The sequence below is a fragment of the Tepidibacter sp. genome, assembly GCF_025210165.1.
Lineage (GTDB): Bacteria > Bacillota > Clostridia > Peptostreptococcales > Peptostreptococcaceae > Tepidibacter_A.
This window is the reverse complement of record NZ_JAOASI010000021.1, coordinates 1-47,441: the sequence shown is the minus strand read 5'-3', so window position 1 is coordinate 47,441 and position 47,441 is coordinate 1. Positions and strand designations below refer to the sequence as shown.

38 protein-coding genes and 1 pseudogene are annotated in these 47,441 nt (G+C 28.8%); 11 read left to right on the top strand and 28 right to left on the bottom strand.

The window, feature by feature from the left end; all coding sequences use genetic code 11:
* Positions 1–2: 2 nt before the first annotated feature.
* The 4 genes from N4A48_RS03350 to N4A48_RS03335 form a co-directional block, all read right to left on the bottom strand.
* Positions 3–1,721 carry a leucine-rich repeat domain-containing protein gene (locus N4A48_RS03350; protein WP_293664293.1) on the bottom strand — a complete coding sequence of 573 codons (1,719 nt, stop codon included), beginning with the start codon at positions 1,719–1,721 and terminating at the stop codon, positions 3–5.
* Positions 1,722–1,853: 132 nt separating this feature from the next.
* Complete coding sequence (locus tag N4A48_RS03345; protein WP_293664291.1) at positions 1,854–4,361, bottom strand: leucine-rich repeat protein; 2,508 nt, start codon at positions 4,359–4,361, stop codon at positions 1,854–1,856.
* 259 nt (positions 4,362–4,620) lie between these two features.
* Positions 4,621–5,499, bottom strand: a complete 879-nt coding sequence (locus N4A48_RS03340) for an S-layer homology domain-containing protein (protein ID WP_293664289.1) — start codon at positions 5,497–5,499, stop codon at positions 4,621–4,623.
* 195 nt (positions 5,500–5,694) lie between these two features.
* A complete protein-coding gene (locus tag N4A48_RS03335; protein WP_293664287.1) occupies positions 5,695–6,849 on the bottom strand; it encodes an aminotransferase class V-fold PLP-dependent enzyme in 1,155 nt (384 codons plus the stop codon).
* A 172-nt stretch (positions 6,850–7,021) separates the two neighbouring features.
* Here N4A48_RS03335 and yedE point away from each other — a divergent pair, with 172 nt between their 5' ends.
* The 3 genes from yedE to N4A48_RS03320 are packed head-to-tail and all read left to right on the top strand — an operon-like array spanning position 7,022 to position 8,558.
* Positions 7,022–8,098: a YedE family putative selenium transporter gene (gene yedE / locus N4A48_RS03330; RefSeq protein WP_293664286.1), complete on the top strand. Its 1,077-nt coding sequence runs from the start codon at positions 7,022–7,024 to the stop codon at positions 8,096–8,098.
* A 2-nt stretch (positions 8,099–8,100) separates the two neighbouring features.
* Positions 8,101–8,307: a sulfurtransferase TusA family protein gene (locus N4A48_RS03325; protein WP_293664284.1), complete on the top strand. Its 207-nt coding sequence runs from the start codon at positions 8,101–8,103 to the stop codon at positions 8,305–8,307.
* A gap of 14 nt (positions 8,308–8,321) precedes the next feature.
* Positions 8,322–8,558 (top strand): DUF3343 domain-containing protein, encoded by a 237-nt coding sequence (locus N4A48_RS03320; protein ID WP_293664282.1) that lies wholly within the window; start codon positions 8,322–8,324, stop codon positions 8,556–8,558.
* A 57-nt stretch (positions 8,559–8,615) separates the two neighbouring features.
* Here the strand turns inward: N4A48_RS03320 and N4A48_RS03315 are convergent, their stop codons facing one another.
* The 3 genes from N4A48_RS03315 to N4A48_RS03305 all read right to left on the bottom strand — a co-directional run bounded on the left by N4A48_RS03315 (position 8,616) and on the right by N4A48_RS03305 (position 11,413).
* Positions 8,616–10,283, bottom strand: coding sequence for a methyl-accepting chemotaxis protein (locus tag N4A48_RS03315; RefSeq protein ID WP_293664280.1), 1,668 nt, complete (start codon positions 10,281–10,283; stop codon positions 8,616–8,618).
* A gap of 163 nt (positions 10,284–10,446) precedes the next feature.
* Positions 10,447–11,088, bottom strand: a complete 642-nt coding sequence (locus N4A48_RS03310) for an alpha/beta fold hydrolase (protein ID WP_293664278.1) — start codon at positions 11,086–11,088, stop codon at positions 10,447–10,449.
* Between the two features lie 130 nt (positions 11,089–11,218).
* Positions 11,219–11,413 carry a YwbE family protein gene (locus N4A48_RS03305; RefSeq protein WP_293664276.1) on the bottom strand — a complete coding sequence of 65 codons (195 nt, stop codon included), beginning with the start codon at positions 11,411–11,413 and terminating at the stop codon, positions 11,219–11,221.
* 371 nt (positions 11,414–11,784) lie between these two features.
* Between N4A48_RS03305 and N4A48_RS03300 the strand changes: the two genes are divergently transcribed.
* The gene (locus tag N4A48_RS03300) at positions 11,785–12,243 is read left to right on the top strand and encodes a hypothetical protein (protein ID WP_293664274.1); all 459 of its coding nucleotides are present in this window, start codon (positions 11,785–11,787) and stop codon (positions 12,241–12,243) included.
* Positions 12,244–12,316: 73 nt separating this feature from the next.
* Here the strand turns inward: N4A48_RS03300 and sstT are convergent, their stop codons facing one another.
* The 6 genes from sstT to N4A48_RS03270 form a co-directional block, all read right to left on the bottom strand.
* Positions 12,317–13,552, bottom strand: a complete 1,236-nt coding sequence (gene sstT / locus N4A48_RS03295; RefSeq protein WP_293664272.1) for a serine/threonine transporter SstT — start codon at positions 13,550–13,552, stop codon at positions 12,317–12,319.
* Positions 13,553–14,027: 475 nt separating this feature from the next.
* Positions 14,028–15,638: an LptM family lipoprotein gene (locus tag N4A48_RS03290; protein ID WP_293664270.1), complete on the bottom strand. Its 1,611-nt coding sequence runs from the start codon at positions 15,636–15,638 to the stop codon at positions 14,028–14,030.
* Between the two features lie 28 nt (positions 15,639–15,666).
* Complete coding sequence (locus tag N4A48_RS03285) at positions 15,667–16,764, bottom strand: hypothetical protein (protein ID WP_293664268.1); 1,098 nt, start codon at positions 16,762–16,764, stop codon at positions 15,667–15,669.
* Between the two features lie 162 nt (positions 16,765–16,926).
* The gene (locus N4A48_RS03280; RefSeq protein ID WP_293664266.1) at positions 16,927–18,918 is read right to left on the bottom strand and encodes a methyl-accepting chemotaxis protein; all 1,992 of its coding nucleotides are present in this window, start codon (positions 18,916–18,918) and stop codon (positions 16,927–16,929) included.
* Between the two features lie 224 nt (positions 18,919–19,142).
* Positions 19,143–20,324 (bottom strand): RNA-guided endonuclease InsQ/TnpB family protein, encoded by a 1,182-nt coding sequence (locus tag N4A48_RS03275; RefSeq protein WP_293664264.1) that lies wholly within the window; start codon positions 20,322–20,324, stop codon positions 19,143–19,145.
* Positions 20,266–20,916 (bottom strand): IS607 family transposase, encoded by a 651-nt coding sequence (locus tag N4A48_RS03270; RefSeq protein WP_293664301.1) that lies wholly within the window; start codon positions 20,914–20,916, stop codon positions 20,266–20,268. The genes N4A48_RS03275 and N4A48_RS03270 overlap by 59 nt, the downstream gene beginning before the upstream one ends.
* 631 nt (positions 20,917–21,547) lie before the next feature.
* Between N4A48_RS03270 and N4A48_RS03265 the strand changes: the two genes are divergently transcribed.
* Together N4A48_RS03265 and N4A48_RS03260 are read left to right on the top strand one after the other, a co-directional pair.
* Positions 21,548–22,771: a PocR ligand-binding domain-containing protein gene (locus tag N4A48_RS03265; RefSeq protein WP_293664263.1), complete on the top strand. Its 1,224-nt coding sequence runs from the start codon at positions 21,548–21,550 to the stop codon at positions 22,769–22,771.
* A gap of 81 nt (positions 22,772–22,852) precedes the next feature.
* A complete protein-coding gene (locus N4A48_RS03260) occupies positions 22,853–23,938 on the top strand; it encodes a glycerol dehydrogenase (protein WP_293664262.1) in 1,086 nt (361 codons plus the stop codon).
* Positions 23,939–24,014: 76 nt separating this feature from the next.
* Here the strand turns inward: N4A48_RS03260 and N4A48_RS03255 are convergent, their stop codons facing one another.
* The gene (locus N4A48_RS03255) at positions 24,015–26,093 is read right to left on the bottom strand and encodes a methyl-accepting chemotaxis protein (RefSeq protein WP_293664261.1); all 2,079 of its coding nucleotides are present in this window, start codon (positions 26,091–26,093) and stop codon (positions 24,015–24,017) included.
* A gap of 263 nt (positions 26,094–26,356) precedes the next feature.
* Here N4A48_RS03255 and N4A48_RS03250 point away from each other — a divergent pair, with 263 nt between their 5' ends.
* Positions 26,357–27,775: a rhodanese-like domain-containing protein gene (locus N4A48_RS03250; RefSeq protein ID WP_293664260.1), complete on the top strand. Its 1,419-nt coding sequence runs from the start codon at positions 26,357–26,359 to the stop codon at positions 27,773–27,775.
* A 232-nt stretch (positions 27,776–28,007) separates the two neighbouring features.
* Here N4A48_RS03250 and N4A48_RS03245 read toward each other — a convergent pair.
* From N4A48_RS03245 to N4A48_RS03230, 4 genes and pseudogenes are all read right to left on the bottom strand, one after another.
* A pseudogene (locus tag N4A48_RS03245) lies at positions 28,008–28,838 on the bottom strand (reverse transcriptase domain-containing protein); the annotation flags it as partial.
* On the bottom strand, positions 28,805–29,119 hold the full coding sequence (locus tag N4A48_RS03240) for a hypothetical protein (RefSeq protein WP_293664258.1): 315 nt from the start codon (positions 29,117–29,119) through the stop codon (positions 28,805–28,807). The gene N4A48_RS03240 and the pseudogene N4A48_RS03245, both read right to left, overlap by 34 nt.
* Before the next feature lie 426 nt (positions 29,120–29,545).
* Positions 29,546–30,187 carry a transposase gene (locus tag N4A48_RS03235; RefSeq protein ID WP_293664297.1) on the bottom strand — a complete coding sequence of 214 codons (642 nt, stop codon included), beginning with the start codon at positions 30,185–30,187 and terminating at the stop codon, positions 29,546–29,548.
* 46 nt (positions 30,188–30,233) lie between these two features.
* Positions 30,234–30,554: a hypothetical protein gene (locus N4A48_RS03230; protein ID WP_293664256.1), complete on the bottom strand. Its 321-nt coding sequence runs from the start codon at positions 30,552–30,554 to the stop codon at positions 30,234–30,236.
* Between the two features lie 298 nt (positions 30,555–30,852).
* On the opposite strand from N4A48_RS03230, the gene N4A48_RS03225 reads away from it, so the two are divergent.
* Together N4A48_RS03225 and N4A48_RS03220 are read left to right on the top strand one after the other, a co-directional pair.
* Positions 30,853–31,506, top strand: coding sequence for a hypothetical protein (locus N4A48_RS03225; protein WP_293664254.1), 654 nt, complete (start codon positions 30,853–30,855; stop codon positions 31,504–31,506).
* A 15-nt stretch (positions 31,507–31,521) separates the two neighbouring features.
* The gene (locus N4A48_RS03220; protein WP_293664253.1) at positions 31,522–31,932 is read left to right on the top strand and encodes a hypothetical protein; all 411 of its coding nucleotides are present in this window, start codon (positions 31,522–31,524) and stop codon (positions 31,930–31,932) included.
* Positions 31,933–32,143: 211 nt separating this feature from the next.
* On the opposite strand, the gene N4A48_RS03215 is transcribed toward N4A48_RS03220, so the two are convergent.
* From N4A48_RS03215 to N4A48_RS03205, 3 genes are all read right to left on the bottom strand, one after another.
* The gene (locus N4A48_RS03215; protein WP_293664252.1) at positions 32,144–33,007 is read right to left on the bottom strand and encodes a hypothetical protein; all 864 of its coding nucleotides are present in this window, start codon (positions 33,005–33,007) and stop codon (positions 32,144–32,146) included.
* A 36-nt stretch (positions 33,008–33,043) separates the two neighbouring features.
* Complete coding sequence (locus N4A48_RS03210; protein WP_293664295.1) at positions 33,044–33,565, bottom strand: RNA polymerase sigma factor; 522 nt, start codon at positions 33,563–33,565, stop codon at positions 33,044–33,046.
* 145 nt (positions 33,566–33,710) lie between these two features.
* On the bottom strand, positions 33,711–34,535 hold the full coding sequence (locus tag N4A48_RS03205) for a hypothetical protein (RefSeq protein WP_293664251.1): 825 nt from the start codon (positions 34,533–34,535) through the stop codon (positions 33,711–33,713).
* Between the two features lie 315 nt (positions 34,536–34,850).
* Here N4A48_RS03205 and N4A48_RS14950 point away from each other — a divergent pair, with 315 nt between their 5' ends.
* The gene (locus tag N4A48_RS14950) at positions 34,851–35,321 is read left to right on the top strand and encodes an N-terminal phage integrase SAM-like domain-containing protein (RefSeq protein WP_330665040.1); all 471 of its coding nucleotides are present in this window, start codon (positions 34,851–34,853) and stop codon (positions 35,319–35,321) included.
* A gap of 9 nt (positions 35,322–35,330) precedes the next feature.
* Positions 35,331–36,032, top strand: a complete 702-nt coding sequence (locus N4A48_RS14945) for a site-specific integrase (RefSeq protein WP_330665039.1) — start codon at positions 35,331–35,333, stop codon at positions 36,030–36,032.
* Positions 36,033–36,225: 193 nt separating this feature from the next.
* Here the strand turns inward: N4A48_RS14945 and N4A48_RS03195 are convergent, their stop codons facing one another.
* From N4A48_RS03195 to N4A48_RS03165, 7 genes are all read right to left on the bottom strand, one after another.
* Positions 36,226–40,632: a hypothetical protein gene (locus N4A48_RS03195; RefSeq protein ID WP_293664249.1), complete on the bottom strand. Its 4,407-nt coding sequence runs from the start codon at positions 40,630–40,632 to the stop codon at positions 36,226–36,228.
* Positions 40,633–41,325 carry a DUF6063 family protein gene (locus N4A48_RS03190; RefSeq protein ID WP_293664247.1) on the bottom strand — a complete coding sequence of 231 codons (693 nt, stop codon included), beginning with the start codon at positions 41,323–41,325 and terminating at the stop codon, positions 40,633–40,635.
* A complete protein-coding gene (locus N4A48_RS03185) occupies positions 41,322–42,923 on the bottom strand; it encodes a hypothetical protein (protein ID WP_293664245.1) in 1,602 nt (533 codons plus the stop codon). The genes N4A48_RS03190 and N4A48_RS03185 overlap by 4 nt, the downstream gene beginning before the upstream one ends.
* Entirely contained in the window at positions 42,924–43,976 is a 1,053-nt protein-coding gene (locus N4A48_RS03180; RefSeq protein ID WP_293664243.1) for a Wadjet anti-phage system protein JetD domain-containing protein, read from the bottom strand.
* A gap of 71 nt (positions 43,977–44,047) precedes the next feature.
* Positions 44,048–44,650 (bottom strand): type IV toxin-antitoxin system AbiEi family antitoxin domain-containing protein, encoded by a 603-nt coding sequence (locus N4A48_RS03175; protein ID WP_293664241.1) that lies wholly within the window; start codon positions 44,648–44,650, stop codon positions 44,048–44,050.
* Between the two features lie 225 nt (positions 44,651–44,875).
* Positions 44,876–46,474 (bottom strand): recombinase family protein, encoded by a 1,599-nt coding sequence (locus N4A48_RS03170; RefSeq protein ID WP_293664239.1) that lies wholly within the window; start codon positions 46,472–46,474, stop codon positions 44,876–44,878.
* Positions 46,467–47,441 (bottom strand): recombinase family protein (locus N4A48_RS03165; RefSeq protein WP_293664237.1); only part of this gene is annotated, 975 nt, incomplete at its 5' end. The genes N4A48_RS03170 and N4A48_RS03165, both read right to left, overlap by 8 nt.

Sequence of the window (47,441 nt, the reverse complement as noted above, 5' to 3'; positions counted from 1 at the left end):
TATTAGCTTGCTTCTTTAGGTTGTACTATTTCTTTTGAATCAACTTCACTAGTCTTAGATTCTTCTTCTTTATTTCCAGCTTCTTTATTTTCGTCTTTTACTTCTTCAGGTTGTACTGTTTCTTTTAAATCAACTTCACTATTCTTAGACTCTTCTTTTAAACCTTCTATAGCATTGTTAATATCGTCAACCACTTTATTAACTTCAGCCAAAGTGGCATTCGCTTTATTATTTAGCGTTTTTGCCGCTTCAATAGAATCTCTTAATGCCTGTACACTTTCTGTTGTCATGCCATCTGTTTCTGTATTTTCTGCACTTTCTATAGCTTTTACCAGATTAGAATATTTCACTATTATATTTTCGTTTTTATCAAAAACTCCTGTTCCCATAACTGTAACATTTACTGGAATAGTTACAGATTGTAATTGATTGTTCTTAAATGCATTTTTTGCTATATCTGTAACCCCTTCTGGTATTTCTACAGAAGTAAGTTTATTCATATAGAAAGCTCCCGTTGAAATTACAGTTAAATTCTTAGAAATTTGCACAGATTCTAGTTTATTTAAAGCAAATGCCATATTTCCCATACTTGTTAAATTTTTAGGTAAATTAACTGATGTTAAACTATTCTGAGCAAATGCATACATTTCTATAGTTTCTACAGTATCAGGTATATCTACAGATGTTAAGCCTTTGTTCTTAAATGCACTCAACCCTATACTAGTAACTGTTTCTCCTTTAATAGTACTAGGAATAACTATTTCTGTTTCAGTTCCAGAATATCCAGTGATTTTTCCATTAGAAAATTGGTACTCTTGTTCTATTTCTTTATTACCAACTGTAACTTTAACATTTACATCTGGTTTTTCTGCACTCATACCTGTTGGTAAATCATATATAGCTGTAAAAGTATATTCTCCAGCTTTATTTGCATCATAATCTTGGCTTGACCACGTTGCACTTACTTCTATTGTATCTCCATTGTTTAATATCATTTTTATATTTTTAGGGATATTTATATCCTCTTTTTTTGTTCCAAAATCAACATCTAATGGTTGAACTTCTTTTACTGAATCTACCGCTAAAACAATTATTTTATGATAATCTGAATGTTCAAACCAGTGGTTATTATTATCTGAGTCTAGATTAAGTGTAAAGATATGAACTTTATTTTCATCATTCTGATGTCCTTTATTCTCTTTGAATGCCTCTCCATGTATCTTTTTAACATCTTTCAGTATTGTTACTGATGTTAATTGGTTTTTATAAAATGAAAAACGATCTAATGCTATGTTCTCTATATCTTCAGAAAATGTAGCAGAGACTAGATTGTTTTCAGCAAAAGCGCTATTTCCTATTTTCTTCAAAGTCCCTGGAAAATCCACATATTTTAAACTATTTTTATTAAATGCATAAGCATCTATCTCGCTTACACCATCTGGAATAGATACTTTATTTAATTGATTTTTTTCAAAAGCACCAGTGTTAATAATGAATCCAGTTAATCCATCTGGAATTGTAACGCTAGTTAATCCCTTATTTTCAAATGCTTTACTTGCTATATCTGTTATAATTTTTCCTTGTTGATTTAACTTAGATAAGACTAAGTCTTTGTTTGTTTCCAATTTCTTTAATCCGTCTTCAGTAAAACCAGTTACGCTTGTACCTTCAAAAGTAAAGTCTGATGCTTGCCACTTAGTATCATCTTGATTTTCAGACATTTCTTTTACTATTACAGTTCCTGAAACTTCTAGTGCTGTTGTAGGTTGTGATTGAGATACTCCTTTTGGAAGTTCAAATTTTCCTACTGCAATATATTCTCCTGATACATTTGCATCATAATTATTAATTTTCTAAACTAAATTTACTATATGCTCTTTATTATTTGAATCAATTATAAAAGTAGTTTTTGCTAATTTATCAATAGCTGCAACTTCAGATGTTTTAATGTCTACTGCTACTGGAGCTACTGTTCCTATTGATTTAATTGTTATTTTTTCTGCTACTTCTTTTTTCTTACATTTAATCACAAGTTCATTTTCTTTATCATTCAAATCAAGGTTTCGTTTATCTACATTTTCTAATTCATATTCATTATTACTATATTCAGGAGTTATCTGTACTCCAGTATCTCCTATATGCAAGTATTCTTCGTTTACTGTATTTTTCCATATTTCTTGTTCTTTTAAAACTGTGTTTTCAAATTTATATTTAACAATAATTTTTGCAGGATTGATTACATGATATTTAGATTCTTCAAATTTATTTGGGTTTTTGTAATCATGTGTAAATAGATGAACTTTTCCATCGTGACCTAAATTTTTATAGAAAGAATTTCCATTTAGTTCTTTTATGCTACTTGGAAGTTCTACATCTTTTAACTGGTTGCTTGAAAAAGCATATGGTTCTATCTTCTCTACACCTTCTTCAATAGTTACTGAAGTTAAAAACTTGTCATGCCAACTATTTTGAAATGCACTTTTTCCTATAACTTTCACATTTCCTGGGATTACTACAGATGTCATTTTGTTTCTAGCAAATGCTTTTAATCCTAACTCTTCTACAGTATTAGGAATAGTTATTGATTCAAAACAGTTATTGTTAAATCCAGATAAATATTTCAAAGTACTAGGCAACTTCACTTCAATCAATTTATTATCACTAAATGTCATATCATCTATTCTAGTAACACCTTCTGGAATAGTTACAGTAGTTAAGTTGTTATAACCAAATGCTGCTGGTATTGTTTTTAAACTACTTGGAATCTTTAAATCTGCTATTTCATTAAGTGTAAAAGCTCCACCTTCTAATTCTGTAACACTATCTGGTATAGCTAAAGATTGTAATTTGTTAGCATTGAATGCTAAACTTTTTATAGTGGTCACACTATCTGGAATATCAATAGATGTTAAAGCATTATATCTAAATGCCTCTTTTCCTATAGTCGTCACAGTATCTGGTATCTTTACAGAATTTATACCAAATGCTGCGTCTTGCTTAGTATTCATATCACCTATAAATGCCCTATCAGCTATCTGTGTAATTTCTTCTCCAGATTCATTAAGTGCAGGTATAATTAAATCTTTATTTGTTTTAAACTTTTCATTACCTTTTTCAGAAAAACCAGTTATAGATTTTCCTTCAAAAGTAAAGTCTGATACTTCCCATGTTTTATCTATAGCTGTTATATCTGTACCTTCTTGTGTAATATCAAGATTTATTTTAAGTGTGTACATATCATAGTTCAAATCAATGCTACACTCTGAATGACGAGGATCTTTACTCGTGTTTTCTTCTATATTTATTTCAATTTTGTCATTATCATAATTGTAGTTTGCTTTGAAATAAGAATTCTCGTCATCATTTGTTAATGAAATTGCTGGTACTTGTACTCCATACATATCTTCTAATTTCTTTGTATATTCATCTAACCCCTTGACCGGATTATCTATATTAATTATAGAAGTTTCGTCATTTGTCGAGATTTTAATCGGTTCTTTTAAAGTTTGACCATACATGTTAAGGAATAGATCATCATTCCAATCATCATAAGCTACAAGTGATAATTCTGAAACTGGAGTCAAGTCAGTAACATGACTTGCTGCACAACTAAAGCTTTTAAGCTTTGGTAAACTATTTACAAAACTAATATCTTCAACAAAATTACTCTCTATACTTAAATATTCCAAGTTAACCAACTTACCAAGCGGTGCTACATCAAAAGCTTCTTTCCCACGATTACAATAATGCATGTCAATCCATTGTAGATTTGTAAGACCTGTTATAGGTTTAATATCCACAATACCTTCATTATTGTAAATATCTAAATGCTTTAAATTTACAAGACCTGAAAGAGGCGTTAAATCTTTTATATCATTTCTATGTAAATCTAAATAATTAAGTTCATTAAGATTCTTTAGAGGTGTTAAATCTTTTATATTGTTTGTATGTAAATTTAAATAATTAAGTTTATTAAGATTCTTTAGTGGCGTAAGATCACTAATTTTATTTTGTCTTAAGTTTAGTTTTTCTAAATTAACTGCATATTGCAACCCTTCTATATCTTTAATTTTTGGGTAAGAATTTCCTTGCTTATCCTTCATCATTTCTGGAGAGCTAATATCTAACTCTTTTATAGATTCCATTTCTTCTTTAGTAATATCTGATTTAGTATCTCTCTTTTCACCTAATGTCTTATTAATTACCTTTCTTAAAGTATCACTTGGTATCTCTACAGTGGTAGTACAACTTGCCTTTGAGTCTTTATTTACTTTATCTATTTTAGAGTCTTTACCTATTTGTATTTTCGTATTTTTTGCATTTTCTTTTAAATCTAATTTTTTAACCTCTCCATTATCCAAGTGAATATCTGCATCTTTTGCATTTACCTGTACCTCATCAAAGTCTCCTTTTAAAGTAACTTTATCTTTATCTTCAATAAGAATATCTCCAAATCCAGATTCAGTTAGCTTATTCTCTACAGATTCCTCTTCATCAATTATCGCTCCTGATTTTAATGTTAATTGTCCTACTGTCGTGTTTCCTTCAGCTACTAACCTTACTTTATCATCTTCTTTGTTAACCTCTACATCTCCTAATTTACTATCTTTTATATGTATACTATGCTCTCCTCCGCCGTATATATATATTTCCTGTTACTATAACATTTTTAAGATATACATCTCCATTTCCTACAGAAGAGTGTATTGTAAGTTCATCAAAAGTTCCTTGTAATGGGTTTTCTTTTGTTGAATACTGATCTTTAAATATAGTTCTAGCTGATGAACTTGAGGTTGAGTTAGAGCTTGAGCTTGAGTTAGAGCTTGATTTATTATCAGACTTCTTTTTAATTGTAAAGCTTGATGCTGAGTTTGATTTAAATACTTTCTCAAGCATTGCAGCAGCTTCTGCTCTAGTTATATTTTGCTTAGGACCAAAAGTTTCATCTGGATATCCGTTTAAATATCCTCGACTCACCAATAATTCAACAGATGCTTTTGCCCAGCTAGCTATTTCGTCTTTATCTTTAAATTTATTAATTACCTGTGATTTATCTGTTTTGCTTATTTTAAGTACCTTTCCCATAATTACAGCCACTTCTTGTCTAGTAATCAAATCATTAGGTCTTATAGTCTTGTCTTCATATCCTGATATATAACCTTTTGCTTTTGCCTTTCTTATATCTTCATAAAACCAATCGTCTGCTGATACATCTTTAAAATCTATATCGTAGACCAACTTAAAGTTATATGCCTTATTCATAAGTGCTATAAATTCAGCTCTTGTAATTTGCTTATTAGGCTTGAATGTTCCATCACTGTATCCACTTATAACTCTTTTTTTAACTAATTTTTGAATTTGTGTTTTCGCCCAGTGATTTTCTATATCTGAAAACGTTTTTAAATTTTCAGAAAAGCCAATCCCCATTGAGGTCATTATCATTGATGCTGATATTATGATAGACAGCGAGCGTTTTATATTTCTTTTTAGCAATCCCATATTTCCCTCCCCTACACAGTTAAATATGACTCTGTGATTTACTTTTTTGGATTTTTCAACTTTATTTTACATCATAATTCAAAAATTGCAAATTATACCACACATTATATAACTAAATTGCATTTTTTTGAAATAGAAAAAAACTATACCATCGGCCAATAGTATAGTTTTTTATTTCAAAAATATCTATAATTTTTATGTTTCTTTCAAGCATTTATTAATACTATCAATAGTATAATTCACCTCATCCATAGTATTAAAATGACTAAGACTAAATCTTACCGTTCCACTTGGAAATGTCCCTAGTGTCTTATGTGCAAAAGGAGCACAATGAAGACCGCACCTTGTCATAATTCCAAAATTTTTACAAAGATTATATGATATAGCTGCATTATCATACTCTTTAAAATCTATAGAAGCTAAAGCTGTTCTTCCTTTTATTCCACTTTTCCCTATCAACTTTATATTCTCTATATTATTAACTCCCTCTAAAAATGTATTTAAAAGATTTAATTCCTTTTCTCTTATTGAATCTATTCCCTCTTCAAATAAATATTTTAAAGAAGCATTAAGTCCATATATACCAGGTATGTTTAATGTTCCTGCTTCAAATTTATCTGGCATATAATCTGGATGAATTTCATACTCTGATAAACTACCTGTTCCTCCTTCTATAAAAGTAGTCATTTGATCTACTAATTTATCACTTACAACAAATCCACCTATTCCTTGCGGTCCTAAAAGTGATTTATGTCCTGTGAAAGCTATAGCATCAGCACTTAATTTTTTATAATCTAAATTTAAAAAACCAGCTGTTTGAGCTGAATCTATAATAAAAAATATATCATTTTCTCTACAAATTCTACCTACTTCTTCAAGATTTAGTATTGTTCCACAAACATTAGAAGCATGTGTCATAATAACAGCTTTTGTATTAGGTTTTATATGTTTTATTAAATCACTAGCATTTAATTCTCCAAATGCACTACACTGTACCCTTGAAAACTCAACTCCTTTTTTAGTCAATGAATTAATAGGTCTCATAACAGCATTATGCTCCATAGAAGATACTATTACATGATCTCCTTTTTTTATCAAACCTTTTATTAATATATTCAAACTCTCTGTTATATTTTTTGTAAAAACTACATTTTCTTCTTTATCAAAATTAAATAGCTTGCAAATTAATTCTCTAGTCTCAAATACTACGTTTTCTGCTTCAAATGAAGATGTATAAGCTCCTCTATTTACATTACAACCTACATTATCTAAATAATTTGAAATACTCTTTGAAACACCTATCGCTTTTGGAAAAGAAGTTGCCGCATTGTCTAAATATACTGAATTCATATATATCACTCCTATATTTAATATATATTCATTTTATAATATTACTCATTTTTACAATAATAGAAAATCTCTATATATTTATGACGAATTATACATTTTTTCAATTTAACTTTATCTACATATTCTGATAAAATTTTGTTTGCAATATATAATAATAAGGAGGTTTTATGTAATGGATTCAAAAAAAGGTATTATATTTACAGGTGCCATCGTTGGTATTATCGCTGTACTTCTAGTTAAATTTGGAAATCCAAAAAACATGGGATTTTGTATAGCATGCTTTATAAGAGATATATCTGGAGGACTTGGTTTTCATAGAGCTGCGGTTGTTCAGTATTTAAGACCTGAAGTAATGGGCTTAGTTTTAGGTTCTTTTGCAGTAGCTAGTTTAAAAAAAGAATTCAATGTCAAAGGTGGATCTTCTCCATTTATTAGATTTACTTTAGGTGTTACTGTAATGATAGGAGCTTTAATGTTTTTAGGATGTCCTCTTAGAATGGTTTTAAGACTTGCAGGAGGAGATTTAAACGCTATAGTTGGAATTATAGGTTTTACTTTTGGTATTGTTTTAGGTATTGCTTCACTAAACAAAGGTTTTTCTCTTAAAAGAAATTATAAATTACCTAAAACAGAAGGTTATATATTCCCTATAGTGAATATATTTTTAGTAGTTTTATTAATACTAGCTCCAAGCTTTATATTCTTTAGTGAAAAAGGACCTGGAGCTATGCATGCACCAGCTCTTATTGCCCTGGCTTGTGGATTAATAGTTGGTATATTATCACAAAGAACTAGACTTTGTATGGTAGGTGGTATAAGAGATTTAATATTATTTAAAGATACATATTTAATATCTGGATTTATAGCTATACTTGTATTTACTTTAATAGGAAATATAGCTTTAGGATACTTTAACATAGGTTTTGAAGCTCAACCTGTTGCTCATTCTGACGGACTTTGGAACTTCTTAGGAATGGTTTTATGTGGATGGTCTAGTGTATTATTAGGTGGATGCCCTATGAGACAATTAATTTTATCTGGTGAAGGTAATACAGATTCAGTAATTACAGTTATGGGACTACTTGTAGGTGCTGCTATTTGTCATAATTTCGCTTTAGCTGCAAGCCCTAAAGGACCTTCTCCTAACGGCAAAATAGCTGTTATAGCTTGTCTTTTAGTTGTTGGTTTAATATCTTACTTAAATTCTGATATGGCTAATTTAAAATCTAAAGGTAAAGGAGTTGCTTAAAAGTGATTAAAGTAGATGTAAGAGGTATGTCTTGTCCTCAACCTGTTCTTATAACAAAGAATGCTGTAAATTCTAATCCAAAAGAAGTTGAAATTATTGCAGATGATAATACTGCTGTAAACAATATATCTAGATTTTTAAAAAGTTCAGGATATAAATATGAAGTAAAAGAAATCAAAGATGATTATATTATAAATGCAAAAAAATAGAGTGAGGTAATATAATGAATGAATATATAGCAATATTTTTTACCCATTCAGGAGCCATTAAGTTCGATAGATTCTGTAAAAAAAATAATATTACGAGTGAACTAATGCCTGTTCCTAGAAAGCTAAGCTCTAACTGTGGCATATGTTCTAAGTTTTGTTATAATGATAAAATTGATAATCTCATTTCTGATGAAATAGAAAGAATATATGAATGCCACGAAAAAGAATATATTTTACGTTATGAAGAGTAATTATTTAAACAAAATGCCGCTTATTAATTAAGCGGCATTTAATCTATCTTTGCTACATTAAACCTTGAATTTATCTGATATTTCTTTTAATTGCTTTGTCTGCATATTTAATCTGGAAATATTCTCTGTGATTGTTGAAAAACTTTTTACCTGATTATCAATTATAGAATTAATTTCATCTACTGATGCAGCATTCTCTACAGAAGTTTGCGTTACTTGATTTGTAGCATTTGAAATTCCCTCTGTTATTTGAGCTTGTTTATTTGATAGATGGGCTGATTCTTCTGAAAACTCTTTAATCTCATAAACAGATTTTAATATTTTTTCAAACTGTTCTTTAGCTTCCTTTGCACGCTCAACAGAATTATTTGATTTAATATTGCCATCCTCTATAGCTTCAACTGCATTTTTAGATGCATCTTGTATATAGTTTATTGCCTCAACAATAGATTCAACAGATGTTTTAGATTCTTCAGCCAACTTTCGAACTTCTTCTGCAACTACAGCAAAACCTCTACCCTGTTCTCCTGCTCTTGCTGCCTCAATTGAAGCATTCAAAGCTAAAAGGTTAGTTTGTTCAGCAATAGATTTAATTAAAGTTACAACATTTCCAATGTCTTCACTTGATCTTCTAAGTTCTATAATTATTTCTTTGGTATTTTTATTAGATTCCATAACTAGATTATTAGATTCTAAAACTTCTGTTATAGATTGATCTCCTAATTTTGTGAATTTCTCTACTTCATAACTCTTTTTAGCATTTTCATCCATTTGATCAGATATATTTTTAGCATTATGCTCTAATTCTACAATACTAGCATTTACTTCTTCTGATACACCAGCATTTATTTGAGCAACATCGGATACCTCATTAACTTGGTTAGATATACTATTAATACTGCTACTAACCAAATCACTTGCTCCTTGTATATCATACGTAGCATTAGATATAAATTCAATATCTTTCTTAAGTTCATTAATAAGTATTTGAATTTTTTCTACAAAACTGTTAAAAGCATTTCCCAAACTTTCAAGCTCATCTCCAGTATTGATATTTACTCTTGAAGTAAGGTCGCCCTCCCCATCAGCAATATCATTCATTTTAGATAGCAAATTATTAACCGGTGTAGTTATAAGCTTCTTGCTAAACATAATACTCACGAAAAAAATAGCAAAAGCAAAGATTAACATACTAATTTCAACAATTTTTAACCACATAATCTTATCATCATAATCTTTTTGGTACATTAAAACTATATCATTAATTTCATTTTTTAATGGTAAGGCATTAGCTATGATGTGATTTCTTAAATCCTCAGATATATTCCCATTTATTGCATTTTCAATAGGCTCAATATAATTATGAAGATTTTTATCTGCACTAACTACTTTATTTACAATATCTTGATTTGAATTTTTATTTAATCCAAGGGTTTCATCTCCATGTGCAAGACCATCCATAATCTGATTATATTTTTTTAATTCAGTTGTTAATACCTCTTTTGATTTTTCTGTATTTTCTCCTCTTTCTATATCATCTAAATAATCTAAGGTATACATTCCTAACAGCATAGTCCTCATCCTCTGACTACCAGAAAGATTGATTGCAACACCATCATTTTCTAAATCTTTCAAAGTAGTAAACAAAAACATTACATTTAAAATAAACGGTACCATCAACAGTAATAATATAAAAATAATTTTTCTTTTTATTGTTTTTAACATAACTTCCCCCTATTTGATTATTAATATAGATTTATCATAAAACTAAGAGTTCTAAGACTCCATCCTCTTAAGGCTAGCGATAAAACTTATCAGCTTCTGGATTAGTAAAATCTCTTTTCTTTATATACCCACTAGTAATCAATATATTCATATTTATATTTTTTTAAAATCTACCATTTTTCAAAAATGCATCGATTAGTTCAACAGTTTCAAGTTGGTAGTGAATATCTTTATGTCCATAGGGTAGTTCAACAAAATCCTTTAAACCATCAAATTTCACAGAATTTATTGTAACTCTGCCATCATTTTTATCATCTAGAAATTTTCCTAAAAATAAATTTTGCTTATTTCCTGCTATTGCTCCAATTTCAATTCCATGATTATCTTTAAGATTTAAAGCTTTTATATTTTCACTTTGAAGAGATTTTAAAGTTTTAAAAATACTTGTAAGTATTTTTATAATGCGTCCAGCAATATCAGCAAGTTCACTTCCATTGTTTGGTGTTGCTATTAAAACACATTTATCTATTCTATCTAAATACTTAGTAGTAGTTAATACATGTCTTATAATTAATCCTCCTGTGCTATGTCCAACAAGATGTATTTTTTCATCTGATTCAATATTTTGTATCATTTCTGAAATAATACTTTCTAGTATATTAGTAGAGTGTTCAATTTCTTTGAATGTAAGTGGTAAATCTACTAACACCCCTTCATATCCAAGCTTTTCTAAGTTATTCTTTAAAACCTTCATATCCTTAGATTTTTTATTATATCCATGAATTAAAATAATTTTTTTACTCATTTTTACCTCCTATCAAGTGAAACTTATCTTCCGGTGAAGTTTGTAACTCCATCTGATATATCCCCCATATTATCTATACTAAATAAGCACCTAGCTTTTCAGCTAAATGCTCTTTATTATTCTTACTTATTTAATTTAGTATTTCTTTGACCCGACCTACAATACCACTTTCAAGCATAACTTTAATCCCATGATGATGAGTAGGTGATTTTGTAAGAATTCTTTGAACTACACCTTCTGTCAATTTTCCAGAACGTTGGTCTTGCTTTTGAACAACTCTTACTTTTATACCTTGTTTTATATTAGATCTTTTTTCTCCAGTCATATTAATCCACCTCTTTATTTACAACTTAACATATGATGATAGTATATCATATAATTTATAGTTGAACTAAATAAGGATTGTATTTGCAGAAATTTTGCATCTACTTTCCAGTAAAGATTTTATTTTTAATTCATTATAAGTATTGTTCTTAAGTCCCATTTTTTTGAAATTAATAGTAGCTCTTTCGTACCATATTAAGCGTAATAAGTTGAAAAAAATATAAAACATTAATATAATTGAATACAATGAAATTTGTATTATTTTGTATCAAAATACATATTTTGAGGAATGTATAGTACTTCAGTTGTATTTAAAATTCCATCTGGATTAAGTTTCACTTTATAAATTTAATAATACTAGGAGGTTTTATAATGATATATTCAGTCTCTATAAATGGTTTTGAAGAACAAAACATACAAGTAAAAATAGGGGGTCTAAGAGGTCCTCGTCTGTTAATCAATGGTGAAGTTGTTCCAAAAGGTAAAAAAAGAAAAATGACAGTCAAAAAAGATGATGGAAGTGAAGTTATTGCTACATTTAAAAACAAATTAGTCGGACTACCTAACTTAATAGTAGATGGTGAAGAGATTAATGTGACAGAACCTCTAGAATGGTATGTCCAGATATGGTGCTATATGTCTCTTCCTTTAATTTTTATAGGAGGTGCATTAGGAGCATGTTTTTCAATAATTGCATGTAGCATTAATACTATTATTTTTAGATCCTCGATGAATGTTATTTTGAAGTATATTCTATCATTGGTAGTAACATTAATTGCAATTGGTATGTATTTGACTCTAGGATATATGGCAACACAAGCTTTACGATAGACACAAAAATAAACCCACTATTGTAGTTTAATAAACTACAATAGTGGGTTTATTTTTGTGTCTAAACACCGTATTATTTTTTACGTATAACGATTGCTTTTCCTTCTTTTCTCCACTCTGCAAATTCAGCAACAGCAGTGAAAAGTGCATCTGTTGAAGAGTTAAGTGCAGTCTCACAAGAATCTTGAATAACTCCTACAACAAAACCTACTCCAACTACTTGCATTGCTACGTCATTTGGAATACCAAATAAACTACAAGCAAGAGGAATTAGTAATAATGAACCTCCAGCTACTCCAGATGCTCCACAAGCACTTACAGCTGAAAGTATACTTAAAATTAATGCTGTCCCCATATCTACCGGATTACCTAAAGTATTAACTGCAGCAAGTGTTAATACTGATATTGTAATTGCTGCACCCGCCATATTTATAGTAGCACCAAGTGGAATTGATACTGAATAAGTATCCTTATCTAATCCTAATTCTTCACATAGTGACATGTTTACTGGTATATTTGCAGCTGAACTACGTGTAAAGAATGCTGTAACACCACTATCCTTTAAGCACTTTAATACAAGTGGATATGGATTTTGGCGAATAGCGATAAATGTTATAAGCGGATTCACAACAAATGCCATAAAGAACATACATCCAACTAATACAGCTAGTAACTGTCCATAGTTAAGTAAAGATTCAATACCATTTGTAGCTATTGTATCAAATACTAGACCCATAATACCAAGTGGTGCAAAGCTTATTACCCATCTTACTACTTGACCTAGTGCATCTGCAAAATTACTAATCATTGTTTTAGTAGTATCAGGTGCATTCTTTAATGCAAGTCCAAGAAGTAATGCCCAAGCTAAAATACCGATATAATTAGCATTAGAAAGTGCAGTTATAGGGTTTGAAACTATATTCATAAGTAATGCCTTTAATACCTCTGAAACTCCTCCTGGAGGAGTTACATTCTCAACACCTGCTCCAAGTGTTAATGTTACCGGGAACATAAAGCTTGCTATAACAGCAACTAGTCCTGCTAAAAATGTTCCAAGTAAATAAAGAACTATGATTGATTTCATATTTGTCTTTTGACCGCTCTTATGTTGAGATATAGCAGCCATTACTAAGAAAAATACTAGTACAGGTGCAACCGATTTTAATCCACCTACGAATAATGAACCAAAAATACTGATTGGTTGTGCCGCTTCTGGAGCTACCATAGCTAAAATAATTCCGACAGCTAAGCCTATAATGATTCTTTTAACTAAGCTTAACTTATTCCATTGTTTTAATAAGTTTGTCATTACAATTTCCTCCCATGACTTTATAAAATATGTTTTTTGTCATGAATCAGAATGTATTCAAGTTAAATAGAAGATTTTATAATTCCAGTAAACGTTTTCCTTTTTTTCATTGAATACTTCTAAAATTCTGACTACATTGACATATTAACACAGTTTATACTTCATTACAAGAAATTTTAATCATTTTTTTATATTTTTAGCATTGTCAGAATTGTCTAAATTATCATTTTTATAGGTTTTATTTACTTGAGACTTATAACATTAATTTTATACATAATATTATTTTTTTATATCCTTAACCCCTTTAAATTTGAAGATTTCAGATGATTTATTTCTATATATTAAAACAAGCATATAATCTACTTTAATCAGATTATATGCTTGTTTTAATCTAATTTCTTATTCAACTTCATAATTTCACTATTTTGTATATTCCTTATATACAGAAGGTGTTTTTTTGAATTACACCATACTCTTATTCAAAGTTAATAATTTTATATTCACCTTTGTCTCTCATATCATCAAGAGTAAATTGTACATCCTTATAATACCCTTCTCCATCATGGAATTTACCCGTAACTTTAATATGAGACATATCATTTAGCATAGGAGCATAAATATCCACATAAGAATTTTTTAATGTTCCTATATTCTCTACTTCTCCGCTTGCATCCATACTATCAAAATATGTTATTTTTATATTTTCTAACTCTCCAAATATAGAAAATGTCATTTTAACATTATCCGGATTATCTCCAAAGCTTACTGTTCTTCTAGCTAGTTTATTTTGATTAATAGTTTGGTGCATAGGAATAACTACCAATCTATAATCGCTATAGATAATTTTCAAATCTTTATTGCCACTATTTATCGTTTCATTATCAAAGCCTTCAAGCTTAGAGTATCCTACTGCATCAGAGAATTGTAACTCTATAGCACTTGCTATTTGAGCAACTATGTCCTCATCTATTCTAACACCAAGGTCACATGCAAATTTTCCATGTCTATCCACTACATATCTAGTTGTAGTTCCATTTTTTTCTGTACTTAATATTACATAGTTTGTATAAGGATATTCTCCAACATCACCAAAAAATGCTCCTTTGTTTACATAAACAACCTTGCCATCCTTTAAATTAATATAATAAGTTGAAGGATTGCTTTTTTCAGTTGTTGTAAAATAAACTTTACTTTCATCAAAAGATTTTTCTGCATATTCTACTTGGTACTTATCTGATATTTTTACTTTTTTACCTGTATTTTTATATGTTATAAAAAGTGCATTGTTTTCTATATCATATGTATATCCTTTTTTATAATCATTTACCTCTTCTTTGACTACTTCTTTAACCTTATTCTTTAATTGTAATAATTCTTTTTTGTAATTCATATTATCTTTATCAAATATATATCTTATTTTTTGTATAGGAGTTCTAACCCCTGTTTCAGAATCTTCTTCACTTGTTACAAAAACAAAATTATTTAAATCGCCCTCAATAATATCACCATATTGATTCCTCCAATCAGAACCTGGTGGAAGACTTGCTATATTTTCCATTATAAGTTCTAAATTCATTTTGTTTATCTCTTTTCCATCAAACACATAGACATTCATAATCCTCATAAAGGCTCCAGAGCCACCACCTTTTTGAGTAACAGAAATAAATCCATCATCATAAGCAAGAGTATTTTCATATTTAGCAAGAGCTATATCACTTGGAATAACCTCATATTTACCATTATCTCCTGTGATAAAAATAATTTTTTCAAGATTTCCATCTCCATATGTAGTACTAAAAGCTACTTCCTCATTTTTATTATTATTAATATCCATATAGAAAGATTTCCATTTATCAAAATCTTCTCTAGTATACTTTCCATTATACTTAGTAGATATAAAATCATAAACTGCATCTTTATCCTTTACCGATACTACTTCTTCTTTTTCTTGTTTTTTCGTTTCTTGTTCTTTCGTTTCTTGTTTTAAACTTTTATCGGTTTCTTGTTGAGTAGTTTTTTTATCCCCACAGCCTGCGAGCGTGAATAACATAATAATCATAGTCATAAAGCAACATAGTTTTTTCATGATTTTTCTCTCCTTATACTTAATAATATTAATCTTCAACTTGATAAACATCTATTACTTCTATTTTATCTGAATCAATTGATCCATTATTGCTATCGTTTAATTTTAATGCTAGCCCATTTGGTAATACAAATTTGTCTTGTACATATACATCATCATGATGATTGTAAAATTGCTTATAATTATTTTTACAATACTCATTAGCATCTGATAAACTCATTCCTACTTTAAGATCATCTATACTATAAACTCCATTTTTAATTTCTATTCCAGCAATAAAGCCCTTTATATAGTCCTTATCATCGTGGCTCACCATTACAGTTAATCCATCATAGTATAAAAGCTTTGTGAAATATTCATAATATCCCCCATCTTTTTCTGTCTTCACATCAACTGGAGGATACTTCTTAACAAAATCAGCAACATATAATGTATAGTCAATAGGGGTTGTTATTTCACCATCACTATATACCTTTTTCTCCTTTTCTATATAATAATCTCCTTCTCCCATATTGATAAAATATCCACTTGATAATATATAGTCTACTGCTTTTTTATACTTATCTCCTACAACAGGGTCATTAGTATTTTTATAAAAATATGTATCTTTTACATCACTCGGTACAAATCCATCATTTCCTTGTTTACAATACATATTAAACACAGCTTCATGGTATTTTAGAGGATATTCATTGTCTGTTTGATCTGTTGGATCTTGTTTTTTATCAACTGAAATTACTTTATAATCATTACAAACAAGTCTATTTAATTCACTATCATACTTTAAATTGTCAAATTCGAATGATATTTCAACAGGAATCTTACCATTATATTCTTCATCCAAAAAAGTCCCTGATTCAGCATAGTATGTAAAATACTTTCTTGGTAATAGGTTGGTAATCTTATCATCATCAAAATTTATTTCCATAAACTCCTTACCATCATACTCAAATGGCTTATCTAACACAAGACCTGCTCCAACAGGTATATAGTCTGGTAAAAATTTTCCTGTTATAGATATTGTTTTGTTTATTTGTTCTTCTGTCTTGCTAGACTCTTCTTTGCTACATCCAACAGCTCCAATACACATTAATAAAATAATCAATATACTAATTATTTTTTTCACAATAATCCTCCTCTTATATATTTTGAATTTTCAATTTTATTCGGAATGTTTATTTTAATTCTACAATAAATGACTATATTTGTCACTAATATGTTATTTTTTTTAAAAATAGAAAATCCAGTATAACTAACTAAAAAAAATTAGTATACTGGATTTTTTAATCTATATTTTAAACTTCCCAATAATATCTTTCATTTTATTAGCAATTCCAGCTAATTCTTCACTAGCTGTTGCCATTTCTTCCATAGATGCAGTTTGTTCTTCAACAGATGCATTTACTTCCTGTGTTGATGCAGCAGATTCCTCTGAAATTGATGATATGCTTTCAATAGCTGTAAATGTTTTAATCTTATTTTTATCAATTTTTTCTAATGCATGAACAAGATCTTTAAATTGTTCCATTAAACCTTTCATTGAATTATCTATAATATCATAGGATTCTACTGTTTCCTCTAAATAAATATTTACATTTCCTACAATTTTACCAGCTTTATCTACATTTTCATTTGCAACTTTTATTTTATTTGTCATTGTTCCAAGAATATTTGATATATCGCCTGTTGCATTTTCCGTTTCTTCTGCCAATTTCCTTATCTCTTCTGCTACAACAGCAAATCCTTTTCCAGATTCTCCTGCTCTTGCTGCTTCAATAGATGCATTTAATGCTAGTAAGTTTGTTTGACTAGCAATATTTGAAATTATATTTAGAATATCTACAATGGATTTTGATTGTTCTTCTAATTCCTGTGTATTATTTTTTACTTGTGCTGCAATATCTATATTTATTCCAAATTCCTTTTTAAGTTTTTCTAATGTATCTTTACCATTTAGGGTAACTTTCTTTACATCTTGAGTGCTATTATTAACCTCTGTAGCTGTGCTCTGAGACTTAGTAATTAACTCTCCTAATCGTGAAAGTTCTCTTACTGCACTCTCAGCTTCTTGAGCCTGTGATGTAGCTCCAATAGCTATGCCTTCTACAGCATTTGCTACCTCTTGGGCAGTTACTCCATTTTCATTAATTCTATTAGAAAGCTGTATAGATGAATGTAATAAGTTTGTAGAAGATTCCTGTATTTCTATAATGATATCTTTCGTATTTTCTGAAATTGTATGAAAAGCCCTTCCTAAATCACCAATTTCATCTTTTGATTTCATGAATTTATCAGGCACTTTAGTTGTTAAATCTAATTTAGATAGCGTTATAGCATGTTGAATCGCTAAACTAATCGGTTTTACAAACATACTACCTATATAATAAGTAATAATAATTGCAATAATAATTGCAACAATAATAATAAATATTAAATTCTTTCTAAGGTTAAGTACATCTGTTAATAATTCCTTCTCTGGAGCCCTCACTGCTATACTCCACCCTGTATTTCCAATAGGATGATATCCACAATAATATGTTTCACCTTTATACGTGTATTCTTCTGTAGCTGATTCGCCTGATATCATTCTTTCAATTACTCCTGCTAACTCTGTTAATCCCTTGTCTTCTTTAGCAATTTGAATAATATTGTCTTGTCTTTTAACTGCTTCTATATCTTTATAGGCAATGGTAGTTCCTTTATCATTAACTATAAAAGCACCACCAGTAGATTTTAATTTAATGTTCTTGATTGCATTACTAAGATACTCAGCTTTAACAAATCCAACTACAACACCTTCTATACCATTTCCTTTTATTGGTGCTGAAACAAAAAATTCAAGTTCTCCAGTCACATCGCTGAATATTAAATCACTAAAATATGGTTTGCCTTGCATCGCTTCTTTAAAATATTTTCTTTCACTTACATCAGCTTCTTTTTCGTTAGTAAAATGTGCATTACCATTTTTATCAACAATAAACATATCTGCAAATATATCATTTCTTTCAACCTCATATTGCATAGCTTTTTTCTGTTGAATCCAATCCCAAGATTCAATTGCATTCCTATTTGCAATATTATCCATAATTGTTTCAACCTTAATTAATTCCGATTCTATATACTTACTATATGCTCTAGATATTTCAATTAATTCTTCATCCACTGTTTTTTGTAGTGCTTCTAAGGATGATATAGATGCTATTATTCCAAGACCACCACTAATTAAGATAATTATTGCTGAAAAATATGCTATTAATTTAAATCTAATACTTTTAAACATAGGTCTCCTGCTACTCAAAACATGGACAAATATACCCATATCGAGATTATTACTGTTTCAACGTACTCTGTTTTGACTAAGCTAAGCTTAAAATCTAATACAGTTTGTATAGCACTGGGTGAACACACAAAGTGATTCACTCAAAAGCAGAGCTTTTGGTTCTCTACTTTTCCACAGTCGTTAATTCCCCAAATAGCCTTGGGTACATATATACGATTGCTTGTTTATGCAATTTCGTATATTTTTGCATTTTCTAAATTAATACTAGCATTTAAATCTCTATCAATTTCAAGTCCGCATTCACATTTATAAACTCTATCTTTAAGTTTTAAATCTTTTTTATATGCTCCGCAAACACTACAAGTCTTTGATGATGGATAAAACCTATCAACAACTCTTAACTCAATTTTATTAAGTTTACACTGGTATTCAAGTTTCACTCTAAATTCATAGAATTTTTGCCCAGCTATTGATTTAGATAAATGCTTATTTTTCATCATCCCTCTAACATTTAAATCTTCAATAGTTATATGACTTGGTTTTTGCCTAACTATTTCATTAATTGCCTTATTTATATAATCAGTTCTGATGTTAGATAGCCTTTGATGAACTTTCTGTACTTTAACTATTTGTTTTTGGATATTTTGCCTAGTAGCTTCTCCTTTCTCTTTTTGATTTCTTAATTTCAAACTTTCATATTTCCTTGAAAGTTTTCTTTGCTCTCTTTTTAACTTCTTTTCTATTTTCTTGACCTTAGCAGTTTTATTAATATTCTTTTTATGAATACCATTAGAGATAACTGCAAACTCTTTAATTCCAATATCTATCCCAATTCCTTTTGTATAAGGTGTATCTTCAACCTTATAATCTTCTTCAATTATTACTGATACAAAATATCTATCAGCTTTTTTAGATACTGTGCCATTAACAACTTTTGAATTAGTAGGAATATATCCTTTTTCTTTTAATCTAATCCATTTTAAGGTTGGGATATTAATTCTATGTCTTTCTATTTTCCAATCTGTTTTATTGTTTTTAGGAAAATATAATTTAACATCAGATTTGTTTTTTTTCTTAAATCTTGGAAATTTGGATTCTCCTTTAAAGAACCTTTTATATGCAGTTTCAGCATTACATATAGCTTTCTTACGTGCTTTAGAACCGCATTCATTAATCCATTTATATTCTTCTAAAACTTTAACTTCATTGTTTATATATTTGTCAAAGTTATTTGCACTCATAAAAGCTTCTTTTTTATCAATCTCACCACTTTTGTATTTTTCATAAATTTCTTTATTATTTGCTAAATAAGAATTATATAAAAACCTACAAGTGCCAATGCTTTGATTAATCTTCTTTTTCTGTTTTTGTGTTGGGTATATCTCCGTCTTGTACGCTCTTAGCAATTTCTCTATCCTCCCTAATCTTTTTCTTATACTTTCTTAGACCATAAATTCTACAACTGAACACATGAAGTATTGATATAATATCTTGGACTAACTCTTCTTGTGGTGAAAGACTTTCATTGTTTACAACTATAATTTTAGTATCAAACTTTCCTAAGAATCGTTCAAACCATTCAAAACCAAATCGTATAAATCTATCTTTATGAGTAACTAATATAGATTCAATTTTGTTTTCCATACATTCTTCTAAAAGCTTATTCCACTTTTTACGATTATAATTTAGTCCACTTCCTATATCTTTAATAACTTCATCAACAATAATTCCTTTTGCATTTGCAAAATTCTTTAGAAATTCAATTTGATTAACTAAATCATCCTTCTGATTATTTGTAGATACTCTTGTATATATAACAATTTTTCTATCTAAATTATTTTTTAATCCTTTGAACTCTAAATATTGGTCATAAGTATAATACCTTCGATTAGTTGGAGTTCGTTTTGCTTTAAGTATGTTTTCTCTGTCCCAACGTTGCAATGTTTTTACTGATACATTTAATACTTCAGCAAATTCACTTGGTTTATAGTTCGTTATATGCTTCAATATACTCATCCTTTCATCATGAGTGTATTTTAACATATTTAAACACTTTTTTCGATATTTTTAGTAACTATTGACTTCCTCCTTTTTTAACTAGTTTTAACTTTATAGAATTAATACATTTTCTATACTACTTTATATTCAATTCCATTATCATTTAATACTCTATTTTTACAATATTTATACATTTGATGAATATAAAACCTCCTTTTTAATTATTTGTAATTAATTCCATCAAACAGTTTTCTACATTTTTCTCTTTATTCCTTCCTTGAATTACATTTTTTATCATTTTAAGCTCCAATTTCAAAATAAAACATCCAAAAATAATATATAATACTTCAAATCATCTTAGTAATAGTGCCTAATTTTTCAGAACAAACGCATAAATAGTTTTTAGTTAAGATATTTTTTACTTTGGATGAAATATAGATTAGGCATATAAAAAATAAATAAGTCAGGTTACGAAGTAATTTTGATTATTTTCTAGACACTCAATCATGAGCATATTCACTATATATAAGTGATTGAGTAACAACGAAAAGAATCAAAAATACAAGTAAGATGACTAGTTTATTTTTTGAATATGCCTTATACTTAATTGAATAATACATACTAGGAGGTGTTGTACATAAGTATAAAGTCTCTTTTAAATAATCCACATGAGAGAATGGAAATTCAAAAAATGTTAGATGATTTTTGTGACTTAACAGGTCTAGCAGCTGTTATCACTGATGAATACGGAAATATGCTTACCAATGTATCCAATATAACTTGCTTTTGTCTTATTATGAGAAAGCAAGGAAATCTATGTTGTAAATCTGATGAAGAAGGTGGGAAAATTGCTGCTAAAACGGGAAAAATATGCATGTATAAATGTCATGCTGGTATAATAGATTTTGCTGTTCCTATTTTCATAGGAAAGGAACATGTTGGAAATATTTTAACTGGTCAAGTTAAAACAGATGCTACATTATCGATGGATTTGACAAAAACCAACTTGCATACTTTGAATTATGATACTAAAACTTTGATATCTTACTTTGAGGATATCCCATATATGGAGCAAGAAAAACTTGAAAAATGCACAAAAATACTAGAAATAATTAGAAAGTATTTGGTAAATCACATAAAGCTTAATCGAATAAACAAAGAAAACAAATTACAAACAGAACAAATATCAATCTATAATGATTTTAAATTACGATCTGAGATGATTGTAGACTGTGTTAAAAATGTGAAATATGATGTAGGCAAAAATCTTATTATAGAACTTATAGATGATCATATATGTCGTGATTGTTCAAAGCTAAATAAATCTTTATATAAGAATATTTTCTATTACGAAATGAAAAGCTTAGATATAGATTTACAAGATATTAATAATTTTGATATTAGAGAAAATATGAATATTAACTCATATGACTATGCATTTTTTTTAAAAATATATGATTATGTATTTGATTATGTATTGAGTTCAAAATTTTTTAAAGTTACAAATAAGATGGACTATGCAACTTCTTATATCCAAAGATATAGTAATAAAAAAATAACTAGCAAAGACATAGCAAGATATATGAACCTATCTCCTGATTATTTTTGCAAGATTTTCAAGAAACAGTTTGGACAATCTGTTATGGATTATATAATAGGTTATAAAATAGGAATCGCCAAAAAGAAACTTATTCATTCAGATTTATCAATTATTGAAATTTCAGTTGATTTAGGTTTTTCAGATTCAAATTATTTTAGCCGTGTATTTAAAAAAAAGGTAGGTGTATCTCCCAATACATATAGAATGAATAATTCCAGTCTATTAATTGATTATGTTAACAAAATAACGGAATAATACAGAAAGATGTCGGAATAGTTCATGTATAAATTTTTCTTTATTTGATATAATTTATCAAAACAAAGGAGGTTGAAGAGTATGGCAACTAAAATAGTAATCAGCCCTGGTAAATATATTCAAGGTCCTAATGAATTAAAAAAACTTGAAACTTATTCAAATCCTTATGGTAAAAATGTATTTATCATTGCGGATGATTTTGTTATGAATATGACAAAAGATATAGTATCTAAGAGCTTTGAGGGTACTAATAGTACTCATACAATGGAAATTTTCAATGGTGAATGCTCTAAAGTAGAAGTTGAAAGATTAAAGGAAATTGCCTTATCTAATAAAACTGATATTATTGTAGGTATAGGTGGTGGTAAAACATTAGATACTGCCAAAGCTATTGCTTACTATATGGAAAAACCTGTTATGATTGTTCCAACAATCGCATCAACAGATGCACCAACTAGTGCACTTTCAGTTCTTTATACAGAAGATGGTGTTTTTGATGAATATCTTCTTTTACCAACAAATCCTGCAGTAGTTCTTATGGATACTACGATTATTGCAGGTGCACCTGTGAGACTTCTCGTATCAGGAATGGGAGATGCTTTAGCAACATATTTTGAAGCTAGAGCTACAGCTAGATCTAATTCAATGACTATGGCTGGTGCAATGCCTACTGAGGCAGCTCTTGCTCTTGCTAAGCTTTGCTACAATACATTGCTATCAGATGGTTTAAAAGCTAAACTTGCTGTTGAGAGTAAGGTCTCAAATCTAGCTGTTGAAAAAATAATTGAAGCCAATACATTTTTAAGTGGAATTGGATTTGAAAGTGGTGGTCTTGCAGGTGCTCATGCAATCCACAATGGCTTAACTGTGTTAGAATCATGTCACCACTTATATCACGGTGAAAAAGTAGCATTTGGTACAATTACACAACTTGTTCTTGAAAATGCTCCATTAGAAGAAATCAATGAAGTTATAAGTTTTTGTAAAAGTGTAGGACTGCCTACTAATCTTAAAGATTTAAATGCTGAAAATGCAACTACAGAACAATTAATGGAAGTTGCAAAATTAGCATCAGTAGAAGGAGAAACTATCCATAATATGCCATTTGTTGTTACAGCTGAAGATGTTTATGCAGCAATTTTAACAGCAGATAAATTAGGTTCTTAATACATAAAAATAAATCCAGTAAATATAATATCTACTGGATTTATTTTTAATTAGAATATTTGACAGAAAGATTTTACTACACCTTGAATTTTAATGTTAATAATTTTAACTCTTCTGCTAGTTCAGACAGCTCTTTACTAGAAATCTCTATATTCTTTACAGAGTTAGTTTGTTCTTCTATAGAAGCTGAGACTTCTTGTGTTCCAGCTGCATTTTGTTGAGATATGGCAGAGAGTTCTTGCATCCTAGCCATGACTTCTGTTTTTCTATCATTCATTTGTACTTCAGAATCATTTAATTTTATTATAGTTTCTTTTGATACTTCTATTGAATCTGATATTTCATTATACTTTAATTTTGTTTCTTCTACATTGTAAACCTGCTCTTTTACAATTTCTAACACTCTATTGATCATATTTACCCCAAGAATAGAACTTTGTGTTAATTCTTTTACCATATCGTCTATTTTTTCTGACGAGCGTGCTGATTGCTCTGCTAACTTTCTTATTTCTTCTGCAACTACAGCGAATCCCTTACCAGACTCACCTGCTCTAGCCGCTTCTATTGCTGCATTTAATGCTAATAGATTTGTTTGTTCTGCTATAGATGTTATAAGATTACTCGCCTCACCAATATTATTAACTTTTTCATTTGTTTGATTAATTATTTTTGAAATATCTTTTGCAGCATTTTCTGTTTCATTAGCTTTATTAGTTAAATCCTTAATAATTGTTAAGCCTTCATTAACAAGTCTAACTTCATAATCTGTCTTTTCATTAATATTATTTACTAACTCCTTGTTATTTTCTATTAAATTCCCAATTTCATATATTTTTTGTGCTCCAACTTCTGTATTTTGAGCTTGCTCTGTACTCCCTTTTGCTATTTCCTCTGTTGCAACAGCTACTTCATCAGATATTTTAACTACCTGTACACTTACAGAATATAAATTTTCTGACGATGTAGATACATCTGCTGATGATTTTATAATATTTTCAATTATTTCTCTAAATTCTTTTACCAATATATTTAGTGAATTAGCCAATATTCCTATTTCATCTTTTTGTTTTAAATACTTGTGTGGAATATTTTCTTTTAAGTCTCCTGTTGCCATCCTACTTGCAAATTTTGATGCGACTATAATTGGTTGTGATATCTTTTTTCCAACAATGACTGCAATGAAAATAGTTAAAATCACTCCAAATAAAGTTATTAATAACAAATAATTTTTTATTTTAGAAATACCAGCATATATTTCACTAACAGGTGGTGATACTCCTAATAGCCATCCATTTTCAAGTTTACAAAATCCCATAATCTTTTCTGTATTATTAACCTCATAAACACTTATTCCATTCATTTTTTCAGATATATCTATTTTAACCTTCTTAAAAGCTCCATTCTCAACTAAATCTATATTATCTTCACTTTTATATTTAGGATGTACTAAAAATTCAAAATTCTCACTTAATAAGAAAGCATACCCTGTATCATACACTTTAACATCCTTAATCATTTTTTCAAAATCATTAAACATAATATCGGTACCAACAACACCAATAATTTGATTGTTTAAAGTAATGGGATAAGAAAATGTAATTAATTTTTCATTAAAATATTTATCATCATATGGTTTACTCCAAACCCCTTTATTCTCTTCTATAGGTTTCCAAAACCATGATGTTTCATCAGATTTAGATGTTAAATCTTCATAAGTTACAACTTCTCCCATGTCTATATATTTATCATCCTTCTTAAAGTAAGCAACTTGCAAATCACGATTTACAAACTCTGGTTTAAATTGCACATATGTATCTAAATTTCCTTCCATCATATAAGCATATTTTTCTACTAATTTTACAATATTTAATCTTAATTTTTTCCTTACCTCTATATCCTCTAATTTTTCATAATGGCTATCCTGCAATAATGTATTTATAGAATTTTCCAAGCCCATAATTTCCTTTTGTGTCGTATGAAATTTTGCATCTAATTCTTTAGCCCTTTGCTTTGCTAAAGTCTCCAAACGACTTGAAGCTTCCATTTTTACAGTTTTTGAAGACATATTCAAACCTACAATTGTTACTATACCTGTTATTAATATAGTGCATATAACCATAGCAATAATAATTTTAGTTTGTATTTTTTTCATCATTTTTTGACTCCTCTTTTTATTTAATATTATCTATCATTTAACAGAATCTTTCAATATATTTTTTAGTATTTTTTGAATTTTCTGCCTGTTTAATCATTTCTATTTGTAACATAATTTTAAAAAATTAATAATATTTCTATTGATAAAATTAATACTACAATATTTAATATAGTTTTTTTCAATTTGTGTACTCTAAAACCCCATGCTAAAATGATAAAGGAATATTGATATTTTGTAAAAAATTGTACTATATGGAGGATGCTATGAAAAAAAATGTCGTAAAGCTATTATTTGTACTATCCATGACTTTAACACTTTTACTTGGATGTTCAAACCTAAGCTCAACCGAGAAATCAAGCAATGAAGAAATTATGAGTGTAACTGAAGATACACTAAAGGAAATAGTAACAGGAAAAGACTATGTTATTGTAGATACTAGAAATGATGAAGAATATAATGGCTGGGTAATAGATAAGGATATAACTCAAGGTCATATAAAAGGTGCTGTAAACTTTTCAGAAAGTTGGCTTGAAAATCTTTCTGATAAAGACAAGCAAAAGCTTCTTGATGAAACAGGAATAACTAAAGATAAAAAAATTATAATTTACTCTAACTATGGTAAGGAAAGCCTTTCTCTTGCTGAAAAAATGTCAAAACTTGGATATGAAGAAGTTTTGAATATATCTCTTAAAGATATTTCATCAGATTCAAAGCTAAGTTCAATTGTTGAATTTGAGCATATGGAAAATTATCAAATGTTTGTTTATCCTCAATGGGTAAAAGACCTTGTAGCTGGAAATAATCCTGATACATATGACGGTCGTGACTATATTATAATAGATACAAATTATAAAACTTTTGAAGATTACAAAAAAGGTCATCTACCAACTTCTATATATATGGACACATGTGAAATTGAAGAGGCTCCTCTTTGGAACCTAGTTTCGCCTGAAAAATTCAAGGAACTTTTCAAAAAGACAGGCATAACTAAAGATACTCTTGTAATACTTTCTAGCGATGAACCTATGGCTTCTGGAAGACTTGCAGCCGCATTTATGTATGCAGGAGTAGAAGATGTAAGAATGCTAAATGGAGGAAATCAGGCTTGGAGACAAGCTGGATTTGAAATGGAAACAAAAGTTAACGAGTGGAAGCAAGGCGATGATTTTGGAGCTAAAATTCCAGTTCATCCCGAATACAATATTGGCATGGAAGAAGCTAAAAAATTACTAAATAATCCAAACGGAAGACTTGTGGCAGTAGTTTGTTGGGATGAATATACAGGAAAGAATAATGGAGGTTATTCATATTTTGACGAAAAAGGAAGAATACCTGGCTCTGTATTCGGATACGGCGGAGTTGATGCATACCATTCAGAAGATTTCTTAGATTCTGATTGGACAATGAGAAGCTACAAGGAAATGGAAAAAATATGGGCAGAGTGGGATATAAAGCCTGAAAATGAATCTTCATTCTTCTGTGCAACTGGATGGAGAGGAGGCCTTGCATTCTTTGAAACTTATGCTATGGGTTGGAAAAATGTAAGTGTATTTGATGGAGGCTTCTATGAATGGAGTAGAGATCCTAAAAATCCAATAAATACTGGAGATCCAAGAGAAGAATATAAAAAAGACAGAGAAAATAGTGAACTTAAGTATTTAAATAGTGTAGGAAACCATTAATAATTGTGTAAAAACCACCGGCATAGCCGGTGGTTTTTGTGAATTATTCTATAAAAGTGCATTTTCACTTGAAATTTTTTACAGTAAAATAACTAAAGGGATTCCTAAGCAATTTTCAGAGTTTCAAAAATTTTATTAATAGGCTCACCCTTGATTGCAGCATTGTAAATACTAATAATCTGCGTATGCACTTTTCTACATAATCTCGTATATTAGAGAATACTTTGCTTGAATGTCCAACTCTATAATAATTTACCCAACCAGTAAGTATCGGATTTATGAATTTAATTATATCTTTCATGCTCAGAAAACGATTATTCATTATAGTTTCTTTTATTTTCTTCCTTACTTTAATTTGCGCATTTTTCTTTGGTATCATTAATACAAATGATTTTCCATTCCTACCTACTGTCTTCCTAAAATTAAACCCTAAATAGCTAAAACTCTCTTGCTTATCTAAATAGGCTTCATGAGTTTTCTCTTGATTTAAGGTCACATGCAAATTATTTAACTCTTCTTTTAATCGTTTCTTTGCTTTTGCTACTATCCATTCTTTACTCTGATGTGAATTTATTAATATTACTATGTCATCCGCCCATCTATGATAGTTAATCTCATCATATCCATTCTCTTGAGTCTGAATCCTTGCTTTTTCAAACATCCAGTCAATTCTAGTCAAATAAAGATTGCTTAATAATGGACTTAAGGGACCACCTTGTGGAACTCCCTTCTTTCCTGTTGATTTCAACATACTTTTTAACAATCTCATAATTTTATCATCTTGAAATCTCCTACTTACTTGTTTAAGTAATATATGATGTTTTACATTGTCAAAATAGGCTGTTAAATCAACATCTATCACAGTTGTCATTCCTCGCAGTATACTTCGTCTAACTTCTGCTAATGCATGATGAGGACTTTTATTTGGTCTATATCCATAGTTATTTTGACAGAAATCTGCTTCTAATACAGTTTCTAATATCAATTTCAGTGCACCTTGTACAGTTCTATCTTTTATTGTTGGTATTCCTAAGACTCTAATTTTTCCATTATCTTTTGGTATTTCGCATTTCCGATTATTTTGTGGTTTATATGTTTCTTTTCTAATTCTTTCTGAATATTAATTAGAAATTCTTTCCTTCCACTTGTTTCTATATCCTTAAATGTAACCCCATCTATTCCTGGGCTACCATTGTTCCTTTTGGATATAAGATATGCTTCTTCAAGCGTTTCATATTTACACACATGGACATACATACCCCAAAATCTATGACGTTTTTCAGATTTCGCTTTAACATATATTTTCCTTCTCAATTCTTGCAAACTAATAGTAGGTTTTATCAAGCCTACCTCGCCTCCTTTTATTGAAAGAAATGTTTTCATTTAGTTTGGGCTCTTTCCTTGAATTAGTTTATGTTGTCTAATTCTACAAACGGTACTACAACCAATTTCCCATTAGGTTATATGATTTACCTTCTTTTAACAATAAATTTCTCTATTGTGTGAGTAGGACTTCCCCAGTTGATATTTCATCCTTTTTATCATGTCGTCGCTGATACCCCGCTGACGGATGTAGAGCCATACGGTCAGTTCTGTTCTCTACACCTATTGCCTTCACCTATAATAGACAGGTTCGACCATCAGAATTTCGTGTTACGAGGCTACATCTACGTTCCTGTTAAGTACAACCTGATAAATTGCTCGCTTTGCTATACAAAGCTTTGTCAATGGGCTTCATGATTATCGGTTACCCTCCATCATACCATTCAGCTACAAAGTTCTGACCTTTTTCTTTGACCGGTCTTTCACCGGGTGGATCAAATACCCTTTTCTGGGCACACCTATTACCCATCTATCAATATAGTGATTTAATATATCTAAAATTGATACTGATGTATCTAATGAGATAAATGCTTTTAAACAGCCTTCTTTACGAAATGAATCTTTAGGATAGCTTAATACTATTGATACCTTTTTCATATCATTTAATTTGCCAACGTAGTTGTAAATATAGTACTGTTTATCTTTAACGGTGACTAAGCCGAAGACTTCTTTATTTAAACTACGAGCATATCTATTAAGCTTAGCCCCTAATCGTTCGTGACCATTTGGATAGATTACTCTGTTTGTTTTTATAGCTCCGATATATGTATATCCTGATTCAGTTGATGCACCAAATATTTCTTTACAACTATACCAGCTATCGCAAAGAACATATCCTTTATTAACTGGACTTGGAAGCGATTTAATTATATTAGAAGCTATCGCTATTTTACTCATATTATTTTTATCATAAATTTCTATGCAATACGGTAAAACCAAACCATCACAAGAAAGTAAAGCAAGTACAATTTGATGACCATAAACAGTTTTTTTCTTTAAGTGTGAGTTATGAAAGGAGCACTTTTCAATTGGATTTACAGCCTTTGACGAGGGCTTAGTTTTTTCTGAAATAGTATCATCGATAATTATATATAGGTTTATTTGTTTGTTTTAATCTAGACCAGATTAAATCTATTACCTTGTTTTTTAAAGAATTAAATATCAGAGATTCATCCCATGATGAATTAGATAAAAATCTTGTAATGCTAGTTCTATGTCTAGGTGATAAAAATTTAGAAATATCATTTATTTTACCAGTATAACTATTCATAAACATTGATTTCACTATATTTTTCATATGATTCATCTGTGGTTTTGTAAGATATAAGTCATATTTTAGTTCTTTTAAAAATTTGTCTAATGTTAATTCATTTGCTATAATTAAGTTCTGAAACATTTATGCAACACCACCTGTTATGTTTTTTGTGTAGGAACTTAATTATAACAAGGTTTTGCATAAATGTTTTTTTTAATTTATTTTAATGGAAAATTATTGAAGTGTTTTTGCACTTTCATAGTTTAATTTTTAGGTATATATTCCCATAAACTGAGTCTATTTTGTATTATTTTGTAATAACTTAGCAGGATTTTACATATCTATAATTAAGTATATATAATCGAAGAATTCTTATTTAGTCATATTAGCATCATTGTATATATGTATACATTAATCTCATTTGAAGGAGGAATTAACTTTGCATAATAAAAGAGACGATATTTTAAAAAACGCTAAATCCTATCATAAAACTTTTTATAATCAAAAAACATTTACTGGTCCAAGTTTATATTTTCATAAACGTGCATTAGAGGTTTTAAATACTAATGACCTTGAAAACAGTATAGAATATGTATATGCTGTTTTAACGTCTTGGGGTATGCATAGAATGGGTCCAACAGGAGCAAAAATGATTGAATTTGATGTTTTTAAAGAAAGTATTTTAAATATAAAGGAGAGAATCCAATTTTTAAAACAATACTCATTTAAAACTATAAACGAAACGGTTTTAGAACAAATTGAGTACATTTTCAAAAATATCTGTGTTATGAAAAGTAATATAAGTTTAGTAGGAAATACAAAAGTTATGGCTCATTTTTTACCTAATTTAATACCACCAGTAGATAGACAGTACACATTGAATTATTTATATAATAAAAACTATATTCCAAATAATATTGATAAAGAATGGAATATGCTAAAAGATATATTATTGAATTTTTTCTATCCTATTGCTAACGATACTGACTTCCTTGAATTATCTCAGTCTTGGATAAATCAACCTGATTTATACCCTTGGGATACTTCTACTTTAAAAACAATAGATAATATAATAATAGGTTCAAAAAAATAGATTGGAGAAAAAATAATGAATTTAATAGGTTTATGGTCATCAGACATATTTTATTATGATAATTTTGAAGATACAATTATTGGATTTACCGAAGAAGGAATGGGGTTTATAGCTTACATAAGACCACTATACTACGATATTATATTATTTAAATGGTTTCTTAATGAAGATAAGCTAATTACACTGAAAGGATATAAAAATATAGTTTCTTGTGATGATGAACTTGAGGAATCAAAAGACATAGATCTTTTCTTTGAAAATTTATCGATTAAGGAGTCTACAGATAACAACCCTTATGGATCTAAAATAGATACTATTGAATTTTCACAACCTATAATGGGTGATTTAAGTAAATTTGGATTACTTGATAAAAATATTCTTAGTCATACTATATACAAAGATGTTATACTCCTTAGTACATTGTAATTAATAATAAGAACTATGAAAATAATATTAAAAGCATGTATTATCTAATGCTAATATCTTTTTAGAAAATATAAAAATAACCCCTTCTTATATACTCCAGAAGGGGTTTAAGTTTCCTATAATATTGATAATTCTATTTTATATAGTCTTAAATTCTTTATATGTAACATAAGTAACCGTATATAAAGCAATTTTTAGTCTTATATATACTTTATTTTATATATCCACTTAGATCAGTACTATTAATCACTTTATGCATCTCCTCTTCATTAACTCCCATAAAAATCAAGGCATACTGTACATTGCTAATATCCGTTGTCGCAATAATGGCTTCATCTTCCTCTAATATTGAATATTTAGTCCCAGATGGTGTTTTATAATCATTTTTATGAACCGCATCGGTTACCGTAATAATCGTGCTATCTTCAGGTTGATTTCGTGTTATTGTTGTAATTCCTAGTAATCGATCTTCTTTCTCACTTGACATATAAGTTATATATATGTTGTGATTATCGCCACGTGTATTATAAACCATTATATCTTTTTCCATTTGAAAATCTTCTGGGATATACGAAGGTAACGTAATTTGCATACCTATAGTTTCTTCAACTTCTTTTATGCTAGAAAAAATCTTTTTCGTATCTTTCTCAGTTGTATCTTCTGTAGATGGAGAATTATAATCGTCTTCTGCTTCTTTTGCAATCCTCTCTGCCTCTTCTTCGCTTATATTCTGATTTGTTCTTATTTCAACTGTTGTTTTTTCATTGTAAAATTTAAAGTTTTTAAATAATCCTGTTCCATAAGCTACAGTTACACCTATTGTTAGTACTAAACACGCTACTAGGATTCCTGATTTTTTTACGTTTCTTCTCATACTCCCATTTCCTTTCTTACTTTGTTTTATAATCCTTTTAGCAAAAAACTTACTATCTTCTATTTCATAAGGAAATTCCTCTTTATTCGATAATTTTTCAAGTTGTACTTCAATTTCAAACATATCCATACTATCAATAGCCTCATCAAGCTTGCTATTTATATCTTTATACTTTGAATTGGTTTTTGAATTTTCTTTCATTAGATATCCTCCTTTTTATTAGGATTAAACTCATATTTAATCATTTGCAACAAATTTTTCTTTAGCTATGTAATGTGTTAATTTTTTTATTTCACGTCTTAGTCTCACATATTTCATACGTAAACTTGCTTGATTAACATTGAGTATTTTAGCAATCTCTTTATAAGTTTTATTTTCAATATAATAGAATCTATAGAGCTGCTGTTTCTCTTCTGAAAGCATTAATATTACATTATCTACATACTGACTTTCATCTATTTTACTGTCGTAAATCATCATAAGTTTTTCATATAAATCTGACTCTGTACCCCCTACCTCCATGTTAATCGAAGTTTCATTTAAAGTTTTTTTAAGAGCTTTTCTTTTAAAATTAGCCGCTAAATATTTTGCTGTTTGATAAATAAATCCACCTATATTTTCATGATTTTGTAGTTCCTCTATATGATTATAGACAATAACAAATACTTCTTGAGTAAGATCTTTAGCATCTTCTATATTTCCTATTGAATAATAGAGGTATTTTAAAATTTTCGAATGATATCTTTCGCATAGTGTGATAAACAGTTTATCCAGAACAACTCCCCCTCCCTATTTTGTTTATGTCTATATTTGCTAATTGTAACATTTATTATTTTACAAATTTTACTTTTACTCTTATTTATAATCTTATAATACAAAAAAACAGTACCTTAGATAGATACTGTTAATTTTTTTTAGCTATAATCCTTACTTTTTTATTAGGCTTTAAACATTTTTCTTTAAGTTGACAACCTGCACAAATGTAATCGATAGAAGAATATATTTGTTTTCCCGTTGTAGTTTTGCCAGAGGTAGGTATTAATTTCTTTTTATTTGGACATATGTATGTATTATGCATTTCATCATATACAAACATATTGTTTTGAAAAAGTTTCCCATTAAAATCTGTAATATTAATACCTTGATCATCTATTAGCTTTTTAGCTTTTGTTCTTCTATTATACGTATTTATATGCTGAAATAATTTTCTCATATCCTTTTCATCAAACCACCAAGCTTGAAAACAAATGATTCTATTGCTTTTATTTGAATAGTCTTTCCTTCTTTTTATATGTACATTGGTCATTTTTTGATGTCTATAAACATGTTTTTCAGTGATTGATTTAATATCATTAATATAAATAGTTCTTGTTCTTATAGTGCCTCTGAATTTCACATAATTTTCTCCAAGTTCTATCTTTATTCTTCTTGTAATAAGACCAATTATATTAATAATATAACTCGAAAAGATACTATACATCATTATTGTTATCAGTATTACAAAATAAAAACCATCTGGCATGGAACCCGTACTATAAGATTTTTTTAATTCGGGCAAAAATATGATTAATGGTATTGAAGATAGAAAAATTGAAGTTATCCCTAAGCCCATATATTCACTATATTCTTTCGGATACATTACATAGGGTTTTTCTTTTAATCCATTCAAAAATTCATCTAGATCTAGTTGGTGTTTTGTAAGTTGTAATTTTCTCGATTTAATCGTCATTATTTTTACACTCCTAACATAATTGTACTTATATTTTTAAGTGTTCTTTCATTTGATAGTCATCTTTCCTTAAATATTTAGATTTTACCTTTTTATCCCTTATATGTAAACAAATCTTATCATATTGTTAAATTCTTTTATACATTAAGTTTTAAAAATTTAATAGAATTTTTTATATCTATTTCTATTGAGTAATATTTTATGATTTAGTATATTATAGATATAGAAACTAAAATATAATAATTAAAGAGCAGAAAAAACTGCTCTTTTTTTAGAAGGTTTCACAGAACATACATTCGAGAGGAGGATTTGAAAATGCAAGGTGGTGTAAGAAAAAGGGGGAACACTTGGTACTATTATTTCGAAGCTGGCAAAGTTGATGGTAAAAGAAAAAAGATTGAAAGAAAAGGAGGTAAAACCAAGAAAGAAGCTCTTGTAGCCCTAAGAAAAGCTTTAGATGAGTTTGATAAATGCGGTTCTACAGTTAATGAAAGTAATATAAGTGTATCTGATTACTTTGATTATTGGTTTAAAGAATATGTTTTAATAAACTGTAAATATAATACTCAAGTATCTTATAAACGCATAATAAACAATCACATAAAACCAAATCTAGGTATTTACAAATTAAAATCATTAACACCTTCAATACTTCAGGAATTCTTAAACGAAAAATATAGAAATGGTTTTTCTAAAAATACTCTATCTAATTTTTACGGTGTGTTATCTGGTGCATTAAAAGCAGCTATACATCCATATCAATTTATCAAACAAAATCCAATATAATATGTTTCTATGCCTAAATACAACAATATTAAAAAAGATAAAGAAGATCTAAAGGTTATATCTTTAACTGATTTTAAGAATATAATAAATAGATTTCCAGAAGGAAGTAATTTTTATATTCCTTTACAAATTGCATTTCATACGGGAATGAGAGCTGCAGAAGTATGTGGCCTTACTTGGGATTGTGTAGATCTTAGCCATGGCAAAATAAAAGTTGAAAAATCTATTTTCAAGAAAGGTATGGAATGGTGCTTTGATACGCCTAAATCAAATTCTTCTCAAAGAGAAATTCTTATAGGTAAAACATCGATTGATATTCTTAAAAAACATAGAAAATCTCAATTAGAAAATAGACTTAAGTATGGAATTTACTATAATAATACTATGTATAAGTTTGAAAAAGCAGATAATCTATATAATAGTGCTGATTTAATTTGTACTAAAGAAAATGGGGATTTAATATCCACAGATAGTTTAAAATATTTGAGTAGAGTTGTGAATTATGAACTTGGAATTAATTATAATTTCCATTCTTTAAGACATACTCATGCTACTATGATTCTAGAGTCTGGTGCAAATTTAAAAGATATTCAAACAAGATTAGGTCATAGTAAACTTTCCACTACTGCTGATACTTATTCACATGTTACTTTAAAACTCAAGCAAGATAGTGTTGATAAGTTTGAAGAAATGTTAGTATCTCAAAACTAATTTGCCACCCAATAAAATCTTGCGGTGGCAAATGGGTGGCAAATAACATTTTTTTATTTTTTACAAAACCTGAAACCGTTGCTATTTCTTACGTATGATGGTGTCAAGTTAGGACAAATATAGAATCCATATTTTTAGGTAACAGATTAGTCTGTATCAGTTAAACTCTTCATCTTTTATATATTAATCCATCCTACTCGAATAAACTCCTTTGTTGAGCATATGAATATAAGTATACTTTCTCTAGTTTTTCACTAAATTTTAGATTAGCTATATTTTGTTCATTGATCTCTAAAAACTCTTGTTTCATCATATTTTCTCTAATTTTAATGTTATAGACTAAATTAAAACTATTAATGACCGCACCTTCTTTTATGTCTGATAAACAAATTAATTGAGTATCATATTTTTTTGCAATGTCAAACATTGGTTTTAATAGATGGCCAGATGTTATAGGACCAAATGGATTGTCCATAATTAGTACTTTACTTTCTTCTCTTTTTTTAAATACTTCTAAATCATTCACATTTTTCCTACTATATGAAATTAATGCAACCAGTAATGAGAAGTATGCAACAAATTTCTCTCCTCCAGAATTCTTAACTATGATTTCTTCCCAATCCATCATCTTTCTATTTTTAACGTTAATATCAACCTTGTATGCCTTAATCTTACATTCTTCAAGATTACTTATAGTAGTAAGTAATTCTTTTGATGAAACATACTTCTCAATATTTCTTTGAATTTTACTTTCTTCAACATCATTTTTAATATTTTCTGTAATATCACTCAAACAAAGCTGAATATAATTTGATATCTTCTCTTTAGCAATCTCATCATCCTGAATTTTACTATATTGAATATCAAGAATTTTTCGTCTTACACCATCAATATCAATTGTCGAATTGTCAACAATTTTTGGAAGTTCATTATAAATCCTCATCGCTTCTATATAACCATGTTCAACTAAATCCATCTTGTTTTGCTCTATTTTCTCAATCTTACTATGCATTAATTTTAGCATATTGTCTAATTGATTAATGTTGAAACCTATCCGCTCTACTAAATGATAGTATTTATCATAAGTTCTTGATAATCCTTCCATTTGCACTTGAATACCTTTAAGTGCTTCTACTATTGTTTTATTAGATGATTGAGTATACTGCTTCTGAATAGTATCATTTGCTCTACGAAACATCTTAATTATATTTCTTAACTCTTTTTGTGTATTTGAATATTTTTCAATATATGAAGCTATTATTACTTTAATATCACCGTCATCATCAACAATAAAGCTTTTATTATCCATTTGAGCAGATATATCCGCTATTTTCATTTCAAGCTTAGATTCCACTCTTATTAATGACTCTTTTACTATATCTATATCCTTTTCATTGTCTTTTTTGTTTCCATTCAACTCTTCTAATTTATCTTTTTGAGATAGAATTCGTAACTCAAAATTACCTTTTATTAATTCTCTTTCTAATTTTCCCTTATTATTCAATCCAGTAATAAGCACTTTAATTTCTCTTTCTATCTCGGCTATATTAATCTCCATTTTATGAATAGCTTCCCCTAAACTTTTGTTTTGCTCTTCTTTCTTCTTATAGCTTGCTTTCAGCTTTCTTTCAGTCTCCTGATTGTATTGAACCGCCCTACACTCTTCCTCTCTTAACCCTATTCTATGTATAGCATCTCTATAATTTTCAGTATCTATATCAATGAGTTTTATTTGCTTTTCTAGCTCTGATACGTTATTTGTTCTTTTATTTTCATAGGATTCTAATTTACCTTCTAAAATTTCTTCTTCTTCTTCAAGTACATCTACTTTGTAAGCACCAGAAACAGATTTATACTTTTCATTATAACTCTTCAAACTACCTTGTTTAGTTCTTATTTCATCATTTAATCTTGATATTTTAGAGTTAAGATTTATCTGTTCTTTTTCATATTCTTCCAACTGATTATTTTTCTTTGCAATACTATTAATAATTTCATTCATCTTTCTTATATTGTTTATATAAACTTCATTACGAACAAGATATTCTTTAAATAACTTATTATTATTATCTAAATTTCTAATTTCTTCTTTTATATCACCTATTTGGTTGAGATTCTGTTCAATTTCATTATTGAAACATTTAAGACTATTTTTTTGCTCCATTATATTAGCGGAGTTCTCTTCTAATCGTGCTTTGTACCTGCCTAACGTTTGGTATACTTGTTGAACACTTTCTTGCGTCCACTGAAAATCTTCTACAATCTTTATAGAATCACTTAAACTTTTTATAGTTTGTTTCATTTGTTCTATCTGATCTGTCTTTTTATACATGTTTTGCTGAATAGTTTCTATGTATGTAAGCAATGTATCTTCTTCCATCGTTAACAGCTTAGCATTCTTTAATATATCTAATGGTAGCTCTTCCAAGTTCTTTTCCTTATTATCATATGTAAATAACGGTACTAAACTAATAAGGTTAACATCTTTCAATAAACTGCTTATTAGCGTATATTCTTTTTCTGTAACAATTAATCCATATGGAAGTAATGGATTCTTCATTACTATTTCTTTTCTTCTATTTATAGGTTGTTCTTTTAAATACTTTTCTCCAGTGAAAAACGAAATATTATTTTCTTTTAAAACATTCACCAGGGTAGCTGGAATATAGCTAATACTTTCCTGTATCCCCTCAATCATTTTTGTTGATTCTTGAATATCTGCCTGTAAATTGAAGTGCTGCTTTTCCCATCTGTTTTTTGTTACATTTAATTCATTGAGTAACTCTTTTTTTTGATATACATCGTATTTATCATTTAAATATTTTAATATCAATTCTTTCATTACTTTTTTTTCTTTTTTTATAGTATCGATAATATTATTGGTTTCAGTCATTCTAATAGTTAACTCATTAGAAGTTTTATTTAATTCTTCAAGCAGGAATTGAATAGTTTTTATATCTGCTTTTAATGTAAGTTGTCTAGTTTCTTTTTTATTCAATGTTTTTTCTAAGTGAGCTTGTTGTTTATTGAAGTTTCCCTCTATCTCTTCTATTTCATCCTTATCCAACTCATGGATTAATGGATTTCTATGTAATTCAACCTTAATTTCACATAGTGTCTTTTTTTCATACTCTACAAAACTACCAATCTGCTCTTCTAATTTACCTTTTTCACTTGACAATTTAGCAATTTCTTTATTATAGTTTTTTTGTGTTTCTTTTAACTTACCTAATTTATATTCTTCCTTTTCTAAATCTTTACTGTGATTTTCTAGTTCACTCTTATTTAACTTAATTTGATTGTTATATATTTCTCTCAAAGAATATTTTACTTGGTTCATTCTGTCCATCAATTCTTTTTCAGATTTACTGGCACTATTCAAGTCTTCCAGTAACTTTGCCTTAACTTTTAATTTTCCTATTAGAAGTGTATAATTCCTAGCTCCATCTTGTAAAACAATTTCCCTATTAATGTTTTTTAGTTCCTCTTCTATATATTCTCTATTAGTCTTTTGGATATTAAATTTTTCTTTTAATTGATCGACTTCATCTTCTGCTTTATATATTTCAAATGATTTTTCTTCTAATTGTATATGTTCAATTTCTTTTTGACATTCCTTTATTTTCAAATCAAATTGTTTATTCGCACTCTCTGCTTTAGCTCTTTTCTTACATAAATAGTGACAAGCACTCACCAATTGGTCTCTTACTGTCTCTTCAATATCAATTTTATTTAAAACCTCTTCTGCCCTTTTCTCAATAATATTAAGGTTCTTAATAAACTCTTTAATATCTTCATAATCTCTTATATGATTTTCATTTTCAACTAATGTATACGCCACCTCTGCCATCAATCTTTCTAATTTTTGATGGTCAGATAAATCGCCTTCTGTTGATTTATCTAATACTTTTTCAATATATTTAATTATCCATTGCTCCATAACTTGTCTTGAGTTTTTACACGTTGAGAAAACTTCTGACACTCCATGCTCTGCTTGATTTATGCGAATCATCAAATCCTTCCATTCATTTCTAGATATGCTATACGATGCTAAATTTCTTTCATAATCTCTTTGTTGATCTTTTGATGAATTAAATAATAATATATCATGACTCGATTTTCCACTTTCATTTTTCAATACCTTTTTAATTTCATTGTATGGTACTATTGAGATTCCGTTATTATGTTCACGTGCAATAGGTATGTGCTTTATATCAAAAGGGTTCCCCTCTAAATATGGGTGAATAAAAGTAAAGTATCTTAAGCTATTGTTATCTTCTTCGCTATTTGCAGAATAATTGACACTAGTTGATATAGCTATACCTGTAAGTAAATAGCCAGCAGCATCATCTAATTTCCATTCAATCATAATATATGCAGGATCTTTTTTTCCAACGAAAAAATTACCGAACTTTCTATTCAGTAATTTTGCTTTCGGTAAAATGGGTTGCATTATTGTCTGTACCAGAACGGACTTTCCTCCACCATTTGCTAAACTAAATAATGCATTTTCTCCATCATATAAGTTAAATATTTCATCAACTATATTTCGTTTATTATATGTAAAATTTGTAATACGAATTCTATTTATCTTAGGCATTTATAGCCCTCCATTCTCAAATGCTTGATTAATTCCACTTACCCTATCTGCATGTAAATAATATTGACGCATTAACACATCCAATTTTTGTGTTGTCCTTATTTCACCTTCAACGACATAAGCTAATTTTTGTTCTTCTAAAATCTTACATACATTAATAATCATCCTATATTTTGTTTTCCTCTTTATCTCATGGTCAACTAGCATAGATGTCCATATTTTAATAGCTGATTTAATATTGATAGAGTACTCTTCTTCTAACTCGTTTAGTTCTTCTTCATCTAACTTATCAAATTTATCGAATCTCATATCAAGCCTATCTATTAAATAGCTTATCTGTAAATAGTCTATTTTCTTAGGATCTCTATTTTCACCACTATAAAATTCGTAAAGAATATACATGATGATGTAGTAGCCTAAATACACATCTTTCTGATTTGGATTACTACCAAAATATCGCCTCAAATCTGCTGGCTTTAATCCTAATATAGTACTATCTAGTTTAGGAATAAGATATATTGTGTCATCAAAATTCAAGAACTTAACTTCAAACTCTTCTTCAAAACAAGATAAAATCTGTTGCACATCTCCATCTAGATAGTTACTATATAAATCAAAATTGTCTTTTCGATTTATTTCACCTTTATCAACAAGTATTTTAAACATCTTAATTGCAACTCTTACTGCATTCATTGTTTAACCACCTCTAATAATAAATCTGTCATCTTTATCTCTTCCTTAACCAACATACCCTCATTGGAATATTCAAATACTTCATGAATATCTTTTTCCAATTTACTAATCTTAAGTACAGTAATATCTTTTATACTAGCAACTTCATTTTCAAGACATTTTAAACAATATTCAACATTAAAATATTCCGAAGGAGTCATCAATATTTTATCTCCTTTTAAGTAAAATTCTTGTATTCTCAGCTCTTCCATATCATATAGTTTAAGAGCAACGCTAAACAGCCTTCTATTTCTTGCTAAATTAAGATACATTTCAAAATCTCTATTTTTTATTGTTCTAACTATTTCAGATAAGCTAATCCTTTCTTTAGTAATGCTCTCTTGTAAAAATACTTTCAATATTTTAATATAGGTATCACTAATCCATTCAATTCTTTTCTTCTCAATTTCATCATTAAAGGCTTCCTTATTTACAATAATCTCTTTATCTTTTTCACTTTCTTTAAATATTAATTGAGATGAAAACACATGGTCTATTCCCAAAATTTTATCTACTTTAGGTACAAATAATGGACTCAATAACCTTATACATCTGTCCAATACCCCATTATAGTTCTCTAATGGATTTAATATAATTTCTTCAAAGTCAAAACGTTTTTCAAAACTATATTCAAAAGATCTTTTAATAGTATTCATATATAAATCGGATAAATTATATCTATTTAGTATTAAATTTCTTTGTTCGCTAATGGCTATCCCAATATTAGAATGAATTTCTTGAATATCATTCTTAGCTTTAATTAATTTTTCAATTAATTGAGAACTTGCATTCAGTTCTTCATTTATTTTTTCGCTGGCTTGTTTTATCATTTTTTGAATATCATTCATTGCTTCATATTCATCTTGGAGCATCGAATATGAACTATTTATCAATTGTTCATACTTCTCAATATCTACACTATAGATATTTTGTCTTATTGAAAGTATGAAATTTTCAATTTCTCTCTTTTTTTGTCTAACATAAGTAATTAACTCCATGCTTTGTCTAACAGCATTTGTAAATTTCTTTCTCTTAACATACTCTTTTAATTTAAACTGTTCTATTGTTAGCTGTATTTCTTCATCTACTTCCCTAGTTCTGAACAAAAAATCATATCCTTGATTAGTTAGCGTATAATTTATTCTTCTGTAATCTTTACCCTCTATTACCTGATCTGAAATCAATCTAATTGGTATTTTTTGCATATTATTAACACTATAATTTTTAACAGTATAGGTTAAGTGTTCACCATTATTTTGAAGAATATCCTTTATAATATAACTAGCAAGTTCTTTAATATCTTTGTTGTGTAGCATTTTATTATAGTATTGACTTAATAGGTTATTTAAAAATCTTTCAATAGATATAATGTCACATTGATTATTTTCTTCTAATGTCTTTTCCATGATAAATAATAACACAGAAACAATTATATTAGTCAATTGATTTTCTTCAAACATTGCTTCCAACCTAGTATTTTTACCTCTTCTATTAACAATAGAGTCAACAACTCCAATCCATTCCATTCTCTTTTCAAATTTATCTAGGAAATCAATCATTTAATCCCTCATTTCACTAAGTATTTTCATCCATTCTTCATAACAAATTATTTCTTGAGGTATATAGCAACCGGCTTCCAATATTTCATCAATTTTTACTTTATCATCTTGAGAAAAATATTTCATAAAATTATTTGAGGAAGTATGCCTTTGTTTTTCTTTCATATCTGGTAATTTTTTTCCAATAGATAACTCTATCATTTTCTTATATAAATATTCCATTAGTTCAATTTTTAATTTTGTATTTATTGCTATTAAATCTTCAAATATACCAATACCTTCATAGTCCAAATCTCCAAAATAATAAAATCTCATATCTTCACTTTGATATATGGTATCTGCATATTCCGTTAATGAATTTATTTTTCTAGAAATCTTCTTGCCTTCTCCATACAATACTTTATGTATATAAATCCCATTTATATGACACCTTTTCTTAACTATTAATTTACGTAAAGTATACCATGTGTCTTTGTTTTCGATTATTAGAACATTGAATGAACTACTTTCTTTTTCAACTCTCAATATGTCATACTCAAAAAAAGGCTCTGGCGTAAGATAATAATTCAGTTTGGAATTAAGCTTAGGATTGAACTTTAATATCTTACTAATAACTTTATCTTCCTTCAAGGCTTTTTCTTGCCCAAATATTTGAAATGATCGCTCATTTATGGAAGCTGGATAATTAATAAGCATATAATTATCTTTTAGAAAGCTGTTAATATTTTGAATTTGTTTTTTATTATCTTTATATAATTTAGGTTTATTTATATAACCTTCGATATTAAAAGAATCATCTAATAGCCTGATTTCTTTTAGTTCCATTTTAAAATCATCTTTAATTTTTATTACTTGGTAGCGTCTATACAATGGTGGATTCATTCCATTAGATCCTGAACGCTTAATAGGTTGCAAGAAACTTTCATTAACCATCTTATTTATTAATCTATAATATGTAATATAGTCATCAATTCCTATCAAACTTCTAAGTATATTCTCACTAACTCTTTTCCCATCAAATTTATTAAATATTTTTTTTTTATATTCTTCCAATCTCAACACCCCTGTTCATGCATCTCTATATTTAACTCCAACTTTTAATAACTATTTTTTAATACATTCCACTATAGCCAAAGGCCTACCATTACTCGTATATTCTTCTCAACTCTCATTTTTTTTGCATATATCATGAGATTATCAATATTCTTTTCTGGATCATTAGCATATCTTTTTATCGCCTGATTTACTATTTTCTTATCTATTTTGTTGGCATATCTGACGACATCACAAATCGTTCTATCCCTATCAAATATACTTATTTCTTGTTCATCATATTTATCAATAGTCTTACCAATATTTATATAGTCTTTATGTATATAATAGGGTTTAACCTTAGGATAATCTATATTGAACTTTGCTCGTGCACTACCTCTAGCTATTGCTAAATGCCATTCATTCATAGCACAATCAATATAACCGTAAATAAATAGTGCCGATAATAAAAAAATTACAGTATCCGGAAAAAGCCTTGTAATAAGAGTTATATCAGATATACCTTCATCGTTTTGCCATTTATAATATCCACGTTTTATTTTAACAATGATCTCTTGATTCACAAGTTCTCTGAGAATTTTATGATGGTAGCCTGCTGCTTGAAATTCTGATGTCTTTAAAACTCCGTTATGTTTATCAAATATCTTCTTAAATTTTTCATGTCCACTACGCACAAAACTATCCCCTCTTTTGTTTATTTGTGTACACTCATAGCATTATTATAATCCATGATTTCTTCAGTAGTCAATCAGAAAAGTCTACACAAAACATTTCATGTAGACTTTTCTGATACTTGAAAAGGAAAATATATAATAAATTATGCTATATCGTACATTCACATGGATTATAAATTGAGTTAATAACTCGAAGGTATATCTTTATCCCTTTTCCGTGATTTCCTACCTATCACAAGTTATTTCTCTAAATTCATTTCCAAACCTAAACCGAATCTCAATCCTATCCACCGAATATACCGTTATCTCTTTAATAAAGGCATCATATAACTCTTTAGTCAACGTATTTGTTCCATAAAACGCCTTAGTTATCTTTATCCCCTCTGACTCCTCATAAACCAGTTCTTTTTCTATAATCTTCTTTAGCTCAATTGCCTTCTTTTCCATTTCAACAATTTCAGTATTAATCTCATCCGATCCATCAATAAATTCCACCTTTGAAATCTTCTTTATCTTGTAATCTTCATACATAGCAAGCTTGTCACGCTTCAACTTCACTATCTTTTTCTTATACTTTTTAATCGAACTTTCTAACTTTACCTTCTCATCTTTCTTGGCTTGTACACTACTTTTCTTAAGTTCATCATACGAGATTAGTACCTCCATATGTTTCTTAATTAACTCAAAAATTATATCCTGTAATTCATCAATAAATATCCTCTCATGAAAACAGTTATTCTCACCCGAATACCAGTTATTGATACAAAAGAATTTAGGCCTTTTCTTTGCTGTACGGTGCAATTTCGAGTTACATCCACCACATCTTACATTGGATAAAACGTGCTGTTTTCTAATATTGGATTGTTTTGATTTGACTAGATACCTGTCTTTTCGTAGCTTCATAACTTTATCAAAATCAGCTTGGGAGATTATAGGCTTATGTGTATCTTCAATAATAATCCAGTCTTCTTTCTTTTTATATTCACATTTTGCAGAACCGACCTTTGTGACACCTCTTTTATTACTGATTAACTTACCTGTATACCTTTCTTCTTTTAGAATTCTATCGATGTAGTCTCTTTTCCAAAACATCTTTTCAACAGAATCACTGTTAATGGTACATGAGCCATAATTGCTACCCATGCTCTTTTTATATTGTAGTGGTGTTAACACACCCTCATCATTAAGCATTCTTGCTATATCTGTCATGCCAGTACCATCAAGATATAGTCTATATATTCGCTTTACAACCTTTGATGCTAATGGGTCAATGATTAGTTTATGTTTGTCCTTCTTATCCTTGAAATAGCCGTAAAAGGCATAAGCACTAATGAACTTGCCTTGTCTTTTTAGAGATTGATGGGCTGATTTCACTTTCTTTGATATATCTTTTGCATATAGATCATTAATTAGGTTTTTAAAAGGGATTTCGATTCCTGTCGTTGTGCCTACATTTTTATCACTGTCGTAATCATCGTTGATGGCTATAACACGAACTCCAAGGAATGGAAATATCTGTTCAAGATAATTCCCCATCTCAAGGTAGTTCCTTCCAAGTCTTGATAAATCTTTTACAATGATACAATTGACATGTCCCTTTTTGACCTCCTCTAATAGCTTCGTCATACTGGGTCTGTTAAAGGTTGTGCCTGAATAACCATCATCAACATATTCAATAACCTTTGCTGAGGATAATTCAGGACTCTTATTGATATAAGCATTGAGCAAATCCCTTTGATGCTTTACACTGTTGCTTTCACCTATATTATGATCATCTGCTGATAGACGTATGTAGGTTGCTATGGTATACATTTTTTTATTCATGAATACCACCACCAATCTTATGATCTACATGATTTTTATAACGCTCATTAGCCATCTGAGCTTTATTAAATAATGCTTCTGTTATAATAGGCTCATGTATATTCTTGACTATAGTCCAGTCTTCCTTCGGCATATGTTTTATCTTATTACTACCGCATGAAATGACCTTTACAATACCCTGTATGACATGACCAAGATACACTTGTTTTGTCAGCATAGCGTATATGGTAGATTCTAGCCATCGTACGTCCTTATATCTCTTGCTCTTGGTTTCTCCTTTTAGGTATCTATTTCTCATGGGAGATGGTATATTCTCATCATTGAGTTTTTTTGTGATATCTTTTACTGATTGTCCATCAGCTCTCCAAGTAAAAATATTTCTTATGATAGGAGCTGTTTCTTCATCTATGATAAGTTGATAGCTGTTATTAGGGCCTTTTCTGTAACCATAAGGAGCATAAGTACCTATGAAATTTCCCTTTTGCTGTTGTAGCTTCTTTTGTGAGCATACTTTCTTGGATAAATCCTTTGAATAGGCTGCATTGACTAAGTTTTTAAGGGCTATCATTAGTCCTGCATTGGAATCTGTATCTGCACTATCATATCTATCATTAATGGATATGAAGCGTACACCCATAAAGGGAAATATCTGCTCAATGTAATGACCTGTTTCTGCAAAATTCCGTCCTAGGCGTGATAAGTCTTTGACAATGATACAGTTGACCTTTCCCTTTTTAACGGCATTTATCATGGCTTTAAATGCAGGTCGCTCAAAATTCGTTCCTGTCACGCCATTATCACTGTATATTTTGTAGAGCTGTAAGTCTGTATGTTTGGCTAGATAGTTCGTCAGTAAGGTCTTTTGAAGGTCTATACTGTCGCTACCGATATTGCCGTTATCTTCATTGGATAGTCTTACATAAAGTGCTGTTTTATAGGTTTTGATTTCTTGTTTCTCTACAGGATT

Bases quoted from the DNA above. Each gene is read 5' to 3' on its own strand.
- N4A48_RS03230 (WP_293664256.1), bottom strand. From the start codon at position 30,554: ATGTTTCAGAACTTAATTATAGCAAATGAATTAACATTAGACAAATTT.
- N4A48_RS03170 (WP_293664239.1), bottom strand. From the start codon at position 46,474: ATGAATAAAAAAATGTATACCATAGCAACCTACATACGTCTATCAGCA.
- N4A48_RS03185 (WP_293664245.1), bottom strand. From the start codon at position 42,923: ATGATTGATTTCCTAGATAAATTTGAAAAGAGAATGGAATGGATTGGA.
- N4A48_RS03335 (WP_293664287.1), bottom strand. From the start codon at position 6,849: ATGAATTCAGTATATTTAGACAATGCGGCAACTTCTTTTCCAAAAGCG.
- N4A48_RS03305 (WP_293664276.1), bottom strand. From the start codon at position 11,413: ATGACTGGAGAAAAAAGATCTAATATAAAACAAGGTATAAAAGTAAGA.
- N4A48_RS03340 (WP_293664289.1), bottom strand. From the start codon at position 5,499: ATGGGATTGCTAAAAAGAAATATAAAACGCTCGCTGTCTATCATAATA.
- N4A48_RS03205 (WP_293664251.1), bottom strand. From the start codon at position 34,535: ATGACGATTAAATCGAGAAAATTACAACTTACAAAACACCAACTAGAT.
- N4A48_RS03310 (WP_293664278.1), bottom strand. From the start codon at position 11,088: ATGAGTAAAAAAATTATTTTAATTCATGGATATAATAAAAAATCTAAG.
- N4A48_RS03290 (WP_293664270.1), bottom strand. From the start codon at position 15,638: ATGAAAAAACTATGTTGCTTTATGACTATGATTATTATGTTATTCACG.
- N4A48_RS03300 (WP_293664274.1), top strand. From the start codon at position 11,785: ATGATATATTCAGTCTCTATAAATGGTTTTGAAGAACAAAACATACAA.
- N4A48_RS03255 (WP_293664261.1), bottom strand. From the start codon at position 26,093: ATGATGAAAAAAATACAAACTAAAATTATTATTGCTATGGTTATATGC.
- N4A48_RS03190 (WP_293664247.1), bottom strand. From the start codon at position 41,325: ATGAATGCAGTAAGAGTTGCAATTAAGATGTTTAAAATACTTGTTGAT.
- N4A48_RS03195 (WP_293664249.1), bottom strand. From the start codon at position 40,632: ATGCCTAAGATAAATAGAATTCGTATTACAAATTTTACATATAATAAA.
- sstT (WP_293664272.1), bottom strand. From the start codon at position 13,552: ATGACAAACTTATTAAAACAATGGAATAAGTTAAGCTTAGTTAAAAGA.
- N4A48_RS03320 (WP_293664282.1), top strand. From the start codon at position 8,322: ATGAATGAATATATAGCAATATTTTTTACCCATTCAGGAGCCATTAAG.
- N4A48_RS03350 (WP_293664293.1), bottom strand. From the start codon at position 1,721: ATGTCTGAAAATCAAGATGATACTAAGTGGCAAGCATCAGACTTTACT.
- N4A48_RS03260 (WP_293664262.1), top strand. From the start codon at position 22,853: ATGGCAACTAAAATAGTAATCAGCCCTGGTAAATATATTCAAGGTCCT.
- N4A48_RS03250 (WP_293664260.1), top strand. From the start codon at position 26,357: ATGAAAAAAAATGTCGTAAAGCTATTATTTGTACTATCCATGACTTTA.
- yedE (WP_293664286.1), top strand. From the start codon at position 7,022: ATGGATTCAAAAAAAGGTATTATATTTACAGGTGCCATCGTTGGTATT.
- N4A48_RS03220 (WP_293664253.1), top strand. From the start codon at position 31,522: ATGAATTTAATAGGTTTATGGTCATCAGACATATTTTATTATGATAAT.
- N4A48_RS14945 (WP_330665039.1), top strand. From the start codon at position 35,331: ATGCCTAAATACAACAATATTAAAAAAGATAAAGAAGATCTAAAGGTT.
- N4A48_RS03280 (WP_293664266.1), bottom strand. From the start codon at position 18,918: ATGTTTAAAAGTATTAGATTTAAATTAATAGCATATTTTTCAGCAATA.
- N4A48_RS03215 (WP_293664252.1), bottom strand. From the start codon at position 33,007: ATGAAAGAAAATTCAAAAACCAATTCAAAGTATAAAGATATAAATAGC.
- N4A48_RS03315 (WP_293664280.1), bottom strand. From the start codon at position 10,283: ATGTTAAAAACAATAAAAAGAAAAATTATTTTTATATTATTACTGTTG.
- N4A48_RS14950 (WP_330665040.1), top strand. From the start codon at position 34,851: ATGCAAGGTGGTGTAAGAAAAAGGGGGAACACTTGGTACTATTATTTC.